Annotated in this window: 55 protein-coding genes and 2 pseudogenes (1 of these 57 running past the window's edge); 33 read left to right on the plus strand and 24 right to left on the minus strand. The window is 65.0% G+C overall.

The genetic code is table 11. The annotated features are described in order from the left end of the window. A pseudogene (locus RT551_RS00950) lies at positions 1-206 on the minus strand (uroporphyrinogen-III synthase); the annotation flags it as partial. A 43-nt stretch (positions 207-249) separates the two neighbouring features. On the opposite strand from RT551_RS00950, the gene RT551_RS00955 reads away from it, so the two are divergent. The 7 genes from RT551_RS00955 (at position 250) to RT551_RS00985 (ending at position 4166) form a co-directional block, all read left to right on the plus strand. Next, positions 250-720, plus strand: coding sequence for a YiiD C-terminal domain-containing protein (locus RT551_RS00955; protein ID WP_313455044.1), 471 nt, complete (start codon positions 250-252; stop codon positions 718-720). A gap of 30 nt (positions 721-750) precedes the next feature. After that, positions 751-1188 carry a hypothetical protein gene (locus RT551_RS00960; protein ID WP_313455045.1) on the plus strand — a complete coding sequence of 146 codons (438 nt, stop codon included), beginning with the start codon at positions 751-753 and terminating at the stop codon, positions 1186-1188. An 80-nt stretch (positions 1189-1268) separates the two neighbouring features. Then, on the plus strand, positions 1269-1706 hold the full coding sequence (locus RT551_RS00965) for a rhodanese-like domain-containing protein (protein WP_313455047.1): 438 nt from the start codon (positions 1269-1271) through the stop codon (positions 1704-1706). A gap of 116 nt (positions 1707-1822) precedes the next feature. Next, complete coding sequence (gene secB / locus RT551_RS00970) at positions 1823-2338, plus strand: protein-export chaperone SecB (RefSeq protein ID WP_311193316.1); 516 nt, start codon at positions 1823-1825, stop codon at positions 2336-2338. Positions 2339-2349: 11 nt separating this feature from the next. Further along, on the plus strand, positions 2350-3375 hold the full coding sequence (locus RT551_RS00975) for an NAD(P)H-dependent glycerol-3-phosphate dehydrogenase (protein WP_125361656.1): 1026 nt from the start codon (positions 2350-2352) through the stop codon (positions 3373-3375). A gap of 204 nt (positions 3376-3579) precedes the next feature. Then, a complete protein-coding gene (locus tag RT551_RS00980; RefSeq protein ID WP_313455268.1) occupies positions 3580-3864 on the plus strand; it encodes a type II toxin-antitoxin system ParD family antitoxin in 285 nt (94 codons plus the stop codon). After that, positions 3861-4166 carry a type II toxin-antitoxin system RelE/ParE family toxin gene (locus tag RT551_RS00985; RefSeq protein WP_313455050.1) on the plus strand — a complete coding sequence of 102 codons (306 nt, stop codon included), beginning with the start codon at positions 3861-3863 and terminating at the stop codon, positions 4164-4166. The genes RT551_RS00980 and RT551_RS00985 overlap by 4 nt, the downstream gene beginning before the upstream one ends. A gap of 216 nt (positions 4167-4382) precedes the next feature. Here the strand turns inward: RT551_RS00985 and RT551_RS00990 are convergent, their stop codons facing one another. Beyond that, the gene (locus RT551_RS00990; protein ID WP_313455052.1) at positions 4383-4955 is read right to left on the minus strand and encodes an Ax21 family protein; all 573 of its coding nucleotides are present in this window, start codon (positions 4953-4955) and stop codon (positions 4383-4385) included. A gap of 286 nt (positions 4956-5241) precedes the next feature. Between RT551_RS00990 and RT551_RS00995 the strand changes: the two genes are divergently transcribed. Next, complete coding sequence (locus RT551_RS00995) at positions 5242-5487, plus strand: hypothetical protein (RefSeq protein WP_313455053.1); 246 nt, start codon at positions 5242-5244, stop codon at positions 5485-5487. Between the two features lie 136 nt (positions 5488-5623). Further along, positions 5624-6049: a hypothetical protein gene (locus tag RT551_RS01000; RefSeq protein ID WP_313455055.1), complete on the plus strand. Its 426-nt coding sequence runs from the start codon at positions 5624-5626 to the stop codon at positions 6047-6049. 76 nt (positions 6050-6125) lie between these two features. Here the strand turns inward: RT551_RS01000 and RT551_RS01005 are convergent, their stop codons facing one another. After that, entirely contained in the window at positions 6126-9464 is a 3339-nt protein-coding gene (locus RT551_RS01005) for a two-component regulator propeller domain-containing protein (RefSeq protein WP_313455057.1), read from the minus strand. Here RT551_RS01005 and RT551_RS01010 point away from each other — a divergent pair. Beyond that, positions 9453-9734: a hypothetical protein gene (locus tag RT551_RS01010; protein ID WP_313455059.1), complete on the plus strand. Its 282-nt coding sequence runs from the start codon at positions 9453-9455 to the stop codon at positions 9732-9734. The two genes, RT551_RS01005 and RT551_RS01010, sit on opposite strands and share 12 nt — an antisense overlap. Before the next feature lie 56 nt (positions 9735-9790). Here the strand turns inward: RT551_RS01010 and RT551_RS01015 are convergent, their stop codons facing one another. Both RT551_RS01015 and RT551_RS01020 read right to left on the minus strand, forming a co-directional pair. Next, positions 9791-10006 (minus strand): hypothetical protein, encoded by a 216-nt coding sequence (locus tag RT551_RS01015; protein WP_313455061.1) that lies wholly within the window; start codon positions 10004-10006, stop codon positions 9791-9793. A 118-nt stretch (positions 10007-10124) separates the two neighbouring features. Further along, positions 10125-11255 (minus strand): alkene reductase, encoded by a 1131-nt coding sequence (locus RT551_RS01020; protein ID WP_313455063.1) that lies wholly within the window; start codon positions 11253-11255, stop codon positions 10125-10127. A gap of 143 nt (positions 11256-11398) precedes the next feature. Between RT551_RS01020 and RT551_RS01025 the strand changes: the two genes are divergently transcribed. From RT551_RS01025 to RT551_RS01040, 4 genes are all read left to right on the plus strand, one after another. Next, positions 11399-12325: a LysR family transcriptional regulator gene (locus RT551_RS01025; protein WP_313455065.1), complete on the plus strand. Its 927-nt coding sequence runs from the start codon at positions 11399-11401 to the stop codon at positions 12323-12325. 152 nt (positions 12326-12477) lie between these two features. After that, a complete protein-coding gene (locus RT551_RS01030) occupies positions 12478-13014 on the plus strand; it encodes a hypothetical protein (protein ID WP_313455067.1) in 537 nt (178 codons plus the stop codon). Between the two features lie 11 nt (positions 13015-13025). Then, positions 13026-14081: an alpha/beta hydrolase gene (locus RT551_RS01035; RefSeq protein WP_313455068.1), complete on the plus strand. Its 1056-nt coding sequence runs from the start codon at positions 13026-13028 to the stop codon at positions 14079-14081. A gap of 9 nt (positions 14082-14090) precedes the next feature. Continuing rightward, entirely contained in the window at positions 14091-14324 is a 234-nt protein-coding gene (locus RT551_RS01040; protein WP_313455070.1) for a hypothetical protein, read from the plus strand. Here the strand turns inward: RT551_RS01040 and RT551_RS01045 are convergent. Beyond that, positions 14299-15180: a LytTR family DNA-binding domain-containing protein gene (locus tag RT551_RS01045; RefSeq protein WP_313455071.1), complete on the minus strand. Its 882-nt coding sequence runs from the start codon at positions 15178-15180 to the stop codon at positions 14299-14301. The two genes, RT551_RS01040 and RT551_RS01045, sit on opposite strands and share 26 nt — an antisense overlap. A 171-nt stretch (positions 15181-15351) precedes the next feature. Between RT551_RS01045 and RT551_RS01050 the strand changes: the two genes are divergently transcribed. Then, positions 15352-16557, plus strand: coding sequence for an acyltransferase family protein (locus RT551_RS01050; RefSeq protein ID WP_313455073.1), 1206 nt, complete (start codon positions 15352-15354; stop codon positions 16555-16557). On the opposite strand, the gene RT551_RS01055 is transcribed toward RT551_RS01050, so the two are convergent. Further along, positions 16554-17087, minus strand: a complete 534-nt coding sequence (locus RT551_RS01055; protein ID WP_313455074.1) for a cysteine hydrolase family protein — start codon at positions 17085-17087, stop codon at positions 16554-16556. The genes RT551_RS01050 and RT551_RS01055 overlap by 4 nt on opposite strands. Positions 17088-17318: 231 nt before the next feature. On the opposite strand from RT551_RS01055, the gene RT551_RS01060 reads away from it, so the two are divergent. From RT551_RS01060 to RT551_RS01070, 3 genes are all read left to right on the plus strand, one after another. Further along, the gene (locus RT551_RS01060) at positions 17319-17642 is read left to right on the plus strand and encodes a helix-turn-helix transcriptional regulator (protein WP_313455076.1); all 324 of its coding nucleotides are present in this window, start codon (positions 17319-17321) and stop codon (positions 17640-17642) included. 778 nt (positions 17643-18420) lie between these two features. Further along, positions 18421-18768, plus strand: coding sequence for a hypothetical protein (locus tag RT551_RS01065; RefSeq protein WP_313455078.1), 348 nt, complete (start codon positions 18421-18423; stop codon positions 18766-18768). After that, positions 18765-18962 carry a hypothetical protein gene (locus RT551_RS01070; RefSeq protein WP_313455080.1) on the plus strand — a complete coding sequence of 66 codons (198 nt, stop codon included), beginning with the start codon at positions 18765-18767 and terminating at the stop codon, positions 18960-18962. Before RT551_RS01065 ends, RT551_RS01070 begins: the two co-directional genes overlap by 4 nt. A gap of 25 nt (positions 18963-18987) precedes the next feature. Here the strand turns inward: RT551_RS01070 and RT551_RS01075 are convergent, their stop codons facing one another. Both RT551_RS01075 and RT551_RS01080 read right to left on the minus strand, forming a co-directional pair. After that, a complete protein-coding gene (locus RT551_RS01075; protein WP_313455082.1) occupies positions 18988-19704 on the minus strand; it encodes a gamma-glutamyl-gamma-aminobutyrate hydrolase family protein in 717 nt (238 codons plus the stop codon). 267 nt (positions 19705-19971) lie between these two features. After that, on the minus strand, positions 19972-21378 hold the full coding sequence (locus tag RT551_RS01080; RefSeq protein WP_313455084.1) for a PLP-dependent aminotransferase family protein: 1407 nt from the start codon (positions 21376-21378) through the stop codon (positions 19972-19974). 99 nt (positions 21379-21477) lie between these two features. On the opposite strand from RT551_RS01080, the gene RT551_RS01085 reads away from it, so the two are divergent. Further along, positions 21478-22389 (plus strand): DMT family transporter, encoded by a 912-nt coding sequence (locus RT551_RS01085; RefSeq protein ID WP_313455085.1) that lies wholly within the window; start codon positions 21478-21480, stop codon positions 22387-22389. 19 nt (positions 22390-22408) lie between these two features. On the opposite strand, the gene RT551_RS01090 is transcribed toward RT551_RS01085, so the two are convergent. The 3 genes from RT551_RS01090 to RT551_RS01100 are packed head-to-tail and all read right to left on the minus strand — an operon-like array spanning position 22409 to position 24176. After that, positions 22409-22957, minus strand: a complete 549-nt coding sequence (locus RT551_RS01090) for a thioredoxin family protein (protein ID WP_313455087.1) — start codon at positions 22955-22957, stop codon at positions 22409-22411. Between the two features lie 5 nt (positions 22958-22962). After that, positions 22963-23379, minus strand: coding sequence for an organic hydroperoxide resistance protein (locus RT551_RS01095; protein WP_313455088.1), 417 nt, complete (start codon positions 23377-23379; stop codon positions 22963-22965). A gap of 56 nt (positions 23380-23435) precedes the next feature. Continuing rightward, positions 23436-24176 carry an SDR family oxidoreductase gene (locus RT551_RS01100; protein ID WP_313455090.1) on the minus strand — a complete coding sequence of 247 codons (741 nt, stop codon included), beginning with the start codon at positions 24174-24176 and terminating at the stop codon, positions 23436-23438. A gap of 236 nt (positions 24177-24412) precedes the next feature. Here RT551_RS01100 and RT551_RS01105 point away from each other — a divergent pair, with 236 nt between their 5' ends. After that, positions 24413-25156 (plus strand): response regulator, encoded by a 744-nt coding sequence (locus RT551_RS01105; protein ID WP_313455092.1) that lies wholly within the window; start codon positions 24413-24415, stop codon positions 25154-25156. Continuing rightward, on the plus strand, positions 25153-26490 hold the full coding sequence (locus RT551_RS01110; protein WP_313455094.1) for an ATP-binding protein: 1338 nt from the start codon (positions 25153-25155) through the stop codon (positions 26488-26490). The genes RT551_RS01105 and RT551_RS01110 overlap by 4 nt, the downstream gene beginning before the upstream one ends. A gap of 367 nt (positions 26491-26857) precedes the next feature. Here the strand turns inward: RT551_RS01110 and RT551_RS01115 are convergent, their stop codons facing one another. Together RT551_RS01115 and RT551_RS01120 are read right to left on the minus strand one after the other, a co-directional pair. After that, entirely contained in the window at positions 26858-27490 is a 633-nt protein-coding gene (locus tag RT551_RS01115) for a response regulator transcription factor (RefSeq protein WP_313455270.1), read from the minus strand. A gap of 5 nt (positions 27491-27495) precedes the next feature. Further along, the gene (locus tag RT551_RS01120) at positions 27496-28599 is read right to left on the minus strand and encodes a histidine kinase (protein ID WP_313455096.1); all 1104 of its coding nucleotides are present in this window, start codon (positions 28597-28599) and stop codon (positions 27496-27498) included. A 149-nt stretch (positions 28600-28748) separates the two neighbouring features. Here RT551_RS01120 and RT551_RS01125 point away from each other — a divergent pair, with 149 nt between their 5' ends. From RT551_RS01125 to RT551_RS01135, 3 genes are all read left to right on the plus strand, one after another. Beyond that, positions 28749-29171, plus strand: a complete 423-nt coding sequence (locus RT551_RS01125) for a DUF2141 domain-containing protein (protein WP_313455097.1) — start codon at positions 28749-28751, stop codon at positions 29169-29171. 10 nt (positions 29172-29181) lie between these two features. Further along, the gene (locus RT551_RS01130; RefSeq protein ID WP_313455099.1) at positions 29182-30705 is read left to right on the plus strand and encodes a carotenoid oxygenase family protein; all 1524 of its coding nucleotides are present in this window, start codon (positions 29182-29184) and stop codon (positions 30703-30705) included. Between the two features lie 206 nt (positions 30706-30911). After that, positions 30912-31265: a hypothetical protein gene (locus RT551_RS01135; protein ID WP_313455101.1), complete on the plus strand. Its 354-nt coding sequence runs from the start codon at positions 30912-30914 to the stop codon at positions 31263-31265. Between the two features lie 102 nt (positions 31266-31367). On the opposite strand, the gene RT551_RS01140 is transcribed toward RT551_RS01135, so the two are convergent. Then, the gene (locus RT551_RS01140) at positions 31368-33416 is read right to left on the minus strand and encodes a TonB-dependent receptor (protein ID WP_313455102.1); all 2049 of its coding nucleotides are present in this window, start codon (positions 33414-33416) and stop codon (positions 31368-31370) included. A 221-nt stretch (positions 33417-33637) separates the two neighbouring features. Here RT551_RS01140 and RT551_RS01145 point away from each other — a divergent pair. Further along, positions 33638-35685 (plus strand): annotated as a pseudogene (locus RT551_RS01145) (TonB-dependent receptor). Here the strand turns inward: RT551_RS01145 and RT551_RS01150 are convergent. Further along, positions 35680-35946 carry a hypothetical protein gene (locus tag RT551_RS01150; RefSeq protein ID WP_313455104.1) on the minus strand — a complete coding sequence of 89 codons (267 nt, stop codon included), beginning with the start codon at positions 35944-35946 and terminating at the stop codon, positions 35680-35682. The pseudogene RT551_RS01145 and the gene RT551_RS01150 overlap by 6 nt on opposite strands. 22 nt (positions 35947-35968) lie before the next feature. Further along, a complete protein-coding gene (locus RT551_RS01155; RefSeq protein WP_313455105.1) occupies positions 35969-36505 on the minus strand; it encodes a carboxymuconolactone decarboxylase family protein in 537 nt (178 codons plus the stop codon). Positions 36506-36588: 83 nt separating this feature from the next. Here RT551_RS01155 and RT551_RS01160 point away from each other — a divergent pair, with 83 nt between their 5' ends. Continuing rightward, the gene (locus RT551_RS01160) at positions 36589-37476 is read left to right on the plus strand and encodes an AraC family transcriptional regulator (protein ID WP_313455106.1); all 888 of its coding nucleotides are present in this window, start codon (positions 36589-36591) and stop codon (positions 37474-37476) included. A 159-nt stretch (positions 37477-37635) separates the two neighbouring features. Here the strand turns inward: RT551_RS01160 and RT551_RS01165 are convergent, their stop codons facing one another. Continuing rightward, on the minus strand, positions 37636-38565 hold the full coding sequence (locus RT551_RS01165; RefSeq protein ID WP_313455108.1) for an alpha/beta hydrolase: 930 nt from the start codon (positions 38563-38565) through the stop codon (positions 37636-37638). A gap of 24 nt (positions 38566-38589) precedes the next feature. Further along, entirely contained in the window at positions 38590-39339 is a 750-nt protein-coding gene (locus RT551_RS01170; RefSeq protein ID WP_313455109.1) for an SDR family oxidoreductase, read from the minus strand. 104 nt (positions 39340-39443) lie between these two features. Between RT551_RS01170 and RT551_RS01175 the strand changes: the two genes are divergently transcribed. Beyond that, the gene (locus tag RT551_RS01175; RefSeq protein WP_313455111.1) at positions 39444-40358 is read left to right on the plus strand and encodes a LysR family transcriptional regulator; all 915 of its coding nucleotides are present in this window, start codon (positions 39444-39446) and stop codon (positions 40356-40358) included. Positions 40359-40366: 8 nt separating this feature from the next. On the opposite strand, the gene RT551_RS01180 is transcribed toward RT551_RS01175, so the two are convergent. Beyond that, positions 40367-41266: an alpha/beta hydrolase gene (locus RT551_RS01180; RefSeq protein WP_313455112.1), complete on the minus strand. Its 900-nt coding sequence runs from the start codon at positions 41264-41266 to the stop codon at positions 40367-40369. Between the two features lie 204 nt (positions 41267-41470). On the opposite strand from RT551_RS01180, the gene RT551_RS01185 reads away from it, so the two are divergent. Further along, on the plus strand, positions 41471-42004 hold the full coding sequence (locus RT551_RS01185) for a hypothetical protein (protein ID WP_313455114.1): 534 nt from the start codon (positions 41471-41473) through the stop codon (positions 42002-42004). 237 nt (positions 42005-42241) lie between these two features. On the opposite strand, the gene RT551_RS01190 is transcribed toward RT551_RS01185, so the two are convergent. Then, complete coding sequence (locus tag RT551_RS01190; RefSeq protein ID WP_313455116.1) at positions 42242-42697, minus strand: hypothetical protein; 456 nt, start codon at positions 42695-42697, stop codon at positions 42242-42244. A 208-nt stretch (positions 42698-42905) separates the two neighbouring features. Further along, on the minus strand, positions 42906-43400 hold the full coding sequence (locus tag RT551_RS01195; RefSeq protein WP_313455117.1) for a DUF2059 domain-containing protein: 495 nt from the start codon (positions 43398-43400) through the stop codon (positions 42906-42908). A gap of 197 nt (positions 43401-43597) precedes the next feature. Here RT551_RS01195 and RT551_RS01200 point away from each other — a divergent pair, with 197 nt between their 5' ends. The 5 genes from RT551_RS01200 (at position 43598) to RT551_RS01220 (ending at position 53214) form a co-directional block, all read left to right on the plus strand. Further along, entirely contained in the window at positions 43598-44230 is a 633-nt protein-coding gene (locus RT551_RS01200) for a TetR/AcrR family transcriptional regulator C-terminal domain-containing protein (protein ID WP_313455119.1), read from the plus strand. A 41-nt stretch (positions 44231-44271) separates the two neighbouring features. Beyond that, on the plus strand, positions 44272-45375 hold the full coding sequence (locus RT551_RS01205) for an efflux RND transporter periplasmic adaptor subunit (RefSeq protein ID WP_313455121.1): 1104 nt from the start codon (positions 44272-44274) through the stop codon (positions 45373-45375). Continuing rightward, positions 45372-48449: an efflux RND transporter permease subunit gene (locus tag RT551_RS01210; protein WP_313455123.1), complete on the plus strand. Its 3078-nt coding sequence runs from the start codon at positions 45372-45374 to the stop codon at positions 48447-48449. The genes RT551_RS01205 and RT551_RS01210 overlap by 4 nt, the downstream gene beginning before the upstream one ends. A gap of 293 nt (positions 48450-48742) precedes the next feature. Then, a complete protein-coding gene (locus tag RT551_RS01215; protein ID WP_313455124.1) occupies positions 48743-51103 on the plus strand; it encodes a TonB-dependent receptor in 2361 nt (786 codons plus the stop codon). Continuing rightward, positions 51100-53214, plus strand: a complete 2115-nt coding sequence (locus RT551_RS01220) for a phospholipase C, phosphocholine-specific (RefSeq protein WP_313455125.1) — start codon at positions 51100-51102, stop codon at positions 53212-53214. Before RT551_RS01215 ends, RT551_RS01220 begins: the two co-directional genes overlap by 4 nt. A 77-nt stretch (positions 53215-53291) precedes the next feature. Here RT551_RS01220 and pnuC read toward each other — a convergent pair whose 3' ends face one another. Next, positions 53292-53873, minus strand: a complete 582-nt coding sequence (gene pnuC / locus RT551_RS01225; protein WP_313455126.1) for a nicotinamide riboside transporter PnuC — start codon at positions 53871-53873, stop codon at positions 53292-53294. Beyond that, on the minus strand, positions 53870-55565 hold the 3' portion of the coding sequence (locus RT551_RS01230; protein ID WP_313455128.1) for a TonB-dependent siderophore receptor. Its footprint extends 473 nt past the window's final position; 1696 of the gene's 2169 nt are visible here — the last part of the coding sequence; its start codon lies off the right edge, out of view; it ends in the stop codon at positions 53870-53872. Before RT551_RS01230 ends, pnuC begins: the two co-directional genes overlap by 4 nt.

Consider the following 55565-nt stretch of genomic DNA (forward strand, 5'->3'; position numbering starts at 1 on the left):
GGGCTGGTGAACACCACCCGGTCGGCCTGCAGACCCTGGGTCAACGCGCTGCGGGTGGCGGCGTCCGTGCGCGCCAGCAGGGCCCAGGGCGACAGTGCCAGCAGCTGGCCGCCCAGCGCCCGCGCGGCCCGTCGCATCGCCGCATGCTGCCCACGGGGGCGCAGTGACACCAGGGTCCATTCCGGCACATGTGCGTGACTGTTCATTCCGGGCATTATGCGAGTCCTTCGCTGCAACGTCGCCGTACCGATGTCCGAACCGCTTTCCCTGCCCGACCATCTGGGCGCGCTCCAGCAGGTGCTGGACCGCATGCCGCCGGTGGCGGCCATGCAGATCCGCTTGGCTGGCTACCAGGACCAGCAGCTGGCGTTGACCGCCCCGCTGGCCGCCAACGTCAACGACAAGGGCAATGCCTTCGGCGGCAGCCTGGCCTCGGCGCTGACCCTCGCTGGCTGGGCCCTGGTCACCCTGCGCCTTCGCCTGGCCGGCTTCGACGCCGACGTTTATGTGGCCGACAGCCACGTGCGCTACCTGGCCCCGGTCTATGGCGACCTGTCGGCCCAGGCCCAGGCGGTCGACGAGGCCGACTGGGACACGTTTCTGGCCACCTTTGCCCAGCGCGGCAAGGCCCGCATCGAGGTGCTGGCCCGCCAGCCTGGCGAAGCCGGCAAGCCTGCCGCTGAACTGAGCGGCCGCTACGTGGCCTTCGCAAGAAGGTAGGATGGGCACCTTGCCTATTGGGGAATTCGCATGCGTCGTACCTTCCAGATCCTGTTGCTGGCCCTGTTCGCGCTGACCAGCGTGTCGGCCTTCGCCGACGACGGCCAGAAAGTCACCAAGAAGATGCGCAAGCAGCTGGAAGAAACCCAGGTGAAGTACGACTCCACCCTGCGCTGGGGCAATCTGGATGATCTGATTCCCTACCTGGACCCGGAATACGCCGAACAGCACCCGATCACCGACCTGGAGCGCAGCCGCTTCGAACAGGTGAAGATTGCCGGCTACCGCGGCAGCGACAACATGCCCATGCCGGGTGGCCGCGTTGGCCGCAGTGCCGAGGTCCGGGTGATCAACAACAACACCCAGGCCGAACGCGTGGTCCGGGTGAACGAGATCTGGCGCTGGGACGCCGAAGCCAAGCGCTGGCTGCAGGCCAACGGCCTGCCCGACCTCTGGCAGAGCCGCTGATACCCCCTCAAACCCCCGCTGGACGCCGATTCGCCCGCATGTGCGACAATCGGCCCCCGCTTAATTGACCCGTGATCTGAGTGAATTACGAAGAGTTGCTGGCCTTTGCCGGCCGAAACCCGATGCTGTCGGCGGCTTTTGTCGGCCTGACCGTGGCCATCATCGTCACCGAAATCCGCCGCATGACCCGTGGCTACCGCGGGCTGAAGCCGGCTGAGCTGACCCAGCTGATCAATGCTGGTGGCACCGTGGTGGTCGATCTGTCGTCCTCGTCGGACTTCGAAAAGGGCCACATTGCCGGCAGCCGCAACGTGCAGCCCAGCCAGTTCGGCCCGGAGCACAAGCTGGTGGTCAACGCCAAGCAGAGCCCGGTGGTGCTGGTGTGCCGCAGCGGCACGGCGTCGGAAACGGCGGCCAAGGCCCTGAAAAAGGCCGGTTTCGAAAACGTGAGCGTGCTCGAGGGCGGCATTCCGTCCTGGCAGCAGGCCGAGCTGCCGCTGGTCAAGGGCCGCAACTGATTTTCCCCGATTCGCATCGCGCACCTTGTGCGCGGTGCCACACGCCCGCATAGCAGGGCATGTAACAATCGGTTTCTACTGTATTCATTACTGCATTCATTCTGGAGCATCAGGAAATGTCCGAAGAGAACACCAACGGCGCCATTGCGCCGGCCGACGCCGCCACCGGTCCCGCCTTCACCGTTGAGAAGATCTACGTCAAGGACGTTTCCTTCGAATCGCCGAATGCCCCGGGCGTCTTCAATGAAGCCGTGCAGCCGGAACTGCAGCTGAACCTGAACCAGCGCGTGCAGCGCCTGGGCGAAACCGCCTTCGAAGTGGTCCTGGCTGTCACCCTGACCTGCAAGGCCGGCGACAAGACCGCCTATGTGGCCGAAGTGCAGCAGGCCGGCGTATTCGGTCTGATCGGTCTGGAACCGCAGGCCATCGACGTGCTGCTTGGCACCCAGTGCCCGAACATCCTGTTCCCGTACGTGCGTTCGCTGGTGAGCGAGCTGATCCAGGCCGGCGGCTTCCCGCCGTTCTTCCTGCAGCCGATCAACTTCGAAGGCCTGTACGCCGAAACCCTGCGTCAGCGTCAGGAAGAGGGCGGCACCTCGCTGGCCGATTCCGAGCCGGCCGGTAACGCCTGATCGGCGTTTCGATGACTCAGAACGCAGACAAAGTCGCCGTTCTTGGTGCGGGCTCCTGGGGCACCGCCCTGGCGAGCCTGCTGGCTCGCCACGGCTGCAACACCGTGCTGTGGGGCCGCGATGCGGCCATGGTCGAGGCCATCGACCAGCGCCACGAGAACACTCGTTATCTGCCGGGCATTCCGCTGCCGGAATCGCTGCGCGCCACCACCGACCTCGCGTCGGCGGTCAAGGACGCCACCTGGATTTTGGTCGTGGTGCCTTCGCACGCCTTCGGTGAAACCGTGCGCGCGCTGGCTCCGCTGCGGCCCGCCGGTGCCGGCGTGGCCTGGGCCACCAAGGGCTTCGAACCCGGTTCCGGTCGCTTCCTGCACGAGGTCGCGCGCGAAGTGCTGGGCCCGGACGTGCCGCTGGCCGTGGTCACCGGTCCGTCGTTTGCCAAGGAAGTCACCCAGGGCCTGCCCACCGCGATCACCGTGCACGGTGACGATGTGGAGTTCGCCCAGCAGGTGGCTGAAGCCATGCATGGCCCCGCCTTCCGCGCCTACACCGGTGACGACATGGTCGGTGCCGAGCTGGGCGGTGCGATGAAGAACGTGCTGGCCGTGGCCACCGGCGTGGCCGACGGCATGCAGTTGGGCCTGAATGCCCGTGCTGGCCTGATCACGCGTGGTTTGAATGAAATGCTGCGGCTGGCCGCTGCCATTGGTGCCAAGCCGGAAACCCTGATGGGTCTGGCTGGCCTGGGCGACCTGGTGCTCACCTGCACCGGCGACCTCTCGCGTAACCGCCGCCTGGGCCTGGCACTGGGCCGTGGCCAGACGCTGCAGGACGCCATCCGCGAAATCGGCCAGGTGGTGGAATCGGTGCAGACCGCCGATGAAGTCATGCGCCAGGCCCGTCGCCACGGCATCGACCTGCCGATCTCCGACGGGGTACGCGCCGTGCTGCACGGTGAGCAGACCCCGGCGGAAGGATTGCAGGCATTGCTGGCCCGCGAACAGAAGCCGGAATATCCGGACACGCTGTTCAAATGATCCAGACAAAAACCCCGGTGCAAACCGGGGTTTTCGTTTGTACTGGTGATGCGCTCGAATCAATCTGCAACATCTTGTAAGGCGCGCGCTCGCATCGGCACGCAAACTGCGGGAATGCACATTCCTGAACTGATCGAGTTGCCAGCTTTGAGAGCGACCGTTGAGAGAGTAGGATTTAATCCTACTCCGGTTAAGGTCGGTCCCATGCGATCCACTCAACAGTTCAGCATTACTTTGCCGAATGAAATGGCTGATGCGGTCAGAGCCAAGGTCGCGACGGGCGAGTACGCCACGGAAAGCGAAGTCATACGTGATGGACTGCGAGCGCTTCTCGCAAGAGACCGAGCCATGGAAGCATGGCTGCGTGATCAGGTGGTGCCAGCTGCCCAGGCGTTGGCAACCGATCCAAGTTCGGCGGTGCCCCTTGAGGACGCACGGAATCGGGTCGCTTCAAAGCGGCGTGCGCGATCCAGATCTGACCACGAATGACATTCCGCATCCAGTTCGCCCCGCGGGCATTGGATCAACTGGATGCGTTGGAAGACTACATCGCTTCAGCCGGCTCGCCATTGGCTGCCGGTCAATACATTGATGCTTTGTTCGAGTTCTTCGAAAGCCTTGCTCTGTTCCCGATGCGGGGCAATCAGCGTGGTGACCTGTTCCCAGGTCTACGCCTGACGAACTTCAGACATCGAACGATCATCGCCTTCGTAGTGAACGCCGATCAGCGCGTCCTCTCCATTATCGGCGTGTTCCATGGAGGGCAGGACTACGAAGCTGCTTTCCGGTAGTGACACGCCATGCGTGTCAACGCGATCTCACATCGTGAGCAGCCGCGTTCAAGCATTCGAGCCCGCCATCCTCGGCCCGATCGCCGACCTGAAGTAGAGCCGGGCTTGCCCGGCTGCTCTAAAAAAGAAAGCCCGGCTAGGGAGCCGGGCTTTCCATGACGCGTGGGAGAGAGGTCACACGTCACACAACAACGTACTGCATCTATATTTCAACACTTACCACGTGAAGCGCGGCCCAACGAAATACTCCTTGTCGCCGCCCTTGGCCAGCTTCACTTCACCGCTCAGGCCCCAGTTCGGGGTGAACTTGGCCTGGGCACCCACGCGGCCATAGAACTCGCCTTCCGGGTTGATGCCGTGCTTCTTGGTGTAATCCTCGTAGCCGGCCATGGCGTAGCCTTCAAAGTTCGGGGTGAACGCCGTACGCACGCCCACTTCGGTGCTGTAGCCGTTGAAGTCCAGCCCGTGCTTCGGGTCGAACTTCTGGTACGCCACGCGGGCCACCAGGTCGGTGGTCGGGGCGATGCCGTAGTTGTAGCCGGCACCGATGCGCCACTGGTCAACGTCGGCGTTGCCGCGCTTGGTTTCCTGCGCGTTGTAGTCACCAAAGATGTGGAAGTTCGGATGCACTGCCACGGAGCCCTTAACGCCCCAGCCATCCGCATCGCCACCCTTGGCGTCGGTGTTCACGTAACCGCCTTCCACGTAGTTGTACGACAGGCCATCAGCGGCAGAAGCGGCGAACGGCAGCGCGGCCATCAGGCCCAGGGCAAGCAGAGAGGTCTTCATAATCGGGAAACACCTTTTTTATTTTTGGTTTTGCCGACCACACCGCTCGGGGGAGGGGAGAGAGCGGGGGGTCGACAGGTGTTAATTATCCGTTTGATGACGCAATCGACCCTGAATATTGAACTGACCAGTACATGAATGAAGCGGGTGTTCAGGGAACTCTTGTCGCTTCTGCCTAGCGATGCTTCCCGTCCCGAGATCTAACTTGGAGATGAAGACTGCCCGCGGTGGCTTCAGCAACCCAAGACTTGCCTAAATTCGAAATCTCGTTCAAGAAACTGTGACCATGGCCGAACACGAACTACCAAGCCTTGCACCAGGTCAGTGCCCCGCGTGTGGCGCGCCCGGCGTGATGACTGTGTTCAACGGAACCTTGCCTCTGGCCAGCGGCACGCGCACCGTGGGCGTGTCGAACTTGCGTGGCGAGCAGTGCGCTATCTGCGAGGAAGTCTTCTTGGATTGCGACAGCCAGTCGCGCTTCCTGGCAGTGGCTGATGATCTGGTGCTACAGGCGGGAAACTCGATCGGTTAGGCACCCTGAACTACTGCCAGATACTTTGGAGCACTCAGTGCCCGTCAGGTGATCCATCTCATGATCAACCGCCGTCTCATGTAAAGTAAGAACGCGACGAATCCAACATGTACAGTCCCTGGCGAGTCTACCTGGAATGACGAAACTCCACTTTGAATCTCCCGATGGATCAACGCAGATCGCGTCACCAACTGCCCAACAGATTGCAGACATCATCCTGCACTCTGATGCGAGCTACTGGGAGCGCGGGGGAAATGGTCAAGCAGTGTTATCCATTGGCTCCATGCCTGTGATGTCATTCACGTGTCCGGTCAAGGACAGCTTCTTCATAGAGACGTACCTGGATGACCGGTGTGTCATCTACGACCGAAGCGGCCGACAGGAACACGTTGTCTCGGAACTAGGCGGTGACCCGTTCCGCATTCCGCTGGCATGTATGGTCACGCCGCAGGTCGCGGCACAGGTTGCCAGCCAGTTCGTGCAGACCCTGCAGTTGCCAAATTTTGTCCACTGGGTGCCAATGGGTGACGTGCCGTTCAATGTGGGATGGTACGACGAATGAAGGCTACCGACTCTGCCTAAGCAATGGTCGGCGCGAGCCAGCTTGGCGCAATGTTGAGGGTGCTGGATTGCCCCTCCTACCAGAACCGTTTCAACAACCTGCGCAGGTGCCTGCGGGTACCGCCCTTGAACCCGGCCATCTCCCAAGCGAGTGAGCCGCGGATCTGCAGAAGGATCTCCGTACCCTGACGGGACGGTGCGGAACGCACCTTCAATGTGCCGCCAACGCGCGCGGCGCGCTCGCGCATGCCCGCCACGCCCCAGTGCCCGACACCAGCGAGGGCCTCCGGCTGGAAGCCAACGCCATCGTCGCGGATCCGCAGTGCGAACGCGTGCCGCGAGTATCGGATCCGGATCTCAACCGACGTCGCCTCCGCGTGCTGGAATGCATTGAGCAGGGCCTCGCGGCCGATCATGTAGGCCTCCTCCCAGACACGCAGTTGAATCGCGCGGGGTGCGCCTTCCACCACCAGGTGCACGGCAGGCATTTCCCGTCCGGCTTCTTCCTGCACGCCCAGCAACGCCGCCCCAAGGTCGCGTGACTCACCGGAATGCCGCCGCAGTCCGCGGACGCGCTCCCGGCCTTCGGCGGCCACGCGCTCTGCGGTGTTGATCGCGGACTCCAGTTCGGCCCTGACCGGGTCGTCACCAGCCAGTTTCCGGCTCGACGCGTCCAGCCGCAGAATCAGGCCCTGGGTGCTCTGCAGCAGCGTGTCGTGCAGCTCACGCGCAATGCGCTCGCGCTCGCGATGGCGCTCATCCAGCCGGGCGCGGATGCGGGCACCCACCTGCCTCAGCCTGAGGAGGTACAACAACCAAAGCAGGCCCGCGAACACAATCACGCACAGTGCTTTGAACCACCCGGTTTCCCAGTAGTTCGGTGCGATGGAGATCACCAGGCTGTCGCCGGTTTCGTTCCACACGCCGTCGTTGTTGCTGGCCATGACGCGGAATACGTAACGGCCATGGCCCGGGGCGTTGTAGAGCGCGGAACGTTCCGATGTTTCGATCCAGCGGTCGTCGAAACCATCAAGCCGATAGCGGAACCGCACCCGTTCGGGAATGGAAAGACTCAGCGCGGTGAAGCCGATGCGCAGGTTGCGCGTGTCGGCGGCCAGTTCAACCTTGCCCTGGTCGAACGGCAGCGCAGTGCCATCTGCCTCCAGTGAGAGGATCTCTACCGGTGGCGGAATCCGATTGCGGGCGATTCTGCGAGGGTTGACCGAGACCAGTCCGCTGGTAGTGGCGAACCACAACCTGCCGTCATCGGAACGGGCTGCGGTAGGCAAGGGCCGGAACTGGGCGGCGACGCCCGGCAGTCCGTCCAGTGCATTGAACGTCTCGTAGCGCGGCCGATCCATTCCGCCAAACAGCGCAGGCACATCTGCCGCACGAACATGCAGCACGCCACGGGCCCCATTGAGCCAGAGGTCCCCGGCCGCATCGGAGACAATGCCACTGATGCCCCGGAAGTCCTCCAGGACAGCGGGCACCACGTTGCGCACCCGGCCACCTTCAATCCGCGCCAGACCGCGCTCGCCGCCCATCCACATGGCCTGGCCGTCTTCGTGCAGCGCCGTTACGTTGCCCACCCGCGGTGCTTCCCCGGACCACGGTGCCCGAAAGCGGTCGCCTTCCATCACCACCACGCCGCCACGCGCAAACCCCAGCCACAGCCGGTTGCGGGCGTCGACCTGCATCACCAGCGGCGAGTCGCCCGCCGGCAGGCCGGCGCGGTCCTGCACCTGTGTCCAGCGCCCGTGCTGATAGCGATGCAGGCCCGGCGTATTCAACGACAGCCAAAGGGCCCCGTCGCCGGTGATGGCCATCGCCTGTACGCCGGAGCGTGTAGGAACGGGCAGGTCGGTGATCCTGCGGAACTGCGTGCCCTCGGCTTTCCAGACGCCATCGGGTCCGGCCAGCCATAGGCCGCCGGAGCGGTCACGCTGGATCGCGGTGATCACGGACGACAGGGCAAGCGGCTCGCGCGTCGTGGCGGTAACCCGCTGCAGTGGTTGGTTGCGGGTTCCCACCAGCAGACGGTCGCCGTCGGCGGCGATGGCGAAGTCCTGTGAACCCTCCGGCATCGGCACCGCGGCCAGATTGGCATGGCGGAACCGATCCAGGCCGCGGCTGCTGCCCACCCATAGATTGCCCTCGCGGTCTTCCAGCAGCGGCTGCAAGTAGTCGGAGCTGAGGCCATCGGAGCGCTGGAAGCGCTCGGGGTGCTGCATCGCATCGCGATTACCAAATCGCAGCAGCCCGGCCCCCAGCGTGCTTGCCCACAGCACGCCATCGCGGTCGAACAGCAGACCCGCCGATGGTGCGTCTTCCCCCGTCCCGGAAAGCGGGCGGATACCTCCGTCTGCCTCGGCGACCCAGATCGTGCCATCCGGGGCCTGCGCAATCTGGCTGACGCGCCCGACCTTGCCGGGCACCGCAACGAAAGCGCTGGAACCTCTGCGGAGCACCACCATGCCGTTCCCGGTGGCGATCCACAGCGTCCCGTCGCGATCAGTGAACACAGTGCGGGCCTGCTGCCCGGGGTAAGCCATCGACGCGGCCGGCCGGTTCCAGCGCTGTCCGTCAAAGTAAAAAGGGCCGGTGAACGTAGCGGCCCACAGGCGACCGTCGGCGTCCTCGGCCATGCGGTAGACGGTGCTGGTGGGCAGGCCGTGCGGCACGGAGAAATGCCGCAGGTTGCCGTCTTCGATCAGGCTGATGCCGCCGTAGCGGAACCCCACCCACAACTGCCCGCTGCGGGACGTGTACAGCGTGGACACGCTGGTCGCGGGAAATGCACTGGCGTCGGGTGGGACGAAGCGGGTAAAACGATCGCCGTCGAACCGGTAAAGCCCGATCTCGGTTCCCAGCCACAGGTAGCCATCGGGCGTCTGCGCCAGCGCGGTGACCTGCCCCGGCGCACCCTCGTTGACCGTCCACGCGGTGTGGTGGAACTGGGTCACCGAACGCTGCGGATCCAGCGCAAAGGCGGGCATGGCCAGCAACAGCAGGCATACGCAGATGAGGCAAGCCAGGGCGCGCGTGGGGGACATGAAGTGGAAGCCTGCAGTCTGCACGCCGGTGCGGCCTGTGCAGGGCGCATCATATGAAACGCACAGGGCAGCGTGAAGCCCGCGCGCTAATATAATCAACTTGGACATAAACAGAACAGGGATATGCGAATCGCCGCCCAGATGAAGTCCCTCGCGCTCCTGACAGCGCTGGTCGCAGCTCCCGTTGCCAAGGCCGCGCCTGATTCGGCTGAAATGCTCTGTGGTGAGGCAATGGGAGTGTACCTGCCCAGTCCTCAGGGTACGCCTGCACCGAACATTGAACTCGCCAACTTTCAGTTCATGAGCCCGGAAGATCGCTGTGGCCACAATATGCCGCACGAAGAGCTCATGCGACTTCATGCCGCAATAAAGCCGATTGCCGCGCGTGCGTTTGCTGACAGCAAGGCCGACTTCGGCGTCATGGTTCGATACACCCTGACGCCTGATAAGCCCGCAGCCTTCGAAATGCAGGTGCGGGACGCGCCGGAGAGCGAAAGGCCGCGGCTTACCCGCTTCTATAATGAATCAGAGGCGCTGGAGGACTTTCATTCGTCCAGCGGCACTGTGTATGTGGTTCTCAACTACACGATCCACGGAACCACTACAGCGGTGCTTCCTGCCAAGCGGTAGCGAGCGACAACCCGCCACCACCATCACCAGCAGGAAGTGCCGCAAGTTGGCTCGGATCAATCGCTTTCTGCTGCAGCCAGGACGGGGGTATCCGGGGTCGGAAGCACGGGCTTGCGCTTGGCAACCACAGGTAAGCCTCCGTGGGGTAATAACCCGAGCTCGCGCCGGATTCCGGTGTTGATGGTTTCCAGGTCACGCGCCATCACGGCGTCGTGGTGGGGGTCACGCTTTCTCAGCGGTTGAGGCCGGTACCGATTGACGCCGTCTTCCATTGCCCTGCTCCCTTCATCCGTGGGGCCAGGCCGAACGGCCCGGGGTTGTGGCGGACGTTATCACAGGTTTCGGGAAGAACACGCACCGCCCGGAAGCCAGGCGGTGCGAGGTCCGATGTCACGCCTCAGCGTAAGCCGGATAATCGATATACCCTTCCGCGCCACCGCCATAGAACGACTCGCGCTTCGGCGCGGCCAGCGGCCAGCCGTTCTTCAACCGTGCCACCAGGTCCGGGTTGCTGATGAAGCTGGCACCAAACGCGGCCAGGTCGATCACGCCTGCATCGATCAATTGCTCGGCACGCTCGCGGGTCATGCCACCGGCCAGAATCAGCGCGGTCTTCGGCAGGTGCGGCTTCAGGCTGTGCAGCAGGCCTTCGAAACCACCCTCGCCGCTGCCATCTGCCGGCCGGTCGCCCATCTTGTAACCGGACTGGTCCATCAGGTGCACGTACGCCAGCTCGCGCTTGCCGATCTCGCGAACCAAGGCGGTGTAGGTGGCACCAATCTCCGGATAGAGCGGCATATCGAACAGCTGGCCATACGGCGACAGGCGGATCGCGGTGCGCTTGGCACCAATGCGCGCCACCACCGCATCAATCACCTCCAGGGTGAAGCGCAGGCGGTTCTCCAGCGTTGCAGCGGAGTAGGCGTCGCTGCGGTCATTCACCAGCGGGTTGAGGAACTGCTCGTGCAGGTAGCCGTTGGCGCCGTGGATTTCCACGCCGTCAAAGCCGGCCTCGATGGCGTTGGCGGCGGCCTGTGCGAAGGCTTCCACGATGCGCGGAATCTCGGCGGTTTCCAGCTGGCGCGGTGCCGGGGTTTCAATCAGCGCCGCTTCGCCCTGCGGGTTGTAGCCGAACGCCTGTGCGCCCACTGCCTGCCGGGAGCTGGCGCTGACCGGCTGCTGGTTGTCGAATTGGATGCTGGGGTGGGACACGCGGCCCACGTGCCACAGCTGGGCGAACATACGCCCGCCGTTGGCGCGCACCGAGTTGGTGGTGAGCCGCCAGCCGGCAATCTGCTCCGGAGCGAAAATGCCCGGATTGAACAGGTAGCCCTGGCCCTCGCGTGAGATCGGGGTGCCCTCGCTCACGATCAGACCGGCGCTGGCACGCTGGCTGTAATAGAGGGCGGTGCGCTCGTCAGCGGCGTCATGCGGGGCGCGCGCGCGGGTCAGCGGGGCCATCACCACGCGGTTTTTCAGCGGGGTGCCGGCCAGGTCAAAGGGTTCAAACAAACGGCTCATCAGGGTGTCCTGCGGTAGGGAAGGGGCGCAGGGGGCTGCGCGCTGCCCATCAAGCTAGGGGCTTGCGAAACGGGCTACAATCACGTCGCCCGGCAAATCACTATTGCTGGAATCGCAATTTGGCAACCGGTGCCCCGCCGCCCATGCAGCTCAAGGCTCTCCGCTACTTTCTGACCGTTGCCGCCACCGGCAGCTTCCTCGCCGCCGCCCGGCAATACAGTGTTCCAGCCTCGTCGGTATCGCGTTTCATTGCCGCGCTGGAGAAAGAGCTGGGCAAGCAGCTGCTTTACCGCAGCACCCGCGCGGTGCGTCTGACCGAGGCTGGCGAGCTTTTCCATCATCAGGTGCGCGATGCGCTGGAGATACTGGACCAGGCGGCCGAGCAGGTAGAGGGCAAGGATGCCGGCATCAGCGGGCTGATCCGCATCAACGCACCCGAGTCGTTGGGCCGCCGGCATATCGCCCCGATCATTGCCGACCTGCAGGAGCAGCACCCGGCGCTGGTGGTGGAACTCACCCTCACCGACCTCTACATCGACCCGGTGCAGGACGGCGTCGACATCACCATCCGCATCGGCCCGCTGGTGGATTCGGGATTGATCGGCAAAGTCATCTCACCCAACCGCCACCAGGTGGTGGCCAGTCCGGCCTACCTCGCGGCACACGGCACACCTCAAACGCCGGAGGACCTGCTGCAGCACCGCTGCCTGGTCTACAAGGGGCAGCTCGGCATGCAGCGCTGGTACGTCAATGCGGGCGACGAGCAACCGCTGAAGGTGCTCAATGTCACCGGCCCGCTACGCAGCAACAATGCGGAAGCCTTGTTGGCGGCGGCCGTGGCCGGACGTGGCATCGTGCTGTTCCCGGACTGGATGTTCGACAACGGAACGTTCGCGCGCGGCGACATGGTGAAGCTGCTGCCGCAGTGGCAGTTCTCCACCCAGCCGGATCAGGTGTACCTGCAGATGCTGTCGCCCGAGAACAAGATGCGCTCGCGCAAGGTGCAGACCGTGTCGGCGTTCATTCTGGAAGCGATCGGGTCGCCGCCTTACTGGTGTCTGGATGCCTGAGCCCATGCCATGCACCTACCCGGTGCTGCGGGAGATCTGACCCCGGGCACCGTAGGCCGCCATTGGTCACGGTGCCGCCTTTCACATTGCAGCGCGGTGCGCGCGCTGGCCATCATGGAATGGAACAACCCCCATTACCAAAGGACTTGATGATGGCCACGAAGAAACTCACCTGGTTACTGCCGTGCGCCGTGGTCCTGGCCATGCTCGCAGTACTGGCACAGCTGGGCTGGGCGCACACCCACGGCGGCATCCAGCGCCACCATCTGCTCAACGACGCGACGCTTCCCGCCATCTCCAACGCTTGGGGACTGGTGGTCCTGCCGTTGCTGGGTGCGCTGGCGGGCTGGGTCGTGACCCGGCGGGTTCAGGCCAGACCCGGTGCGTTGCCGCCGGCCGTGGCCGGCGGCCTCGGCGCGTTGCTGGCTGGCGCGGCGCTCTCGATGGCCTTCGTCACCGGTGGCGAGACGGCTGCCACGAACGTCATGCTCGGCATCCTTGCCGCCAGCGTGGTAGTGCCGGTGTACCGCGTGGAGTACCTGTTCGGCTTCGTGCTGGGCATGACCTTTGTGTTTGGACCGGTTCTGCCCGCCATCGTGGCCTGCGTGCCCATGCTCATCTCGGCGGTCAGCCGGCTGGTGGTATGGCGGGGTGCTGCGTGGGTGGTGGGGAGATTTGCGACACGCTGAGTTGAGCCAACTTGCCCGGCCCTGCCGATAACGGCATCATCCCAGAACTACTTCATGGAACGAAAACAGCCGTGCTGCCCGCTCAAGGACGTCTGGCTCGCTGGGCGCGTTTCAGCGCCATTGTGCTTCTATCCACGACGCCGTGGCTGGCCACCGCTGGCGATGCGGATCCACAGGAGCACCTGCAGATCGCACGGCTGGATGGCTCCCTTATGGACATTCACCTGCAGCGTCCTGCCACCCAGGAAAAAGTCCCGCTGCTGATCTACGTCGACGGCTCCTTGTGCATACCGTCTACCGAGGATGGAACCGCACAGTGGCTGATGCATCGTGACAGCGCGAAAAAGCCCTATGCCACGGTCATCGTCGACAAGTCCGGCACCACCATTCCGCAGAAGAGCGCCAACGGCGATATTGAGATTGGCCCGGACTTCGCCTGCAGCAGAGAGTTCAAGCAGCACTACACCATTGACCAGCGAGTCTCAGACCACCTGCGGGCGCTTCAATACCTGCGACGCCACGCGGAATGGTGGAACGGCGAACTGCTGGTCTGGGGATTCTCCGATGGAGGACGGATTGGCGCACAGCTGGCGTCGTACTACCCGCAGACCCAAGCGGTGGCCTTGGTCGGCTTTGGTGGCGGTACTCCCATGGCCACATCAATGGAAGACATGGTGTGCGCCACTTCAGCCGACACTACCGAATGCCTTCAGTCGTTGCGCAAGCAGATGGACGAGATTCGCGCGCAGCCCGTGCCAGGTCGCGATTGGATGGGCGAGGCCAACACCTACGCCGCCTGGGCCAGTCGCTTGGATGCGGTAGAAGCCAACATCCTGCGTGACCTCGCAGCTCCGCTGCTGGTGGTGCATGGCGAGCGGGATGGCTCGGTGCCGGTGGTGTCCGCACGCAAGCTGGCCGAGCGCATGCAGAACTCCGGCGTGGAATTTCGCTACCGCGAGGTCACCGGCATGCGGCACAGCCTGGGCGGCGGAAGGGAGCCCCGCGAGGTCGAAGCCTTGCATCAGGAAGTGCTGGCGTGGTTGCTTGACCAGCGCTCCTCGGATTAAGGAGCACGAATGCCATTGGACGACATCGCAGGAAGCCTGCTCGGCGGCCTGTTACGCTTCGTGATCTACGTCCTCGTAGACATCTTTTTCGAGGCCATCATCAAAGGCACCGGTCATATCGTGCTGGTGACGCTGCGGCCGAACAAGGAACCGTCCGAAACGGCGTGCGCCGTGGTGGGTTTGTTGTTCTGGGCTGCACTTCTGGTTGCAGGCGTGCTTATCCTGCGGTCGCTGCTGAACTGACCCCCAGCCCTGCACGCTCCCTCAACTCCTGCCGGTAGCGCCGGCTGCAGGGCAGGGTAGTGCCGTCGCGCAGGTGCACACGGGCATCGCCGGTATCGAGGGGTTCCAGCGAAGCGATGTGGTCCAGGGCCACCAGATAGCTGCGATGGATGCGCTGGAATCGCCTGGGATCGAGCAGGGTCTCAAAACTGACCAAGGTGCTGCGCAGCGGGTAGTCATGCCCGCGCACCCGCAGGTTCACATAGTTCCCGGCTGCCTGCGCCCACTCGATGTCGTCAGCGGCAATCAGGAAGTCGCGGCCCAGCTTGCGCACCACGAAGCGACCGGGGCGTTCCACAGGCTCCATCGGTGGACCTTCATCCGGCTCGGTCAGCAGGCTCGCCTCGCCCTGCCAGCGCCGCAGCAGGAAACGATAACCCTCAATCAAGAGGATGATCGTGGCCACGCTGCGCACGTCCTTCAGGTACTCGTAGGCCAGTTCGCGCGGCCAAGGGCCGAAGGTGTACTCCATCCCCATCACCTGGTAAGCCAGTACACGCAGCGTGACCATGCCGGCCACGTGCACCAGGCAGACGGCGAGGCTCAAGGGCACAAAGGCCAGTGCCCACCGCCGCCAGGTGTCCCAATGCAGGGGTAACCGGCGCGTGTACACCACCAGCACCGGAATCAGCAGCAGCCACATCAAGGCACTGCTGGCTTCCCAGACCACAGGCTGCCAGACCTCGGCCGCAGGGTCGGACCGGCGCAGCTCGATCAGCGTGGTGATGCTGTTGCCTACCAGATTCGCGCCGATAAGCAGCAGCCAGAAACCGGCCTCACACCAGCGCCGCCAGGGCAGGTAACGTTCGTAGGGCATCGATGCTGGGGATGTCATGGTGCCAGTGTAGGTGGCACCCGCCGTGACGACCATTTCGCTTCGTCACTTTCCGCAGTCAATTCGTCCCAGAACCCCCGCGGCCTGGCCCTCCGCGCTGTTTCCCCTGTGCAGCGCGTAGCAGGGTAGGGGCTCTTTCCATCGGAGCTGGGCATGCACCGCCGTTATGATCTGGACTGGGTCCGTGTCTGCGCCTTCGGCGTGCTGGTGCTTTACCACGTCGGCATGTACTACGTGACCTGGAGCTGGCACGTGAAAAGCCCATACGCCAGCACCACGCTGGAGCCGCTGATGATGCTGAGCTCCCCATGGCGGCTGTCGTTGCTGTTCCTGGTCTCCGGGGTAGCGACAGCGTTCCTGTTTGGTGGCCCGGCCGGGACCGAACCGGGCGCAGGCAGCAAGCGCCGTCTGCTGGCATCGCGCTCGTGGCGGTTGCTGGTGCCGTTGGCGTTTGGCATTGCCGTGGTGGTGCCGCCGCAGTCCTACTATGAAGTGGTGGAGCAGCTGCCCGGTGGCTACCACGCCGGCTACCTCGCCTTCCTGGGGCAGTACTTCACCGGTTACGACGGATTCTGCGATGCCGAAGGCTGCCTGTACGTGCCCACCTGGAATCACCTGTGGTTCGTTGCTTACCTGTGGGCTTACACCGCCGTGCTGTGGCTGATCTGGGCGCTTGCCCCACGTGCTTTGCAGAACCTGGGGCGGCTACTGGAACGACCGCTGTCCGGACTGGGCGCGCTCATCCTGCCTGCACTGCTGCTGGGCGCGCTGCGCATCGCCTTGGCCAGCCGTTTCGAGCAGACCCATGCCCTGATCGACGACTGGTACAGCCACGCCCAGTACTTCAGCGTGTTCCTGCTGGGGTTCCTGCTGGCACGCGCTGCGCCCTTCTGGGATGCACTCGCGCGGCTGCGTTGGCTGGCGCTTCTGCTCTGGCTGGCCAGCTGGGCTGGGCTGCTGGTTTACTTCCACTCGTACGCCGACGCGGATCCACCGGAAATGCTGCGCATGGCGATGCGCGCGGTGTGGGGGCTGGACCAGTGGTGTGCCATTGTGGCGGTGTTGGGCTTTGCCCGGCACTGGAGCCCTGGCGACAGCCGCGCGCTGCGCTATCTGGTGCCGGCCGTGTTTCCGGTCTACATCCTGCATCAGAGCATCATTGTGGTGGCAGCGTATAACCTGAAGCCGCTGGGGCTTACGCCGGATGTGGAAGGGCCGCTGCTGGTGTTGATGACATTTGTGCTGGCGTTTGGCTTGTATGAGGTCATCCGCCGGGTGGGGTGGTTGCGGCCGCTGTTTGGCTTGAAGCTCGGAAGGGCAACCCCGGCACGGTTGCCGGCGACCAGTGGCAATGCCTAGAACACAACCTCATCAACAGGCACGGCGGCAATCTTTACCCCGAAACTGCGGATGTTTGGCAACGTAGCGTTGTGGTGGGCAATGATCGCCGTGGCCTGCGCATGCGGTTTGTCGTGGGTGGTGTGTGCGTCGGCGACCAGCGTGATCTCATACCCCAGCGCGGCGGCGCGGCGCACCGTGGTGTCCACGCAGAACTCGGTGGCGTAGCCGCAGACCAGCAAATGGGTGACACCCAGGCCGGACAGTGTGGCGGCCAGCTCGGTGTTGTGGAAGGAATCGGGAGTGGTCTTGCGCGACAGTAGGTCAGTGTCGGCCACCACCAGTTCGGGCACCAGGGCCCACGCATCGCTGCCATGGCGGAAGTGGTCGCCTTGTGCCGCCTCGTGCTGCACGAAGATCACCGGCACATTGTGCCGGCGTGCGCTTTCGGTAAGGCGGTTGATGCGTGAGAGCACGTCGATGGAATCGGCCGGCGTGGGGACGGGACTGAACAGGCCCTGCTGAACATCAATCACCACAACAGCTTTCACTTCGGACCCCGGCGCAATGAAGAATCGGCGCTCGTATCATACCGGGCCACTGGCAGGACACATCCTGGGATTGCAACCTGCGGGTTGCATAGGCAGCCGTCAGTTGAAACCTCAGGGTTTCATCCGCACCACGAGTTACGCCGTGCAGCAAGCGTCAGCGAGGATATATCCCCGAACTTGATCCGTCATGTATGGTAGCTTACGGCCTGTAAACCATCAGGAATGACGGAAATGCGTACTTCGCCTAATGACTTGGCGTCTCCGGCAGTCCGGCGTGCCGCCGCCCATTTGGGCAAACTCATCCGTCAGGCTCGACTGGCACGTGCGATCACGCAGTCAGAGTTGGCAGTCAGAGCCAAAACCAGTCCATCTACTGTCATGCGCGTGGAGAAAGGCGGCGTCGAAAGCGGCCTGGGCACCGTGCTGCTGATGCTCGAACAGCTCGGACTTCTGCACCACATCAGCGAGTTGGCGGACCCGACCACGCAAGCGCTTCTGGAGCACAAGGGCCGCAAGCGCGCACGTACATCCGCAGCGGAAGACCTGGATTTCTGAAATGGCTCATGTGACGGCCGCGGATATCGTTGCAGTGGAGGGAGCATTCAGACGCGCGGCAGACATTGGGCTTCGAGAAGTAGAGCGAGTTGCTGGCTGACTGTGGACCGGTTGAGTTATCAGGTCTGCGGGCGCCGCTCTTGCAGCAAGCTAAAGCCACCTTCGGGTGGCTTTGTTGTTTGTGCATGGTCTGAGGTGCGGGCGACCGAGGCGCGATTCGGTCGGGTTCCATGCGCTAAAGGGTTGATCGTTGCTATCGGCAGACGTCTTGCGACCGTCTCTACCAGAGCATTGGCCCCGCGGTCCGGTCGGTGGCCGGGATGCATCGGATGAGAGCCGTTCGGGTGCCGCGTTGTAGGGACACGCCATGCGTGTCCGCGCGGTGTCAGATGCGTCGCACCATTTTCAGATCGCGAAAAAGCTCATGCGCCGGAATCCCGACATCAAGCCGTGCGGAATCCGACATTACGCATCGCAATCTGCAACAAACGCCAGAAAATCGCGAGCCATTCGCGTCATTCGTCGGTGCCGTAGAGCGTGTCGCAAAAGGTCCTAGGAAAATGCTCATTTCATTCCCGCCGCGCATCCGGCAATGTGCAGCCCGGGTGTAGAAGCCCTTAGGAACAACGAATAATGAAAGACGTCCCGAGTCGGGAGGGTGGCTAATACAACACCCTCATGCGGGGAAATACGTCACACCGGTCGTTGTTCCCCGGCTTCTAACCTCCCGACCCCCTCGCCATACCGGCGAGGGGTATAAACCGATGAGGGAAGTGAAATGCATAAGCATTGGTCAGACACGCACCACGCTGGACCCATCCGAGATGACGTAGAAGACGCCTACACCGAGCAGGAACAGGCCGCCCACCCGCCGTACGTCTGCGACGCCTGCAACGACGACAACGAACCGTTCATGATCTTCCGTGGCTACTGGATCTACGACATGAACATGCCTGCGGGAGCAGGACTGGAAGTAGTGATGCTCGACGATGGCTTCTGGGTACGGCCGGTTCGTCCCTGCGGCCCGGTGGCACGGCACATGCCCCGCATCATCCAGCGCGTGGTGCAGTACACGGAAGTGGAGACGAACCGCCAACGCAAAGGCGGCGTAGGAAGTGTGCGATGAGGCGGTCCGGCTGCCTGCGCGTGCGCATGAGCCAGGCCATGCGGCGCAGCTTCAACGTGGCCGCGCGCCGCGCCAATCGCAGCCCGGCCGAACTGGCACGCCTTTTGTTCCAGCGCTACATCGAGCTGCAACCCCGACCGCTGGAGGTGGACTTGACCATTGAAAGCAACGTCCCGCCACGCACCCGCGACTAGGCCAGGGCGGGCGATGACAACACCGTTAGGAAGCGCGTTCGGCTTCCAGGCTGTCCAGGAAGCCGAACAGCGCCTGATTCATCTGTGACCAGTCCTGTGCGCGCAGCACGTCGGCCTGCTGCACGAAAGGACGGCCACGCAGCGCGGCCAGCTCCTGCGTGGATGCTGCAATCAGCATCTCCACCACCTCCGGCGTGAACTCCATGTGGCACTGGAAGCCATAGGCACGGGGACTGTACTCGATGATCTGTCGCGGGCAGCCTTCGCTGGTCGCGATGATCGTCGCTTCTGAGGTCAGCCCGGGCATGTCGCCGTGCCAGTGACCCACGTCCAGCGTGTCGGTGAAGCCGGCGAACTTCGGGTTGCTGCGCCCTTCCGGCGTCAGCGTGATCGGGAACTTGCCGATCTCCTTTTCCGGGCTGCGTTCGTGCTGCCCACCCAACGCTTCACCCAGCAGCTGCGCGCCCAGGCAGACGCCGACGACAAGCTTTCCAGCCTCGACGAACGAGCGAATCAACGCCATCTCCGCGTGGGCGTTGAAGTGCGGGCACTCGCTTTGAGGCGTGGCAGGGGACTGCGGGCCACCCATCACCACCAGCATGTCGTGCTGGCTGGCATCCGCCGGTAGTAAGTCACCGCCGTGCAGGTGGGTGACAGTTGCGGTGTGGCCACGCTCCTGTACCCACTGCACGTAGGCACCGGGGGCCTCGAAGGACTCATGGATGACGAAGTGGACCTTCATGGGGATTCCGGGGCGTGGGGGTGGGGTGGGGGCATCATGCCAGACCGGAGCGGTAACGCTACGAACACGGATGGTGGAGCGGTAGGGTCGGTCGACAGACGACCGCCGATGGAAATGATCGGCACGGTGACGAGTGACCTTTGAACGGAGAGGTGCGTTACCCCAGTCGGGGTCATGCGTTCCAGCGTTGATTGTTGTTATCGGTCGTCGTCTGTCGACCGACGCTACCAAAGCGTGCACCCGGGAAGTTCAACGGTCCCGTCGTGATTATGGCCGTACCCCTTTCGCGGCCAGTTCGCCCAACCGCTGCACGGCCTTCTCCAGCTTCGCGTCCCACACCATGCCGCAGCCCAGCCGCACATGGTCGCGGTAATCGCCTCGACTGGAAAACAGTACGCCGGGCGAAATTCCAATGCCTTCGTCCATCGCAGCAGCGGCCAACGCGTCCGCATCACCGTCATCAGGCAACTGCAGCCACAGCGAAAGCCCGCCCTTGGGAGAGCTGCACCGCGTGCCCTCCGGCCAGTACCGTGTAATGGCGTGCTGCATGCGGCAGGCGTTGTCGGCCAACTGCTGGCGCAGGCGGCGCAGATGCCGGTCGAGGTCATGCTGTTCCAGGTAATCCACCAGCGCCAACTGTGGCAGCGTCGGGTTGCCCACGGTGGAGTGATACTTCGCACGCACCAGCGCATCGGTCCATCCGGCACCCAGAATCCAGCCCAGCCGCAGACCCGGGGCCAGCGTCTTGGAGAACGAACTGCAGGTCAGCACCTGCCCGCGCGCGTCGAAGTGCCGCAGCGGCGGCGGGCGCTCACCGGACCAGCCGAGGTCGCCGTAGATGTCGTCTTCAATCACCACGGTGCCGTGGCGGGCGCAGCTGTCCAGCAGGGCCACTTTGTCCGCGTCTGCCAGCACCGTGCCCAGCGGGTTGTGGAAGTTGGGTACCAGCACGGCAGCGCGTACCGGGGTCTGCTCCAGCAGCACGTCCAGCCGCGCCAGATCCAGCGCGCCGCCCTGGCGATGCGGCAGCTCCAGCACCTTCAGCCCGTGCGCCGCCACGGCCTGCAGAATGCCGTGGTAAGTCGGCGTTTCCACGATCACCACGTCGCCCGGTTGGGTCAGCACCCGCAACGCTAGGCTGATCGCCTCCATGGAGCCGGCGGTGATCACCACTTCGTCAGGTGATACATCCGTCGCCAGCCGCGCATAGCGCTGGGCGATCAAGCGCCGCAGTGGTGCATGCCCCTGCGGCGGCGCGTAGTCCAATGCTTGTTGCTGGCTGCGGCGCAGCGTGCGTGCCATCGAGGTGGCCAGCGCTTTGGCGGGCAACAGTTCAGTGGCTGGCGAAGCGTTATGCAGTGCCAGCAGGTCAGTGCGGGCCAGCAGCTCATGCAGTCGCGCCAGCGCGGGATTGTCGACCGGGTGCGGCACGCGTCGGCGTGGTGCGGTGCTGCGCGGGGGTTCCGGGCTGGCCAGCACGTAGTAGCCGGAGCGCGGACGGGCCTGCACCAATCCCTCGCGTTCCAGCTGCAGACAGGCCTGCACCGCCGTGGCGGGGCTGACACCGTGGCCGCTGGCCAGCTGGCGGATCGATGGCAGGCGCTCACCGGCGCGCAGCACGCCCTGCGCGATCTGCTCGCGCAGGGTGGCGGCAATGGCGGAATAGAGCAGCATGGGGGTTCCCATCTGTACTGGTCGAAATTGATTCTAGCTGAGTCTGTATTGGTCGCGTGTGGAGGCACAGACTGGCCTTCCCCCTCATCGGAAGCGGCCATGCAGGCGTCCTCTCCCTCCCAGGCCTGGCTGGCTCTCTGGCAGCTGGTGGTGGCCGAAATCCTGATCGGTTCGGTCGGCGTGTTCGTCCACGAAAGCGGCCAAGACCCGATCACGGCGGTGTTCTACCGCTGCCTGTTCGGTGCGGTGTTCCTGCTGGCATGGGGCATTGCGCGCGGGCATCTGCAAGGCGTGTGGCGCGACCGGGTGTTCCTGCGCGGCGCGGTGATCTCCGGCGTGCTGCTGGTGCTGAACTGGGTGGCGCTGTTTGCCGGCATGGCGCGGTCGTCAATCGGCGTGGCGACCATGGTGTATCACTGCTTCCCGTTCGTGATGCTGATTCTGGCCGCGCTGGTGTTGAAGGAGCGCACGCGTCCCGCCGACTGGGGCTGGACGGTGCTGGCGTTCGTGGGTGTGGCCGCGTCGGCTGATCCTATGCAGGTGCTGGCCGGCAGCAGCGGCTATCTGCTGGGCATCGGCTTGACCCTGCTGGCGGCGCTGCTGTGCGGCGCGTCGCTGCTGATGTCGCGGCAGATCGGGCGCGAGCGGCCGTTCGCCTTGGTCACCGTGCAGTGCCTGGTGGGGGTGCTGATGCTGGCGGGATTCTCCGATGCCGGTGCGCTTCACCTCGGAGGCCATTGGGTGTGGCTGATCGGGCTCGGCATCATCCACAGCGGCATTGTGTATGTGCTGTTCTACTCTTCGTACCGGCATCTGCCGGTAGCCACCATCGCGGTGATTGCGTTCGTGTATCCGCTGGTGGCGCTGCTGCTGGACTACGTGGTGTATGGGCATCGATTGAGCCCCATCCAGCTGGCTGGGCTGGGGCTGATCGTGGTCGGTACGCTGGGGGTGAATCTGAAGTGGTCGCTGCCGGTGGGACGGAAATTGAGCCCGGTGTCGGAACAATGACCGACCCCACCGACGCACGTTATCCCCGACCCATCAGCAGTGAGCGGATCTTCGCCTCTGTCTGCGCGTACTCGCCTTCGCCCAGGTGCTGATAGACGATTCGTCCCTCCTGGTCGATCAGGTACAGCGCGGGCCAGAAGCGGTTCCCATACGCGTTCCAGGTCGCATACCCGTTGTCCATCGCCACCGGGTAGGTGATGCCGAACTGTTTGACCGCGTCCTGCACATTGCCCAACTGCTTTTCGTAACCGTATTCCGGCGTATGCACGCCCACCACCACCAGACCCTGGTCGCGATAGCGTTCATGCCACTGCTTCACGTGCGGGGTGACCCGCGCGCAGTTGATACACGAATACGTCCAGAACTCCACCAGCACCACCTTGCCGCGCAGGTCGCTCATGTTCAGGGCGGGCGAGTTGATCCAGTGATCGATCCCGGCGAACTCCGGGGCCATCGGCGACGGCGAGGCATGGGTGGGCGGCACCGGGTCCTCCGGTGCCAACGGAGAGCAGGCGGCAGCAAACACAGATGCTCCCAGCAATGTGATGATGGCAGGCAGCTTCTTCATGGCGCTCACCCCAGTTCGATCTGCGCGTTGATGTTGCCGCGCGTGGCCTTGGAATACGGACAGGTCTGATGCGCCTGCGTGATGATGGCCTGTGCCGTGGCAACATCCAGCCCGGGCAGGTAGATCCGCAGCCGCGCCTGTAGCTGGTAGCCCGTGCTGTTCTGGCCCAGATCCACTTCGGCGTCCACCGCCGCGTCCGCCGGCAGCGTGACCTGCAAAGCACGCGCGGCGAAGCCCATGGCACCCAGGAAGCAGGCCGACCAGCCTGCAGCGAACAGCTGTTCGGGGTTGGTGCCGGGACGCGGGCTGCCGGGCGGGGAAAGGACGATATCCAGCTGGCCATCGTCGCTACGGGCATGGCCGTCACGGCCGCCGCGGGTGTGGGTCTTGCCGGTGTACAGGACGGTATCGAGTGCGTTCATGGGTGCAGGGCTCCAGATCAGGGATGGGGCGGGGTTTGGATTGAAAGGCGGGTCGATCAGATCGAGAAGCCACCGTCCAAGGTCAGGCTGGCTCCGGTCATGTAGCTGGACTCGGCGCTCGCCAGCCATGCGGCAAGCGCGGCGACCTCATCCGGATGACCCACGCGTCCGGAAGGGCTACGCGCGATCAGGTGGTCCAGGAAGCCGGCGGTGATGTCGGTCTCGATCGGACCGGGCTGGATGTTGTTGAGGGTGATGCGGCGCGGGACCAGCTCCAACGCCAGCTCGCGCACCAGCACGGCCACGGCGGCCTTGCTCATCGCGTAAACGCCGCTACCGGCCACGCCGCTTCGCTGCGCGGTGTTGCTGCCGATGGTGATGATGCGGCCGCCCTCCTCCATCTGTGCCGATGCGGCCTGGATGGCAAGGAACACGCCGCGGATGTTGACCGCCAGCATCTGGTCGAGCGTCTGCAGCGGGAACGATTCGAGCGGGCTGCCCTGGTAGATGCCCGCGTTCACTACCGTCACGCTCAGGGCACCGAACTGCTCGACAGCGGAGGCAACGGCCCCCCTGATCGCGTCTGCATCGGCGGCATCTGCCTGCAGGGCGATGGCGTGACCGCCGTCCGACTGGATGGCCGCCACGACTTCGGCCGCCTTGTCGGCGCGGGACGCGTAGGTCAGGGCAACACGGTAGCCTTCCCGCGCAAGCCGACGGGCGATGGCGGCACCAATGCCACGGGAGCCGCCGAAAACCAAGGCGGACTTGGGAATGCTGGAATCTGCAGTGCTCATGAGGGATCCTTGGATGACTGCCGGCGGGCTCGCCGGCGTTGGGCACATTTCGCGCCCTGCGCGTATCCACGGGGTGTCCTGCAACCGGGCTTTTTGTCTCCGAGTGCACCCAGGCAGGCTTCGTACACACTTTGGTACAAAGACCCGCCCGGGCGGGCGCCGACACCTGCCACGAGGGCGCTAACATCAGTGCCACGGGGCATGAGCCCCATCCTGACGGCAGCCGAGCGTTCTTCATGTCCACCCACACCGATCACATCCTGGTTGTCGATGACGACCGTGACATCCGCCAGATGGTGGGCGACTACCTGCTGCGAAATGGGCTGCGGGTGAGCCTCGCGGCGGACGGGCGCGAGATGAAGGCCACGCTGGACACCGCCGATATCGACCTGGTGGTGCTGGACGTGATGATGCCCGGCGAGGATGGCCTGTCGCTGTGCCGCAATCTTCGCGCTGGGCGGCACCGTGCGGTACCGGTGCTGCTGTTGACCGCGCGCGACGACGAGACCGATCGCATCATCGGCCTGGAAATGGGCGCGGACGACTACCTGACCAAGCCGTTCTCCTCGCGGGAGCTGCTGGCGCGCATCAATGCCGTGCTGCGCCGCACGCGCATGCTGCCGCCCAACCTGCAGGTTTCCGAAGCCAGCCGGTTGATCGGCTTTGGCGACTGGCGCCTGGATACCACCGCGCGCCACCTGCTGGACACCGCCGATACCGCGTATCCGCTGAGCGGGGCCGAGTTCCGTCTGCTGCGGGTGTTCATCGACCACCCGCAGCAGGTGCTCAGCCGCGACCAGCTGCTCAACCTCACCCAGGGACGCGATGCCGACGTGTTCGATCGCTCGATCGACCTGCTGGTCAGCCGGCTGCGCCAGCGGCTGGGCGATGGCGCGCGTGAGCAGACCTACATCAAGACGGTACGCAGCGAAGGCTATGTGTTCAGCCAGCCGGTGGTGCTGATCGGCGAGGGCGCATGAGCGCGCCGGCGCGACGCTGGCATCTGCTGCCGCGCACCCTGTGGATGCGGCTGCTGCTGATTCTGGGCGTCGGGCTGCTGTTGGCGCATGCGCTGTCATTCGCGCTGCTGTTCCAGGAGCGCATGGATGCCACGCGCAGCATGATGCTGCGCAACCTGTATGAGGACGTGCCGGTGAGCGTGGCGCTGCTGGAGCGCCTGCCAGCGGCCGAACGCGCCGCATGGACTCCCCGTCTGGAACGGCGCACCTACCGCTATCTGCTGCGCCCGGCGCAGCCGGGAACCGCGTTGAACGGTGCGAGTGCGCGTCAGGTGACTGCCCTGATCAACGATGCGCTTGGGCGCGAGTACGCGCTTCGGCCTCGCGCGGTGTCACGGATACCCGAACGTTATGAGGTTGAGCTGAGTCTGCGTGATGGCAGCCCGCTCACCATCGAAGTCACGCCCTCGTTGATGCCTGTCGCCACCTGGCTGCCGTGGGTGCTGGCACTGCAGGTGCTGTTGTTGCTGGTCTGTGTGGCGGCCGCGGTGCGACTGGCAACACGGCCGCTGGCCCGCCTGGCCACGGCGGCCGGCCAGATGGACCCGGCCGGCGGGGGGGCAGCACTGCCGGAGCACGGTCCGACCGAAGTCATGCAGGCGGCGCAGGCGTTGAATGCCCTGCAGACGCGTGTCGCCGCGCACGTGTCCGAGCGCACCCAGCTGCTGGCGGCGATCTCGCATGACCTGCAGACGCCGCTTACCCGCATGCGCCTGCGCGTGGAGGCGATGGACGAAGGGGATGCGCAGGACAAGCTGATGCGCGATATAGATCAGGTGAGTCAGCTGGTCCGCGATGGGTTGAACTATGCGCGCGGCACCCGCATTGCACTGGATGCGCCGGTGCGCCTGGATCTGCGGGCGTTCCTCGAGAGTGTGGTGGATGACTATCAGGATGCCGGACGTGACGTACACCTGCAGGTTTCAGAGAGCGCGTTGCGTGACACCCATCCGCCGGTGCTGCGGCGGGTGCTGCAGAATCTGATCGACAACGCGCTTGCCTATGCGGGCGGCGTGGAGACCCGGCTGCGGGTGGAGGGTGGAGTCGTGCACATCGATGTGCTTGATCGTGGCCCCGGTATCCCTGAGGACCAGCTTGAACAGGTGTTGCAGCCGTTTACGCGGTTGGAGCCTTCGCGTAGTCGCGATACGGGCGGAACTGGGCTGGGGCTGGCGATTGCCCAGCAGTTGGCGCAGGCGCTGGGAGGGCACCTTCGATTGTCCAATCGCGAAGGCGGCGGGTTGCAGGCAACGCTGAAGCTGGGATGCGCTGATACCGGCACCGCACTGCACTGACGCTGAAACCGACACCGACACCGACACCGACACTGACCAACACCAACACCAACACCAACACCAACACCAACACTGACACTGACACTGACACTGACACTGACACTGCGGTAGGGTCGGTCGATAGACGACCGCCGTGGAATTGCCAACGACCGGTAACGCATGACCACCAAACGAAGAAGCGCCTCTCCGTTCAATTTTCATGCGTTACCGTGCAGATCACCGTCATCGGCGGTCGACTGTCGTCCGACCCTACCAGTTCCAAGGTTTCCGCAGTTCCAGCAGTTCCAGCAGTTCCAGCAGTTCGCGCAGTTCCCGGAATTCCAACAGTTCCAACAGGGCCTGCGATTCGACGCCAGAACAGCGCGTCTCAGATGATCCGTAGCGTGATCGCCTTCAACACCGCACGCGTACGGTCACGCGTGCCCAGCTTGTCCAGAATGGTGGAGACATAGTTCTTCACCGTGCCCTCAGCCAGAAACAGGCTGCGTGCAATCTCCTTGTTGGAATACCCGCCGGCCAACAGCCGCAGGATCGCCACTTCCTTCTCGCCGAACGTGTCGCTGGGCGGTGCCTCGTCGTGGAAGCGGTAGCGTGCCCGCACCGGGTCGGTACTCACCGGCAGCAACAGGGTATCCCCACCGGCCACCTTCAGGATCGCCTCGTGCAGATCCTCTGGCGCGGCGTCCTTGAGCATGAAGCCCTGCGCACCGGCCTCGCTTGCCTGCAGCAGCAGCTCGCTCTCATCAAAGGTGGTCAGCAGCAGCAACGGCGTGCTGTCACCACGGGCGCGCAACTGCCGCGTGGCGGCAATGCCATCCACGCCCGGCATACGCACATCGCTCAGCACCACATCCACCTTCTGCTCCGCCAGGCCATCCAGCAGGCCTTGGCCGTCATCCGCCTCCAGCACCACCTCGATGCCCAGCCCCTGCAACAGGGCGCGCAATCCAGCGCGCACCAAGGCCTGGTCATCGGCCAGGGCCACACGCAGGGCAGTCACCGCGCTCACGCCGGCAACCAAGCGGTCAGGTGCATGCCCCCGGCATCGGTGCGTGCCAGCTCCAGCTGCCCATGCACGGCAGCCAGCCGCTCACGCATGCCGGTGATGCCATTGCCCTCGCGGATGCGTTCGGCACGTTGGCCGTCGTCGCGAATGTCGATACGCACGCTGTGCTCTTCCTTGTCGATGTTCAACCACACGGTATCCGCATCGCCATGGCGGGCGGCATTGGTCAACGCCTCCTGCACCAGCCGTAGCACGGCGTCGGCGACCAGTGGATTCGCAATGCGCACCTGTTCGCCAATATGCACGCGCAGGTCCGGGCGCGGGAACGGGGTGGCCAGCGCCTGCAACGCGGTGGCCAGGTCCAGCCCGCGCTCGTCGCGCATGCTCTGCACCACCTGACGGATGTCGCCCAGCAGTTCCGCCGAAAGCTGTTCCACCAGTTGCACCCGCTCGCGCGTGGCCGGCGTGGCGTCGCTGGCCAGGGCGCGCAGGTTGAGTCGCATCGCGGTGAGCTTGTGCCCGGCCACGTCATGCAGTTCGCGGGCCAGCCGTAGGCGCTCGGCGTCGCGTGCGCTGTCGGCGAGCAGGGCGCGGGTGGCCAGCAGGTCGGCGTTGACGCGGGCCAAGGCCTCGCGAGCCAGCTCGGAGCTGCGGGCGTAATGCGCGGTAAGTGCCGCGAACGCCTGGAAGCCAGCGTAGATGGTGGTAACCAGAAAGGGGTGATTGGCCCCGCCGGTACGCAAGGCGAGATAAAGACACACGTTGACCACCAGCGCCGACACCAGCACGGTGCGCGCCGGCCAATGCTCGGCAAGGTGGGCGATCAACACCACCAGCAGCACCGGCAGGGTTCCGACCCGCGGTTCCAGCCAGACCAGGGTCAGCGCTGTCAGCGCCAGCAGCACATCGCTGACCAGCCGCCAGCGCGAGCGCACGGGCAGGTGGTCGTAGATGACGAACAGCACCATGAACACGCCCAGCGCCGCCCAGCGCAGCGTCTGCTCGCCCTGCGTGGCCACGCCCAGCGAAAGCCCAACCGCCACGATGGTCAGCAGGCCGGCCAGGCTGAGGGGGCTGATCAGGTTGCGCAGGAAGGAGGACATGCCCGCATGCTGCCCGCCCGTCGCCCGGTTCGGCAATGGGGTCCACGCAGAAAGTGACTTCTGGCACTGCGGATCGATGACCACTGGGCATGGGTTGGGTCGACCCTGCCGCGCAGACTGGCTCCACACACCCAACCGGAGTCCGCGCCATGGTCCGCACCCTGTTCAACCTGCTTCCCTATGCCTGCCTGCTGGTAGCGACCTCCGCCTCCGCCGGCGACCTGCAGGTGGATCTGCAGGACGTGTTCACCCATACCGGCACCCTGCATGTGGCGGTGGTGGACGGCCCGGCCGGCTGGAACAACCAGGCCAAGCCGGTGCAGGCCCGGTCGCTGAAGGCCGAGGCGGACAAGGTGCACCTGGTGTTCAAGAACCTGCCTGCGGGCGACTACGCGGTGCTGGTCACCCACGACCAGAACGACAACGGCAAGCTGGATACCAACATGCTGGGCATTCCGGTGGAAGGCTACGGTTTCAGCAACAACCCGCAGCTGATGCGCAAACCGACCTTCGAAGAGGCGCGGGTGCACGTACCGGCGGAAGGTTCCACCATCTCCGTCATCCTGCGCTGAGGCTCGCATCATGGACCGTCGCCGCTTCCTGCAGTCGCTGCTGTCTGTCGCCACCACCGCCGCCATCGGCGGCGTGGCCCTGCGCGCCGCGCCGGCACTCGCCGGTGATGCCGCTGCCTTCGCCGCTGCCCATGAGCAGCATCCCTGGTTGACCGGTTGGCGCAGTGTGACCAGCGAAACCCTGGGTCCGGCCACGGTGGACCTGCAGGGCCGGCTGCCGGCGGGGTTCGCCGGCACGCTGTACCGGAACGGCCCGGCCTGGAAGGAGCGCAATGGCTTCCGCTATGACCACTGGTTCGACGGCGACGGCATGGTCCACGGCTGGCAGTTCAACGGTAACGGCACGCTCACCCACCGTGGCCAGATGGTGCAGACACCCAAGTTCACACGCGAGCAGAAGGCCGGCCGCTTCCTGTACCCGGCGGCGGGCACCGACGTGCCGAACCGCCAGGCCGTGCGCAACAACGACGACGCCAACGCGGCAAACACCTCGGTGATGGTGGTCAATGGCCGTCTGTTTGCGCTGTGCGAAGCCGGCTCGGCGTTCGAGATGGACCCGCAGGAACTGGGCACGATCGGTGCCACCACCTGGCGGTCAGACCTGGCTTCGATACCGTTCTCGGCGCACCCGCTGGTGGACCGCGACGGTAGCGTGTGGAACTTCGGCAGCATTTCGCTGCTGGGCGGCACCGGGCTGCTGGTGTGGCACATCGGCGCGGACGGTCAGCTGCGCTCCGCCAGCGTGGTCGACACGCCCTTCCTGGGCTACATGCACGCCTTTGCGATGACGGACTCGCACCTGGTGTTCATGCTGATGCCGTTTGATCGCAAAGAGGGCGGTGGCGCGTTCTTCGAACGCATGCAGTTCGCGCCGCAGCGGCCGTGCCAGATTGCCGTGGTGCCCAAGTCGGCACCGGACACCGCGCGCTGGTTCGAAGCGGCGTTCACTGCGGCCTATCACTTCGGCGATGCCTACGAGAAGAACGGCCGCATCGTGATGCGCACGGTGCGGCATGACGACATCGACGAAGCGCGTTCGCCGATGAAGGCGGCGATGGAAGGCGACGCCGCGCATGCCGCCAACTCAGACGCGAGCCTGCTCGAGCTGCATCTGGACCTGCGCAGCGGCACCGCGCGCTGGGAGGAAACCGGAATCCGCGGTATTGAGTTCCCGATGTTCGACAGCCGCACCGCGGGTGATAAAGGCGCACGCCTGTACACCCCGGTGATCCAGGGCGAGCACAGCGCACCGTACTTCAACGGTGTGGCGGGGTTTGATGTGGATCGCGGCCGTCGCCAGGTGTGGCGTTACGGCACCGATATCCTGGCCGAGGAGCATGTGTTCGTGCCGCGTCCGGGCAGCCGCAGGGCGGATGACGGCTGGCTGGTGGGCACGCTGCTGGATTCGGCGAATCAGCGCAGCGGTATTGCGGTGCTGGATGCGCGGCGGATTGATGAGGGTCCGCTGGCGCAGGCGTGGCTGCCGTATGCGGTGCCGCTGGGGTTCCATGGCACGTTTGCGGCGAAGGGATGATGGGGGTTGCCGGCCAGCGGCCGGCACTACCGGTGCGAGGTGGGGTGCGGTAGGGTCGGTCGATAGACGACCGCACGTGGTGGAATTGCCGCTGTAACGCATGACCTTCGAACGGGGACGCGCTTCTGCGTCAGAGGTCATGCGTTTGCCGCGCCGATCATCGTTACCGGCCGTCGTCTGTCGACCGACGCTACCAAGGCATCCGCATGAGCCAGAGCATCCTGTTGTATCTGAATGACGAAGCGGTGGCCACGCTCCAGGACCTGCGGCAGGAGACGCCGTGGTTCACCGCCACCGCACACTTCAGTGATGTCGCTGTGGGCGAAACACTGGAGCGTGTGACGCGCTTCCGTACCTTTGACCAGCAGTTGGAAGCGCTGGACCTGCCGGAAGATGAGGAAGAGGACCGGTGGGAAGCCAAGCTGGCCGAGCTCGGCTTGACCCATGCCGATCTGGGTCTGGATTTTGACGGGCAGTGGTCGGTCGTGATGGAGGATGGAACGGAGCAGGAAGTCCGGTCCATCCGATTCGAGGACGGTGTGGTGCAGTGGCGCGGATGATCCGGCACCGCGGGGACACGCATGGCGTGTCCCTACAGGCCAGGATGCATCCAGCGTAGTGACACGCCATGCGTGTCACCACCCTCCGTCCGTACGCTGCAATCAGAACCGCGCCGTCGCCCCCACAAAGAACGTGCGCGCCCCACCATCGTAGTTGTTGCCTTCGTCGATGGTCGACACATCCCCAAGGTTCAACACGCCGGTGCGCAGGGTCAGGTGTTCGTTGACATCAAACCCGGTCACCAGGTCCACCGTCGTATACGCCTTGGCAAAGGTCGAACTGGTCGCCGACACCAGCTGCTTGCCGATGTGCTGCGCACTCAGGTTCAACGACCACGCATCCGTCACCTGCCAGTCCAGCGAGGTATTGGCGGTCAGTTCCGGCACCACCAGCAGGGTGGCTCCGGTGGTGCGGTTCTTCGATTCCAGCATGCGGGTGGCATTGGTAGTCCAGCTCAGGCGCTCGTGCAGCGGCACGGTGACGCTGGCTTCCACGCCACGGGTGCGGGCCTTCTGGATGTTCTGCGCCACCGTCCACCAGTAACCGTTGACGAAGCTGGTGGTCTGGCCGGGAATCTGGGACAGCGGCACCTGCTCGATCTTGTCATCGAAGTTGGTCAGGAAGTAGGTCGCCGATGCCGACCAGCCGTTCTTGTCAAAGCCCACGCCCAGCTCGTAGTTGGTGCTGGTTTCCGGTTCCAGATTGGGGTTGCCGGCCATGTAGCAGCCACGCGTGCCATCGGCGTTCACCGACCGGCTGCTCCAGCCTTCGGCGGTGAGCGCGCGGCAGCCGTTGCCGCCGGACTGGGTGGCCGCGCCGGCGGTACCCTGCTTCAGGTTGGGCGCGCGGAAGCCTTCGGAGATGCCACCCCGGATGGTCCACGCATCGCTCGGATGCCAAACGCCATAGATACGCGGGCTGAGGTTGTCGTCGTAGTTTTCGGTGTTGTCCCAGCGCAGGCCCACGGTCAGGATGAAGCGCTCGTGCAGGGTGATGTGGTCTTCGGCGAACAGCGCCCAGGAATCGGCCTCGCTGGTCGGGCTGATGCGGCCGCTGCCGGTCCAGGTCACCGGCACGGTGCCGATGGTGTCGCTGTTCTCCAGCTCCTCGCGCTTCCACTGGCCACCGACGTTCAGGCTGTGCTCGAAGCCCCAATGGAAGCCTCTGGTGAAGGCGGTATCGAACACGGTCTCCTTGGAGTGGTTGCCCACTTCGCTGCCCTTGTCCTCGTAGTCGTTCTGCACCAGCGTGGTTTTGGAGGTGGTGGCGTCGCCGTACTTGCCGTCATGGCTCAGCACGTAGCCGGTCTGCACCAGCTTGGACAGGCCCCAGCTGCTGACCTCACCCGCGCCGCTGTTGCGCTGCACGCCGCGCGAGGCTTCCACACCCACGGTGTGGTCATCATTGATGCGCCAGTTGAACAGCACGTTGGCATTCTCAGCCTTGTTGCCCGGAGTCTGGCGTGCGCCACGGTCGGATTCGCGGTCGGTCACATTCGCACCCACGCGAACGCCCAGGTTCTCGGTCAGCGGGCCGCTGAACAGCGCGCCCATCTGGGTGGTGTTGCCGCGGTCGTCGGCATCGGGCTTGCTGTAGTTGAAGGTGACCGAGCCGCCCCATTCGGTGGCGATCTTGCGGGTGATGATGTTGATCACGCCGCCCATGGCGTCGCTGCCGTACAGCGAGGACATCGGACCGCGCACCACTTCGATGCGCTCGATCATGTCCGGCGACAGCCAGTTCAGATCCTGCGGACCCAGGTCATCGCGGTAGTTCACGCCGGCCGAGCTGCCCTGGCGGCGGCCGTCGATCAGGATCAGGGTGTACTGCTCGGGCAGGCCGCGCAGGCGGATCTTCGACTGTGCACCGGACAGCGCATAGCCACCGGTCACGCCGGGCACGGTGCTGAGTAACTGACCGATGCTGCTGACCGGCTTGCGCTCGATCTCCTCACGGGTGATCACGCTGATGCTGGCCGGGGCGTCCTTGATCCACTGCTGGGCACCGGTGGCGGTGACCACCACGGTGTCCATCTGCTGGGCATTGCCGCCGGCAGCGGCATCCGGGGCGGCGTGGGCCTGGGCGGCAAGGGCAAGGGTAACGGCGACGGCCAGGGTCGAGACAGTGCGGGAAACGTGGGGGAACGACATCGAAGCAGTACTCCTGATGGCAGGGTCCGCTGGCGATGGCTGGGACATCCTTGTGGGTTGAATGCGACAGAAAACTTAACAAAGGTATCACGAATCATTCGCATTTGACACAAAACGACACGGGCGGTCGCCGGCTGTTGGGTGATACATGGAATGTTATAATGTCCCACTTCCTGCCCCTTCATAGGGGGTGGCCCACTGTTCCTGGTTTCCGAGCCCCCATGAAGATCCACGTTCTCGTGGCCGCCGTCGCGGCTGCACTGCTTGCCCCCACCGCTTACGCGCAGTCGGCCGATTCGGCCCTCACCCTGGGCAAAGTCGACGTTCACCAGCACGCCGAAGGGCAGCTCACCGCCCACCAGGTGCTGACCTCGGTGGACGTGCTCGGTGCCGATCAGATCGAGGACAAGAACGTCTCGCACAGCTGGGAACTGCTGGGCCAGATGCCGGGCATGCAGCTGACCGAGACCCGCCAGGGTGCCGAATCGGGCAAGGTCAGCTTCCGTGGCTTCAACGGCGAGGGCTACCTCAATGCGATCAAGACCCTGATCGACGGCGTACCCAGCAACGTCAACAGCGGCAACCAGCGCTTCATCGACATGCTGTTCCCGCTGGAAATCAGCTACATCGAAGTCGTGCGTGGCACCAACGATCCGCGTTACGGGCTGCACAACATCGGTGGCAACGTGAACTTCGGCACCCGACAGGGCGGCAACTACGCCGACGCGCGGCTGGGCTATGGCAGCTACAACACCCGTGAGGCGCAGTTCGCGCTGGGCCGCGAAAGCAATGGCTTCGCGCAGAACTACTTCGTCGGCTGGAATGACACCGATGGCTACCGCGACCACGACAGCTCGAAGAAGTATTCCATCGGCGGCAAGTGGTTCTATGGCGACCTGGACCAGGACGGCATGCGCATTGGCATGACCGCACGTGCCTACCATCACGAGGCCGACGAGGCCGGCTTCATGACCGCCGACGAGATGCGCGCCGACCGCCGCGGCTCGGACATCCGCAACGCCAACGATGGCGATGACCGTGACATGCGCCAGTTCGCCGTGCACATGGACCTGAAGCTGGCCGACAATGTGTTCTTCGGCACCAAGCTGTACTACAACCGCTACGAAGACGACCGTCGCGTCACCTTCAGCGACCTGCCCACCGGCAATGCCCCGCGTCAGCGCCGCATCTGGGACGAAAAGCAGATCGGCATGCTCAACACCGTGACCTGGCAGGCCAGCGATGTGCTGATCCTGGAAGGCGGGTTGAACTACGAGCACCAGGACAACGCCTACATCCGCCAGCGCTTCAATTACAGCGAACCCACCGACTTCTGGGCCACGCCGGCACGCGTGCAGAACGACGACCGCCACACCTTCGACAACTGGGGTGCCTACGTGCAGGCGATCTACCAGCCGATCGACGCGCTGAAGATCGTGCCGGCCTACCGCGTGGACCGCTTCGATGGTGATACCCACCTGCCCGGTGGCATCACCGGCAAGCTGCAGGACTACGGCACCATCGAACAGCCCAAGCTGAGCGTGGTGTACGCCTTCACCCCCACCACCAACGTATATGCGAACTGGGGCCGTACCTTCCAGGTGCTGACCGGTTCCACCCCGCCCGCCTACCTCACCCCTGGCCAGGCTGCGGTTGCTCCGTCCACCAACACCGGTGTCGAGCTGGGCCTCAAGTTCAGTCCGTTCGCCGGCAGCCAGGCACGCCTGGCGGTGTGGCAACAGGACGCGGAGAACGAAACCTCGAACATGCCCGCCACCGGTACCACGGTAACCCTGGGCAAGACCCGCCGCCGGGGCGTGGATGCACAGTTCAACGCGCAGCTCGGTGGGAATTGACGGTGTGGGCCTCGCATGCCTACCAGGAAGCGAAGATCACCCGCGACGACCGCGCCGCCAGCATCAGTCTGGAAGGCAACGAAGTGGCTGCTGTGCCGCGCCACATCAGCAACATCGGCCTGGACTACCAGGCCACCGACGCGCTGCAGCTGGGGCTGCAGGGGCGTGCGCAGGGTGACTACTACCTCGAAGAGCGCAACGTGGCCGGCAAGTACGGTGATTTCGTCGTGCTCGACCTGAGCGCCCGCTACCAGTTCAGCCCGCTCTGGAGCGTGGACGTGCAGGTGAAGAACGTGACAGGCCGCGAGCATGCCTACGCGTGGTACGACAGCTTCTTCTGGGACCAGGCGCGGCCGATGTTCTCACCGGCTGCCGGTCGTTCGGTGTTCGTCGGGTTCAACATGAAGTTATGAGGAAGAAATCTCGCACGTCGGCGGAAATGCATCGCGGTGAACGCCATCGACAGACACGATGGCGTCCAACCGCACAGTCCGGCCATCATCCAGCCGCATCGTCTCCACCCCGTGATGCGCGGTGATATCGACAATGCGGGCGTGCAGCGCGTGCTCGCTACCATCTGCTTCAATCACCATCGGCACCGAACGCCGCTGCAGCGCAACGGTTTCCAGCACATCGTGAAACTCGCAGTTGATCGGAACATAAGGCCGGGACATGGCGAACTCCTGGGTAGATCAATCAACGCAGCTTCACGCCGGGAAAATCGACCGGCACTGCAAACGCGACGTTGACGTAGTTGGTGAACAGGTTCAAGGCCACATGGGCGAGGATCTCGACGATCTCTTCGTCATTGAAGCCGACGCTGCGCAGCTGGGCCACGTCGCTGTCTTCAATCTGGCCACGACCTTCCACCACACGCAGGGCGAAGTGCAGGGCAGCAGCGGTCTTCGGGTCGTCGGACTGACCGCCCTGCGCCGCGCTCATTTCCTGGCTGCTGGCACCGGCCTTGCGGCCCAGTGCGGTGTGTGCGGCCAGGCAGTATTCGCAGGCGTTGCGGTTGGCGATGGCCACGGCGATCTTCTCGCCCAGCGCGGCCGGAATGACGCCGCCGCCCAGGGCTCCGAACGAACCCCACATGCTCTTCAGCGCAGCCGGGGAGTTGGCCACGGCGCGGAACATGTTGGGGGTGGCCCCGAATGCCGAGTGGATCTGGCCAAGCAGGGTCTGGGTGTCGCCGGTGGCGGCGGCGGGGGTAACAAGCGGGATACGGGACATGATCTGGATTCCTGTTGAGGACCGGTCCGAAGTGGCCGGTTGAGGGTCATACTAGGCACCTGAGTAGGACGTTTGGTGTCTATATGTCGCTGATTGATGTCAATTCGTCTGATCCCGGCGTGCCGACCATCGACCGCCTGACCCCGGTGCTGGAGCGCTTCCGGGTCCAGGCCAGCCTGTTCCACGCCGGTCCGTTATGTGGATTGAGCACCTTCGACGCGCAACCGGGCCGCGGTTTCCTGCATGTGCTGCGTCGGGGTGAGATGGAGCTTCTGCTGCGCCAGGGGGCAAAGACCGAGCGCACGCCGTTGTGCGAACCGACCCTGCTGCTGTTCCCGCGCGCGGTGCATCACGAGTTCATCAATCCACCGGTGGATGGTTCGGACTTCACCTGCGCCACGCTGGATTTCGATGGGGGCAACCGCAACCCCATCGTGCAGGCGCTGCCGGATGCGGTGGTGCTGCCGTTGAAGGAGATCGACGGTCTGGGCGGCGCGCTGGACCTGCTGTTCGCCGAAGCTGACCAGACCCGCTGCGGATCGCGGCTGCTGGCCAACCGCCTGTTCGAGGTGGTGTTGATCCAGGTGCTGCGCTGGATCATCGACCACCCCGAGCGCGCCCAGGTCACGCCCGGCATGATGCGTGGTCTTTCGGAGCCGCGGCTGGCGAAGGCGTTGATGGCGGTGCATGCCAGCCCGGAAGCCGATTGGACGCTGGAGCGCATGGCGGAACACGCTGGCATGTCGCGGAGTGCGTTTGCGGCGGCGTTCAAGAGTGCGACCGGCGCTACGCCGGCCGCGTATGCGTTGGACTGGAAGCTCAATGTGGCGACGTCGTTGCTGCGTGCAGGTCGCCCGGTGAAGCAGGTGGCACTGGAGCTGGGATTCGCCGATGCGCCCACGTTTTCGCGGGCGTTCCGTCGTCGTAATGGCAGCTCGCCACGTGAGTGGTTGAGCCAACGACACGCGTGACGTCGGGGGCATGCGTTCGTCGCGCCGATCACCGTCATCGGCCGTCGTCTGTCGACCGACGCTACCACGGGTAGGGTCGGTCGATAGACGACCGCACGTATCGCCGGTCGCTGCTATAACGCATGACCTTTGAACGGAGAAGCGCTTCCACGACCCAGCTCACCGATCCAGAAACGCCACCAACGCAGGAATGGTCTTCTCCGGGGCCTCTTCCATCAGCGAGTGACCCGACCCCTTCACGATCACGCCCTGCACATCAGTGTCCACCAGCTTCGCCTGGTCGATCAGGAACTGCCCGCCCGCCTTCTCGCCGGACAACACCAGCATCGGCATATGCAGCGGCGTCTGCGCGAAGCCCGCAAAGTCCTTCGCATCCTGCTCGAACGCCTTGAAGTACTCAAAGCCAGCGCGCATGCCACCCGGTCGCGCATACTCCTTGGCATAGAACTGGCGGTCGGCCTCCGGAATCGAATGCGTGCGGTCGGCGGCGAAGTCATTCCAGAAGTGCTCGAAGTAGGTGCGCTCGCGTCCGTCCACCAGCTTCAGCGGCGTTTCGCCGTAGAAGTGGAAATGCCACAGGTCGCGCAGCAGCCACACGTGGGTCCAGTCGCCGACGCCGGGCAGGAACGCGTCCATCAGCACGATGCTGTCCACTTCGTCCGGGTACTGCGCGGCGTAGGCATAGGCCACCATCAGGCCGATGTCATGGCCAACGATGCGCACCTTCGGGTAACCCAGCTTCTGCACCAGGGCATGGATGTCCTGTGCCAGGGTCTTCTTGTCGTAGCCGCTCTCCGGCTTGGACGATTGGCCCGCGCCGCGAAGATCCGGCGCGATCACCACATGCGTGGCGGCGAGTTCCGGCATCAACGGACGCCACATATGGCTGGTTTCCGCGTAGCCGTGCAGCAGCACCACCGGCAGCGCGTCGCCGCTGCCGGCTTGCAGATAGTGCAGGGTAACGCCGTTGACGTCGGCATTATGGTCCTGAATATGAGTGGTGCCGGCCGCGTGGGCAGTTGCCTGCAATGCCGCCAGCATCACCACCACCGCCGCGGAACGACGGAACAGTCGAACAAAAGCATTCATGACAGTCTCCTGAAGTGAGGGGTGTTACAGCTGGCTCATGCCGCCGTCGGCAATGATCTCGGTGCCGACGATGTAAGCCGATTCCGGCGAGGACAGGTGCAGTACGGTGGCGGCGATCTCTTCCGGGGTCCCAAAGCGGCCCAGCGGAATCTGGCTCTGGATCTGCGCGGCGGTGGCTTCCAGCTGCGCTGCGTCCAGCCCCAGCTTGTTGTAGATCGGTGTGGCCACCGGGCCGGGGCTGAGCACGTTGACGCGTACACCGCGCGGCAGCAGCTCCGCCGACAGCGTCTTGGCCAGCGAGATCACCGCCGCCTTGCTCGCCGCATACACCGAGGTGTTGGGCATGCCGATGCGGGCGTTGATCGAGCCGTTGATGACCACCGATGCGCCGTGGTTGAGCAGCGGCAGCAGCGCCTGCAGCTGGAAGTACGGCCCCTTGATGTTGGTATTGAAGATCTGGTCCCACAGGGCCTCGTCCACGTCCGGGAAGGCCGCGAACTTTGCCGCACCGGCGTTGAGGAACACGGCATCCAGACGGACGCCCTCAGCACTGAGGCTGGCAGCCAGCGCCTGCGCCGCTGTGGTCGAGCCGGCGTCGTTGACGACCGCCAGCGCGGTCGGACCGAGTGTGACGCGCGCCTGCTCCAGGCTGGCGGCATCGCGGCCGGTGATGACCACCCGGGCCCCTTCCGCCGCAAACGCCTGGGCGGTCGCCAGGCCGATGCCGCTGCTGCCGCCGGTGATCAGGACGGTCTTCTGGTTGAAACGGTTCATGATGTTCTCCTGCAGACACAGCCGATTGCTGTGAGGCAATAGTGGCGAGGGCTGCGGGCGTTTCCGTGCCACAATCCCGGCGCACTCGTTCGAAAGGATCGAACATGTTGTCCATCGAAGAATTGGCCCTGCTGGAGGCGATCCGGGAGACCGGCAGCCTGTCGCGGGCAGCGGCCCGGTTGGGCAAGGCACCGTCCACGGTGTCCCATGCCGCCCGGCAGCTGGAAGCGCGCTTCGACGCGCTGCTGTTCGACCGTCGCCGCTACCGCCTGCAACTCACCCCGGCCGGCCACCTGCTGGCCCAGGAAGCGTCGCGGGTGATGCTGGACGTTGACCGCCTCACCCGTCGGGTGAAGCAGGTCGCTGGCGGCTGGGAAGACCGGCTGTGGATCGTCACCGACGAGATTCTGGAATTCGAAACCCTGCTGCCGGTGATTCGTGCGTTCGATGCGCTCGACTCCGGGGTCACCCTGCGCATCACCCATGAAGTGCTGACCGGCACCTGGGATGCGCTGCGTGACGGGCGCGCCGATCTGGTGGTGGGAGCCACCAACGAACCGCCGGTGATTCCCGGCCTGCGCTGGTTCGAACTGGGGGTGATGGACTGGGTCTTTGCCGTCGCCCCGCACCATCCATTGGCCAAGGCGGCCGAACCGCTGGAACCGACGCAGCTGCTGCAGCACCGCGCGGTGGTGGTGGCCGATACCTCGCGGCGGGTCGAGGTGCGCGGCTACGGTGTACAGGGCGGGCAGCCGACGCTTGCCGTACCCAGCATGCACGCCAAGATCCATGCCCAGCGCGAGGGGTTGGGCGTGGGTTGGCTGCCGCGCCAGCGCGTAGCCGGGTTGCTGCAGCGGGGCACCCTGGTTGAAAAGACCATGGCCAATCCGCGCGAACCCAATCTGCTGTATGTGGCGTGGCGCGGCGACCATCAGGGTCGCGCGCTGGACTGGTGGCTGGCGCAGCTCAGGCAGGAACGCCTGGCTGCGCGTCTGGTACAGGGCATCGCCGTCACTTGATGCTTTCCTCAGGCGACGCCCGCCGCGTCCTGCGTGGGTAGGTGCCGTTCGATCCACTGCTTGAAGTCGGCCACCACCTCTTCACGGCCGGCGTCATTGAGCAGGTCATGGGCATGGCCTTTGTAGAGTTTCAGGGTCTTGTCCTGCGAACCGGCGTTATCGAAGAAGATCTGGCTGCCCGCCGGCACGGTCACCTTGTCGGCGTCGCCATGCACGATCAGCACCGGCAGACGCAGGCTGGAGAAGCCGCGCTCCAGCCGATCATTGCCGGCCAGCATCTGCGCCACGGTCAGCGCGGTCTGTTTTTCGTTGGCGATCAGGGGATCGGCATTGAGCGCCCTGACCACTTCGGGAAGCCGTGAGAACTCCTTGTTCGGGAGCTTGAGTACCGGCAAGGTGGGGAAGGGGCCACTGAACCAGCGCACCAGGGTCAGCACCGCCGACGGAGCCGGCACACGGAAGGCGAAACTCTCGCAGATCAGCCCGGCCAGCTCGTCCTGGTGTTCCAGAGTGTAGCCGGTGGCGATCACCCCGCCGGCACTGTGGCCGAGCAGGAACACCGGCAGGCCCGGCTCGCGCGCGCGGGCCAGACGCAGCAGGCTGTCCACGTCGGCCAGGTAATCGTCGAAATGCCGGACATGGAAGCGCGGTCCGCTGGACTTGCCGCGTCCGCGCAGGTCCACCGCGTACACCGCCAGCCCCATCGCGGTGAACTGTTCGGCGGCCCACAGGTAGTGGCCGCTGTGCGAGTTGAAGCCCGGCACGATCGCCAGCACTGCGCGGGGGATCCCGGCCGGTCGCCAGCTGCGGATGAAGAGTTCGCCTTCGCCGCCGGCGATGATCTCCTCACTGCGCGACGGACCGGGGCGGCCGGGACCGGAAGCAACGGCATGCAGTGTGCTGTTCATGGCAGATCCTCACGACGGGGAGGGACGCCCATGCCGCCGCCAACGGGTGGCAAGCGACAGGGACGGCGATCAGGGGGGAGCGGCCGGCATCCGGGGATGCCGTATAGGAGCCCAACGCACAAGCCAGGGAGCAACGGCCACGCAACTGCGGGCGTAGGATGGTGTCGTACAGGTGGACCCCGACCGGGTCCGGAGGAGCTCCCCATGCTCGACGCCCTGCCCGTGCTCGATGCCATTCTGCAGCGCCACGCTGCCGAACTGGGCAAGGACCACCTGCCGTATCGCAATCACGCTTACCGGGTGGCCAATTTCCACTGGTGCCTGTTACCCGGAAGTGACGAAGACCGGTATGTGGTTTCAGTGGCCGCTGCGTTCCACGACCTGGGTATCTGGACCGACGGCACCTTCGATTATCTGGGGCCATCGGAGGCCCAGGCGCGCGCCTATCTGCAGGCCGAGGGGTGCGGGGATCTGGTGCCCTTGGTGCTGGCGATGATTGATCATCACCATCAGGTGTCGGCGATGGAGCGGACGGCGGATCCGCGCATTGAAGCGTTCCGGAAGGCGGACTGGATTGATGTCACGCTGGGGCTGCGTCGGTTTGGTGTGCGGTCTGATGACTTCAAGCACATTCTGGCGCGCTTCCCTCGTTTGGGATTTCACCGTCGACTGGTGCGGTTTGCCTGGCATCACGGTCTTCATCATCCGACCAATCCGCTGCCCATGCTGCGGCGGTGAAGGGCACACCTCCGGTACCGATCTCGGCACTCAATACCTTGATCTTGCCTGGGTGTTGCTTCGAATCCGCATGGAACCCGCATGGAACCCGCTTTGGTAGGGTCGCACGACAGTCGACCGCCGATAACAGTCATCGCTGCTGGAAGGCATGACCCTGGAACGGAGAAACGCTCCTCCGCCACAGCTCATGCCCAAATGCACCAATCACCGCTATCGGCGGTCGACTATCGTGCGACCCTACCGGAATGCTTCCCCGTCACTAAGCCTGGCTTCGTCACCGTTGACCTTGACCGTCCTGACCTGCGCGGCCGGCGCTGCGATCTTGAACCGCGCCCGATACTCACAGATGCAAGCCGCCAGGTCACCGTCACCAGATGTTTCAAGCCGGTAATCCAGCTTCAGCGTTTCGCCGCTCAGCCTTGCCTTCGGTTCCAAGCCCCTGTCGTAACCGCAGCCGTAGTTATGCCGAACCAGATACGTGGTGACGTCACCTTCCTGCTTACGCAGTGCCTCGGGTGCATATGACTCATCCTCCCAGTCGCCCTCGCACCCGAGGTACTTGAACTCCTTGAGCAATCCATCGCCATTACTGACATCGCCCGGATTTGAGCACGCGGTGAGTCCCATCACGACAGCGAGTACAACACCTGTTCGACGCATCATGCCATTCCGTTGGTGATCCGCAGCCATCATAGGGGCATCCGGGCGCGCTTGCCCCATCCACCCGGCGACTGGCGGAACACCCCTCGGTGCCCTAACTCCGGCGGACGTCGCATCGGCCGCATGAACGCCAGCCCGGTAGGGTCGCACGACAGTCGACCGCCGATATCAACCATCGCTGCTGGAAGGCATGACCACCGAACGAAGCAACGCTCCTCCGCCACTGATCATGCTCAAGCGCTTAGACCTTCTCGAAGCACGCGCCAAATGTAGCGTGCAGTGCAGGATCCAATATCTTCTTTGCACGCGGGTTGGCGGGGGATGCCACCTTGAAGACATTGTTTATGGAGGCGGTTCCAACCTCGTGGTCCATGTACTCGAGCTCTTCGAGCGTCATCTTGTCCAGTGGTTCGTCATTGATCATGGCGTCGACATACTTTTGTCCAGCCGAGGATGCAAAGAAGGCATCCAACTTGGCGAGTTCGGCTGCAGAAAGTTCCTGCGACAAGACCTTCTGGTAATCGCTCGCCATGCTTTCGGGCCGCACGCTGGCAATGCAGGCGCGTTGACTCTGCGTGACGCCGGGATCTGTCGAGGCACTGCGGCTGGCCAGTATGAGTCCGGCCCGTGAAAGAAACTTCGCTGTTTCGCCGGAGAGCGGGGGCGTTTCTACGGAACTCGCCGATGCTACGGAACACGCGCACAAAAGACACGCCGCCTGCAGAGCTCTTTTCATTGCAATTCCTTGCGTGATTGAGTTGGACCATATCCGCACTGCAGCCGAACGGCGTGGGCAGTCGCACGACCGGATCGTACGACTGCCCCGTTCAGCTTCACAAGCTCTGAACCAGGCCAACCCCGACACACCCCCTTGCACCCCCAAACCTAACACTGTTAGATTCGCCCCTGACAACGTTAGGTAACCTCCCCTCCATGCGCCAGGCCATCGCCCGCGACAACATTGTGGACGCCGCCTTCAACCTGCTCGACGAAGCCGGCATGGAGGGGGTCACCCTGCGCAAGGTGGCCTGTTCGCTGGGTATCCGCGCGCCGTCGCTGTACTGGCACTTCAAGAGCAAGCAGGCGCTGGTGGACGCCATGGCCGACGCGATGATCGTCGACGTGGCCCGGCACATCCCTGAAGGCCAGCCGTGGCGGCAGACCCTGCTGCAGATCGCGCGCGAGTTCCGGGTGGCGTTCAAGGCCCGGCGTGATGGCGCGCGGGTGTATGCCGGCACCTTCATCGCCACCGAGAACGTGCTGCGGGTGGGCGAGGCCAGCATTGCCGCGCTCACTTCGGCCGGTGCGCCGGCCAGCTTCGCCGCGACCACCGCGATGGACCTGGTCTACTACACGATGGGCTTCGTGATTGAAGAACAGTCGTGGCCGGGCGACGGCAGCATGGAAGCACTCGGCGAGGCCTTCATGGCCCTGGCCGAACAGCGTTTTCCGCACTGCTGGCAGGCCCGTGAGGTCTGGCGCCAGGTTGATTTCGATACCCGTTTTGAACAGGGCGTGGGGCTGATGCTGGACGGCATCGAACAGCGCCTCGCCCGCACCTCCTGAATCCATCTCCCTTACCGCTGCTCCGACACGGAAGCTCATCCATGCGTTCGCCCTTATTCCGTTCCTCCCTGCTGGTGCTTTCCCTGGCCGTACTGACCGCCTGCGGCGGCAAGGACGATGCCGAGACCGACGCAGCCGCCACCTCGGCGCTGCCGGTATCGGTGGCTGCCGCACAGACCCAGGTGATGCCGCGTACGGTGCTGGTGTCCGGACCGGTCAGCGCTTTCGAGGAAATGCAGCTGGGCGTGGAAATCAGCGGCCAGCGCGTCACCGCCCTCAACGTGGATGTCGGCCAGTACGTCAAAAAGGGGCAGATCCTGCTGCAGCTGGACCATCGCACCCTGGACAGCGAACTGGCCCAGGCCGAAGCCTCGCTGCGCCAGGCGCAGGCTTCGCAGGAGCTGGCCCGCCTGAACTACCAGCGCAGCGAACAGCTGGCGGCGGAAAAGCTGATCAGTGAAAGCAGCCTGGACGAGCTGCGCGCCAATCGCCTCAATGCCGAAGCGCAGACCGCCACGGCCCGCGCTTCGCGTGACTCGGCGCAGCTGCGCCGCGACTTCGCCGACCTGCGCGCTCCGGCCGACGGCCTGATTTCCAAGCGACTGGTGCAGCCGGGTCAGGTGGTGTCGGCCGGCACCGAACTGCTGCGCCTGATCCGCGATGGTCGCCTGGAGTGGCGTGCCGAACTGCCCGAAGACCAGCTCACCGGTGTGGCGGTCGGCAACCCGGTGCAACTGCCGTACGCGGGCCAGACCATCACCGGCCGCATTCGCGCGGTCACCCCCGGTGTGGACGCGCAGACCCGCACCGGCACCGTGTACGCCGATCTGCCCGAACCGGGCACGCTGAAGCAGGGTGTCTACCTGGAAGGGCGCATCGTCACCGGCGACGGTGAAGTGCTGACCATCCCGACCGCGGCCATCGTGCAGCGCGACGGCCACAGCTATGTGTTCAGCGTCAGCGACAAGCAGCAGGCCACCCGTCACCGCGTGCGCACCGGCCAGGCCCTGCAGGGTCGCACCGCGATCCTGGAAGGCCTGAAAGCCGGCGACAAGGTGGTGGTGGACGGCGCGGGCTTCCTGGGTGAAGGCGACCGCGTGCGCGTGGTCGATGCCGGCGCTGCCAAGAAGGCGGCCGCGCAATGAATTTCTCCGCCTGGGCGATCAAGCGCCCGTTACCCGCCCTGCTGATCTTCTTCGTGCTGTGCGTGGCCGGTCTGTGGGGCTTCCACCAGCTGCCGGTGGCGCGCTTCCCGGACATCGCCTTCCCGATGACCACGGTTACCGTCACCCAGCCGGGCGCTTCGCCCAGCCAGCTGGAAGCGGAAGTCACCCGCAAGGTGGAGGACTCCGTGGCCACGGTGAACAACGTCAAGCGCGTGATCTCCTCGGTCAGCGAAGGCGTCAGCACCACCACCATTGAGTTCCAGCTCGAAGCCGACCTGGCCACCGCGCTGGACGACACCCGCGACGCGGTCACCCGCATCCGCACGGATCTGCCGCAGGACATCCAGGAACCGGTGATCTCCAAGGTGGATATCGGCGGCTCGCTGATGACCTACGCCCTGGTCGCCCCGCACATGACGCCGGATGAGGCCAGCTGGTTTGTCGACCGCGACATCTCCCGTGCCATGTATGGCGTGCCGGGCGTGGCCCGCGTCACCCGCGTGGGCGGCGTGCAGCGCCAGGTGCGGGTGGACTTGGATCCGAACGCACTGATTGCGATGGGCATCACCGCCGGTGACGTCTCGCAGCAGCTGGCGCGCATCCAGGTGGAGCGTGCGGGCGGCAAGGCCGAAATCGAAGGTGCGCAGCAGACCATCCGCACGTTGGGCACGGTGGGCGACGCGCAGGCACTGCGCGACTATTCCATCGCGCTGCCGGATGGCCGCTCGGTGCGGCTGTCCACCCTGGCCAAGGTGACCGACGCCGCCGCCGATCCGACCGAGGCGGCGCTGCTCGACGGCAAGGCCGTGGTGGCCTTCTCGATGTCGCGCACGCGTGGATCCAGCGAAGTGAAGGTGGAAGCCGGCGTGCATGAAGCGCTGGACAAGATCAAAGCCGAGCACCCTGGCATCGACTTCAAGCTGGTCACCACCGCCATCGACGAAACGCATCGCTCCTACGATTCGTCGATGACCATGCTGTACGAGGGCGCGTTGCTGGCGCTGCTGGTGGTGTGGCTGTTCCTGCGCGACTGGCGCGCCACCTGGGTGTCGGCGCTGGCGCTGCCGCTGTCGATCATCCCCACGTTCGCGGTGATGTACTTCTTCGGCTTCACCCTGAACATGATCACCCTGCTGGCGTTGTCGGTGGTGGTCGGCATCCTGGTCGACGATGCAATCGTGGAGATCGAGAACATCGTGCGCCATCTGCGCATGGGCAAGCCTCCGCTCGAAGCGGCGCGGGAGGCCGCCGGTGAGATCGGCAACGCGGTGATCGCCACCTCGCTCACGCTGGCGGCGGTGTTCATCCCGGTGGCGTTCATGCCCGGCATTGCCGGCAAGTTCTTCCGCGAGTTCGGCTGGACCGCCGCCACGGCAGTGCTGTTCTCGCTGCTGGTCGCGCGTCTGCTCACGCCGATGATGGCGGCCTACCTGCTCAAGCCGCACGGCGAGGAAAAGCCCGAATCGAAGCTGATGACCTGGTACCTGGGCTGGGTCGACGCGGCGTTGCGCCACCGTGGCCGCACCCTGTGGCTGGCCACCGGCCTGTTCGTGGCCTCGCTGGCGCTGGTGCCGCTGATTCCGGCCACCTTCATCCCGCAGTCCGACCTGGGCCGTAGCAACCTCAGCCTGGAGCTGCCGCCGGGTACGCGCCTGCAGGAAACCGTGGCGGTGGCCGAACAGGCGCGCGCGCTGCTGAAGGACATCCCCGAGCTGAAGCAGGTGTACACCGCCGTTGGCAGCGTGCTCGACCTGGGTGATCCCAGTGCCACCGGCGTCGGCGAGCCGCGCAAGGCGACGCTGGTGCTGGACTGGGGCGTCGCCGATGACCGCGACCGCGATCAGCGTGTGCTCGAGCGTGTAGCGCGCAAGCGCTTGGCCGACCTGCCCGGCGTACGGGTGAGCTATGTCAGCTCCGAGCCGGGCAACCTGCTGCAGCTGGTGCTGTCCGGTGACGACCCGCAGCGCCTGCAGGACGCGTCCACCGCGCTGGAACGCGACCTACGCGGCATCCAGGGGCTGGGCAGCGTGACCTCCACGGCTTCGCTGCTGCGTCCGGAAATCCAGATCGTGCCGAACCCGGCGCGTGCCGCGGATCTGGGCGTGGCTACCGCCGATATTGCCGAGGCGGCGCGCATTGCCACCGCCGGTGACTACGAACAGCGCCTCGCCAAGCTCAACCTGCCCGACCGTCAGGTGCCGATTCGCGTCGGCTTCGCCGAAGCGGACCTGGCCAACCCGTCGCTGGTGCATCAGCTGCGCGTGCCCGGTCGTGACGGCCCGGTGCCGCTGGCGGCGGTGGCCGACATCCAGCCCGGCAGCGGCCCGTCGCAGATCTCGCGTTACCAGCGCCAGCGCAACGTCACGCTGACCGCCGAACTCAACGGTCGCCCGCTGGGCGAAGTGATGACCGAGGTGCAGGCCCTGCCGACGGTGAAGAAGCTGCCGCCGGGCGTGACCTTCCTCAACACCGGTGACGCCGAAGTGTTCGTGGAGTTGTTCATCGGCTTCCTGCTGGCGATGGCGGCCGGCTTGATCTGCATCTACATGGTGTTGTTGCTGTTGTTCAACCATGCGCTGATGCCGGTCACCATTCTGGCGGCCGTGCCGCTGTGCGCTGGTGGCGCATTCGGTGCGCTGCTGATCACCCAGAACATGCTCTCGCTACCGGCGCTGATCGGCCTGTTGATGCTGATCGGCATCGCCACCAAGAACTCCATCCTGCTGGTGGACTATGCGGTGATGGCCGAAGACGAGCAGGGCATGAGCCAGCACGACGCGCTGATCGATGCCTGCCGCAAGCGCGCACAGCCGATCATCATGACCACGCTGGCGATGGGTGCCGGCATGATGCCGATCGCGCTGGGCTTCGCCGGCGATTCCAGCTTCCGTGCACCGATGGCGATTGCCGTGATCGGCGGCCTGATCACCTCCACGCTGCTCAGCCTGATCGTGATCCCGGCCGCCTTCACCGTGGTCGATGACGTCGGCGAGTGGCTGTCGCGGAAGTTCCGCCACCGCTCCTCGCATCATTCGCACGCTGCTGGTGAATGATGGGTCCGCCTCGTCATGATGACGAGGCGGGCAGGGGTAGAGTCGGTCGACAGACGACTGCCGACAACAACGATCGGCACAGTGACGCATGACCTGCGCCGAAGAAGCCTCTCCGGCCAGGGTCATGCGTCAAAGCACTGAACGGCAGGGTCGGCGGTCGTCTATCGACCGACCCTACCCGCCACGTCCCATAGCACGTCCATGTTCAAGACGTCTGCTGGAGCGCAGTGTCATGTGGAAGTCACCCGCGCTGTCGATACTCCGGCGCGTCTTCCATCCCCCACTGAGAACCCATGCGCATTGCCGGACGTGTTCCCCGCATCACCTTGCTGGCCCTGACCCTCACCGCCGCGCTGGACGTCATGGCGGCCGAAAATGCCCCCGCTGACGATGCGCGCACGCTGGACCAGGTGCAGGTGATCGGCCAGGCCACCAGCTACGCCAAGACCAGCGTCAGCCAGGAAACCCTGCAGCGCCAGCAGATCATCGGCAGCGTCAATGGCGCGCTCAACGAACTGCCCGGCGTGGTGGTCAGTGAAGCCGACGCCACCGGCTCCTCGGTGTGGGGCACGCAGATCAGCATGCGCGGCTTCGTCACCAACCGTGACACCCAGCAGATCGGCACCACCATCGACGGTCTGCCCAATGGCGGTTCAGGCTACGGCGGCGGCTCGCTGGCCAACCGCTACATCGACACCCTGGACCTGGAGACCATCGAGGTCAGCCAAGGCACTGCCGATATCTCCTCGCGCTCCAACGAGGCGCTGGGCGGCACCTTGAACTTCCTCACCAGCGACCCGCTCAGCGAGCAGCGCCTGCGCATGGTGGTCGGTGCCGGCGACAACGACATGCGCAAGTACTACGTGCGCTATGACACCGGCGTGCTCGGCGGGCATACCCGGGCCTGGGTCAGCGCCTCGTCGGCGCGGGTCAGCGACTGGATCGACGGCAGCGGCAAGACCAGCAACGACCACGTGGCCGCGAAGTTCATCACCGAGCTCGATCGCTGGACCCTGAGCGGCTATGCCTCGTACAACGACGCCGACGAGCCGGAGTACACCAGCGTCACCCCGGCCGCGTTCGCCACGAATCCCAACCGTGACGGCCTCACCGGCACGCTCACCGGCATTCCCAACCTGGACCAGAACTACCGCTCCGGCTCGCGCGCGCTGCGCGAGAACACCTTCGCCTACCTGCGCGGTGCGTTCGACAGTGGCAACGGCTTCAAGGCCACCCTGAGTGGCTACATGCACAAGATGGAAGGGCGGGGCGACTGGCTGCCGCCTTACCTGGTGCAGGCACGCAATGACGGTGCCGGCGCGCCGGAGTCGGAATACCTGGGCGGCAGCACGAGCTACGGTGGCAGCGCGCTGGGCCAGTTCTACTTCGTCAACCCCGACGGCAGCGCCGCGCAGATGATCGCCGGTTGCACGCCGCGCGCTGGCTTCAGCGCCGAGTACGATCCCAACTGCTACGCCGCCAATGTGCAGGGCGTGCAGTCCTACCGCCACACCCACTACGACAACGACCGCGCCGGCGTCACCGCTGATGTGGAGTGGACCCAGGAACTGGGCGCGGTGAACAACACCGTCCGCGCCGGCCTGTGGCTGGAGAAGTTCGACCGCACCGCCCGCCGCGACTGGCATCGCCTGCTCAACGTCGGCACCGACATCGGTTTCGACCAGCAGCCGTACTGGGTGCAGTTCGAGGACGACTACAGCACCGACGAGCAGATGTACTACGTGGAAGACGTGGCCCGCTTCGGTGCGTTCAGTGCCCGTGTCGGCGTGAAACAGTTCTTCGTTGACCAGACCCGCCACCGCACCATCGGCGCGGCCGAGAACGTACGCTCGGACTCGAAGTCCGATCCGCTGATCTCCGCTGGCGGCACCTGGACGCTGCCGGTGGAAGGCCTGGAAATGTTCGCCGGATTCTCGCAGAACTTCGCTGCCATTCCCTCCGGCGTGCTGGGCGAAACCGATCCGCAGCGCTTTGCCCGGGTGGAACCGGAAACCGCCGACAACATCGAGCTCGGCCTGCGCATCAGCCGCTGGCCCTTGACCGGTTCGATCACCCTGTACAACATCAAGTTCGACAACCGCATCGTCTATCTGCCGGCGCGTCTGGCCGACGGCATCGACTATCTGGATGAAACCGATGGCGTGTATGAAAACTTCGGCGGGGTGGAAAGCAACGGCGTGGAAGCCGCGCTCGGCTACGGCTGGGATAACGGCTGGCGCATCAACGGGGCCTACACCTACAACCGCTCCAAGTACCTCGGCAGCGGTAACGCCGACCGTGACGCCGCGCTGGGCATCGTGGATGGCGCACAGGTGATCGGCCAGCCGCGCCACATGCTGGTGATGTCGGCCGACTGGCAGGGTGAGAACTGGAACTTCGGTCTGTCCGGGCGCTACCTGGGCGAGCGCTATCTCAACGCATCCAACAGCGCGAAGCTGTCGTCGGCCACGGTATTCAACGCCAACATCGGCTTCGACCCGCAGAGCCTGTCGCCGAAGCTGAAGGGCGTGGGCGCGAGCATCGTGGTCAACAACCTGACCGATCGCAAGTACCTGGCCGGCGTGGATGGAAGCAACTCGGCCTTCATCGGTGCGCCGCGCACCGTCGGCTTCTCGGTACGGGTTGACCTGTGACCGACCTCGGTCGTCGTCGATTGCTGCAGGGGGGCATCAGCGCAGGCATCGCCGCGCTGATGCCCAGCATCGCGCGGGCAGCAGCCATTGCGCCCGATGCACGCACCCGCAGCCTGCAGGACCTGCAGCACATCGTGGTGTTCATGCAGGAGAACCGCTCCTTCGACCACTACTTCGGCACGCTGCCGGGCGTGCGCGGCTTCGGCGACCGTTTCGTCGCGCCCGCCGCGCCACTGGCCGCAGGGCAGCCGGCGCGTACCCTGTGGTTGCAGCCCAACGCAGCCGGTACACGCGGTATCGCACCGTTCCCGCTGGACACGGCCGCGCAGTTCGGGGTCATGCGCGTGGAAGGCACGCCGCATACCTGGCCTGATGCACAGCGCGCCTGGGATCATGGGCGCATGGCGCACTGGCCGGTGGCAAAGCAGGACCATGCGATGGGCTACTACCGCCGCGCCGACCTGCCGTTCCAGTTTGCGCTGGCCGAGGCGTTCACCGTCTGCGATGCCTACCACTGCGCCATGCAGGCCGGCACCAACCCAAACCGCCTGTTCCTGTGGACCGGGCACAACGACCCGCACGCGCGCCATGGTGGCCCGGCGGTAGCCAATTCGCACGACAACTTCCCGGAACTGGGCGGCAATCCGGACAGCTACACCTGGGCCAGCTATGTGGAACAGCTGCAACAGGCCGGCGTGGACTGGCGCATCTACCAGGACATGGCCGACAACTTCACCGACAACCCGCTGGCGGGGTTCGAGGCCTTCCGCCAGGCCTGGCGCGGCGCGCCCGGTCACGATGCGCAACTGCGCGAGCGCGGGGTGAGCACGCGCGGGTTGGCGCAGCTGCGTGAGGACGTGCTGGGCAATCGATTGCCGCAGGTCAGCTTCATCATTGCCGATGCCGCCGGCAGCGAGCATCCCGGGCCGTCCAGCCCGGCGCAGGGGGCGGCGTATACCGCGCGCGTGCTGGATGCCTTGACCGCGAATCCGGAGGTCTGGAGCCGCACCGCGTTGCTGCTGATGTTCGATGAGAACGATGGTTTCTTCGACCACATGCCGCCGCCGGCCCCGCCGTCGAAGGACGTCAGCCGCCCGGATGGCTGGGCCGGTGCTTCGGCCGTGTCCACGGAAGGCGAATATCACCGGCATGCTTCGCCGGGCAACGAGAAGGCCGATCCGCTGGACCTGCGCGGTCGTCCCTATGGGTTGGGACCACGCGTTCCGCTTTACGTCATTTCGCCATGGAGCCGCGGTGGCTGGGTGGACTCGCAGGTGTACGATCACACCTCGGTGATCCGCCTGATCGAACGCCGCTTCGGCGTGGCCGCACCGCAGCTCTCGCCGTGGCGGCGTGCGGTGTGTGGCGATCTCACCTCGGCATTCGATTTCTCACGCACCGACGAGCGTCCGTTCGTGGGCGCACTGCCGGCCACGGCTGAAACCGCCGCGCGCGCCGCTGCACTGCCCGGGCGTACCGTTCCGGAACTGCCGGAAGGGTTGCGGTCTGCCACGCAGGAGCCCGGCGTGCGTCCTGCGCGCGCATTGCCGTATCGACCGCAGGTGGGGATGGCAGTTGATGCTGACGCGCTGCGGCTCGAGATGCGCTGCGAGGGGGCCGCTGCGGTCCTGCATGTGTATGACCGGCTGGACTTGGAGGCGATTCCACGCCGCTACACCGTGGTGCCGGGCGCGGTGATGCAGGACGTTTGGCAGGTGGATGCGGAACGCGGCTACGACCTGTGGCTGCTGGGGCCCAACGGGTTCCATCGGCACTTCCGGGGTGAAGCCAACGCGGAACCGGTCCAGGTGGCGTTGACCCGGAGCGGGGACGAACTGGGCCTGCGCTTGAGCAACCCGGCGCGCGGTGCGGTGAGTGTGCAGGTGCGGGCGATGGCCTATGCGGCACATATGCCGACGCGACGGGTGGAGTTGCCAGCAGGAGGCAGCGCGGAGATCCGCTGGCCAGCCGCGCCCACGTCAGGCTGGTATGACCTGGAGATCGTACAGGCCCGTGCGTCGCAGCGTTTGGCGGGCAGGGTGGAGGATGGCCGGCCGGGGACGACGGATCCGGCGATGGCGACGGAGCCGATGGTGTTTCACCTGAAGTGATCGATGATGTTGTTTCGATCCGTGGTCATGCGTTATCGGGCGTTGCACCGTTCACGGCCGTCGTCTGTCGACCGACGCTACCGGGGCTGTGGCAGCGGCACCTTGGCCGCGCGACTCCACGCCCGCAACCCCATCACCGCCAACCCGATGAACAACACATACAACCCGGCGGTCACATTCAACGACTTCACCACGTACATGCCCACGTACACCACATCGACTGCGATCCACAGCCACCACGTGGCCACGTGACGCCGCGCCTGCCACCACTGCGCGACCAGACTCAACGCGGCGAGCATGGCATCCAGCCAGGGCAGCGCCGCATTGGTCCAGGTGTGCATCGCCGCACCCAGCAGCAGTCCGCCCAGCACACCGACGCCCAGGTCGCGCAGCAGCTGCCGGCGTGACAATGGCGCGATGGTGATCTGCCCTTCGACCGCCGCCGTGCGCCGCCAGCTCAGCCAGCCATACAGCAGGAAGCACCCGAACGCGATCTGCAGCAGTGTGTCCGAGTACAGTCGCGCTTCCACGAACACCACCGCATAAAGCGCCACCGCGACCAGCCCCACCGGCCACGCCAGCAGATGCCGGCGCGCCATCAGCCACACGCCGAGGATGCTCGCCGCGACCGCAGACCATTCGAGCACGGCCGGGTTCATAGGCCGATCGTCACCGACAGACGCGCCTGGCGCGGCGCACCGGCGAACAGGTAGTAGTCGCCGTCGGTGCTGCCGGTGTCACGCCAGTAGAAGCGGTCGAACAGGTTGTCCACCGACAGATTCCAGCGCACCGGGCGCTGGCCCAGCGTGTGCTGGAAGCGCAGGCCGGCATCGAAGACGCTGTACGACGGCACCTTCACCTTGCCGTCCACTGTGGCCACGTTCGACGACGCGTAGCGCCAGCCTGCCCCCACCGCCAACCCTTCGACGAAGGGCAGCGCGTAATCCACGTGCACCGTTGCGCGACGCTTCGGCACGTTCACCAGCTGATAGCCTTCATAGGCAGGCGTGCCGGTGTCACGTGCACGTGCCTGCAGCACGCTGGCGCTGGCGGTGAGCGTCAGCCGCTCGCTGAGCTGGCCGTCGGCGCTCAGCTCCAGCCCGGTGTGCACCTGGCGGCCGTCCTGCACGAAGGTGTAACCGGCCTCGCTGTCGTCGGGCTGTGCGTACTGCAGGGGCAGCGAGGTGCGGAACAATGCCGCGCCCAGGGTGAGCGCGTCGGTGCGGGCGAACTTCACCCCCACTTCGGTCTGGCGCGACTCCAGCGGCTGCAGCCAGCTGCCGCCGTTCTGGGTCCAGAACGGTGCCTCTTTGCCCAGTGAAAGGCCTTCCACGTAACTGGCATAGACGCTGACCGCGTCATTCGGCTTGAACACGAGGGCGGTCTGCGGCATGAACTTCGACAGCCGGCTGTGGCGCTCAGGCGTGCCGCGCTTGTCATAGGCGCGTTCGTCCATACGCACATAACGGCCGCCGGCCAGCCACTGCCACTGGTCGGTGAAGCTCACCCGGTCGAGCACGAACGCCGAACGCTGCCAGCTGTCCAGCCGGCGCGCCGAGGCACCCGGCTGCAGCGGAGAAGGATCGAACACCGGCACCTGGGTATCGTGGATGTTGGCGGTGCCGACGTACTCGTTGACATTCTGGCGCTTGTCCACGGTGCGGTGGAAGGCATCCACGCCGAACGAAACCTCGTGCCGCACGCTGCCGGTGGCAAAGCGCCCACGCAGTTCCGCGCGCAGTTGCTGGTTCACCCGGGTGTCGTCGGGGCTGCGGTAGTCGTAGATGTCGTAGTCGCCGTTCGGCGCGAAGTAGTTGCCCGGGGTGCTGCCGTCGGCGCAGGCCTCGCTGTAATAGCAGCCATAGGCAAAGGCGACGTTGTCGTCGATCACCGTGCGGCTGTGCCCCACCGATACGCGTGACTGCCAGTCCGGGGTGAAGTCGAAGGTGTGCAGCGCGGTCAGGTTGGTGCTGGCAATGCCGACCGGCTGTACCCACGGCTGGTAGCCGAGCATCTTCTCGCGGTCCACGCCGCGCGGAATGCCGGTTGCGCCCAGCAGCTGGAAACCGGAGGCCGAGCGCTGCGCGCTGGTCTGGTAGTTGGCATCCACTTCCAGCTTGCTGCGTTCGCTGATCTGCCAGTCGGTCGCCAGCGAGTAGAAGTTACGGCGGCCGTCGGCATGTTCGATGTAGGAATCGCTGTCGTCCCAGGCCGCATTGAAGCGGATCCCGAAGGTCGGCGTCAGCCAATGGCCGACATCCACCGCAGCGTAGCGGGAGCCTTCCGAATCGGTACCCAGGGTCACGTTGCGCACCTCGGCGGGGCGCTTGCCGACGTAGTTGATCAGGCCG

This window comes from Stenotrophomonas sp. (assembly GCF_032103445.1).
Classification (GTDB): domain Bacteria; phylum Pseudomonadota; class Gammaproteobacteria; order Xanthomonadales; family Xanthomonadaceae; genus Stenotrophomonas.

Excerpts from the sequence above, each read along its gene's own strand:
- RT551_RS00955 (WP_313455044.1), top strand. The coding sequence starts at position 250 with ATGTCCGAACCGCTTTCCCTGCCCGACCATCTGGGCGCGCTCCAGCAG.
- RT551_RS00960 (WP_313455045.1), top strand. The coding sequence starts at position 751 with ATGCGTCGTACCTTCCAGATCCTGTTGCTGGCCCTGTTCGCGCTGACC.
- secB (WP_311193316.1), top strand. The coding sequence starts at position 1,823 with ATGTCCGAAGAGAACACCAACGGCGCCATTGCGCCGGCCGACGCCGCC.
- RT551_RS00975 (WP_125361656.1), top strand. The coding sequence starts at position 2,350 with ATGACTCAGAACGCAGACAAAGTCGCCGTTCTTGGTGCGGGCTCCTGG.
- RT551_RS00980 (WP_313455268.1), top strand. The coding sequence starts at position 3,580 with ATGCGATCCACTCAACAGTTCAGCATTACTTTGCCGAATGAAATGGCT.
- RT551_RS00985 (WP_313455050.1), top strand. The coding sequence starts at position 3,861 with ATGACATTCCGCATCCAGTTCGCCCCGCGGGCATTGGATCAACTGGAT.
- RT551_RS00990 (WP_313455052.1), bottom strand. The coding sequence starts at position 4,955 with ATGAAGACCTCTCTGCTTGCCCTGGGCCTGATGGCCGCGCTGCCGTTC.
- RT551_RS00995 (WP_313455053.1), top strand. The coding sequence starts at position 5,242 with ATGGCCGAACACGAACTACCAAGCCTTGCACCAGGTCAGTGCCCCGCG.
- RT551_RS01000 (WP_313455055.1), top strand. The coding sequence starts at position 5,624 with ATGACGAAACTCCACTTTGAATCTCCCGATGGATCAACGCAGATCGCG.
- RT551_RS01010 (WP_313455059.1), top strand. The coding sequence starts at position 9,453 with ATGCGACTTCATGCCGCAATAAAGCCGATTGCCGCGCGTGCGTTTGCT.
- RT551_RS01005 (WP_313455057.1), bottom strand. The coding sequence starts at position 9,464 with ATGAAGTCGCATGAGCTCTTCGTGCGGCATATTGTGGCCACAGCGATC.
- RT551_RS01015 (WP_313455061.1), bottom strand. The coding sequence starts at position 10,006 with ATGGAAGACGGCGTCAATCGGTACCGGCCTCAACCGCTGAGAAAGCGT.
- RT551_RS01020 (WP_313455063.1), bottom strand. The coding sequence starts at position 11,255 with ATGAGCCGTTTGTTTGAACCCTTTGACCTGGCCGGCACCCCGCTGAAA.
- RT551_RS01025 (WP_313455065.1), top strand. The coding sequence starts at position 11,399 with ATGCAGCTCAAGGCTCTCCGCTACTTTCTGACCGTTGCCGCCACCGGC.
- RT551_RS01030 (WP_313455067.1), top strand. The coding sequence starts at position 12,478 with ATGGCCACGAAGAAACTCACCTGGTTACTGCCGTGCGCCGTGGTCCTG.
- RT551_RS01040 (WP_313455070.1), top strand. The coding sequence starts at position 14,091 with ATGCCATTGGACGACATCGCAGGAAGCCTGCTCGGCGGCCTGTTACGC.
- RT551_RS01045 (WP_313455071.1), bottom strand. The coding sequence starts at position 15,180 with ATGCCCTACGAACGTTACCTGCCCTGGCGGCGCTGGTGTGAGGCCGGT.
- RT551_RS01050 (WP_313455073.1), top strand. The coding sequence starts at position 15,352 with ATGCACCGCCGTTATGATCTGGACTGGGTCCGTGTCTGCGCCTTCGGC.
- RT551_RS01060 (WP_313455076.1), top strand. The coding sequence starts at position 17,319 with ATGCGTACTTCGCCTAATGACTTGGCGTCTCCGGCAGTCCGGCGTGCC.
- RT551_RS01065 (WP_313455078.1), top strand. The coding sequence starts at position 18,421 with ATGCATAAGCATTGGTCAGACACGCACCACGCTGGACCCATCCGAGAT.
- RT551_RS01070 (WP_313455080.1), top strand. The coding sequence starts at position 18,765 with ATGAGGCGGTCCGGCTGCCTGCGCGTGCGCATGAGCCAGGCCATGCGG.
- RT551_RS01075 (WP_313455082.1), bottom strand. The coding sequence starts at position 19,704 with ATGAAGGTCCACTTCGTCATCCATGAGTCCTTCGAGGCCCCCGGTGCC.
- RT551_RS01080 (WP_313455084.1), bottom strand. The coding sequence starts at position 21,378 with ATGCTGCTCTATTCCGCCATTGCCGCCACCCTGCGCGAGCAGATCGCG.
- RT551_RS01085 (WP_313455085.1), top strand. The coding sequence starts at position 21,478 with ATGCAGGCGTCCTCTCCCTCCCAGGCCTGGCTGGCTCTCTGGCAGCTG.
- RT551_RS01090 (WP_313455087.1), bottom strand. The coding sequence starts at position 22,957 with ATGAAGAAGCTGCCTGCCATCATCACATTGCTGGGAGCATCTGTGTTT.
- RT551_RS01095 (WP_313455088.1), bottom strand. The coding sequence starts at position 23,379 with ATGAACGCACTCGATACCGTCCTGTACACCGGCAAGACCCACACCCGC.
- RT551_RS01100 (WP_313455090.1), bottom strand. The coding sequence starts at position 24,176 with ATGAGCACTGCAGATTCCAGCATTCCCAAGTCCGCCTTGGTTTTCGGC.
- RT551_RS01105 (WP_313455092.1), top strand. The coding sequence starts at position 24,413 with ATGTCCACCCACACCGATCACATCCTGGTTGTCGATGACGACCGTGAC.
- RT551_RS01110 (WP_313455094.1), top strand. The coding sequence starts at position 25,153 with ATGAGCGCGCCGGCGCGACGCTGGCATCTGCTGCCGCGCACCCTGTGG.
- RT551_RS01120 (WP_313455096.1), bottom strand. The coding sequence starts at position 28,599 with ATGTCCTCCTTCCTGCGCAACCTGATCAGCCCCCTCAGCCTGGCCGGC.
- RT551_RS01125 (WP_313455097.1), top strand. The coding sequence starts at position 28,749 with ATGGTCCGCACCCTGTTCAACCTGCTTCCCTATGCCTGCCTGCTGGTA.
- RT551_RS01130 (WP_313455099.1), top strand. The coding sequence starts at position 29,182 with ATGGACCGTCGCCGCTTCCTGCAGTCGCTGCTGTCTGTCGCCACCACC.
- RT551_RS01135 (WP_313455101.1), top strand. The coding sequence starts at position 30,912 with ATGAGCCAGAGCATCCTGTTGTATCTGAATGACGAAGCGGTGGCCACG.
- RT551_RS01140 (WP_313455102.1), bottom strand. The coding sequence starts at position 33,416 with ATGTCGTTCCCCCACGTTTCCCGCACTGTCTCGACCCTGGCCGTCGCC.
- RT551_RS01150 (WP_313455104.1), bottom strand. The coding sequence starts at position 35,946 with ATGTCCCGGCCTTATGTTCCGATCAACTGCGAGTTTCACGATGTGCTG.
- RT551_RS01155 (WP_313455105.1), bottom strand. The coding sequence starts at position 36,505 with ATGTCCCGTATCCCGCTTGTTACCCCCGCCGCCGCCACCGGCGACACC.
- RT551_RS01160 (WP_313455106.1), top strand. The coding sequence starts at position 36,589 with ATGTCGCTGATTGATGTCAATTCGTCTGATCCCGGCGTGCCGACCATC.
- RT551_RS01165 (WP_313455108.1), bottom strand. The coding sequence starts at position 38,565 with ATGAATGCTTTTGTTCGACTGTTCCGTCGTTCCGCGGCGGTGGTGGTG.
- RT551_RS01170 (WP_313455109.1), bottom strand. The coding sequence starts at position 39,339 with ATGAACCGTTTCAACCAGAAGACCGTCCTGATCACCGGCGGCAGCAGC.
- RT551_RS01175 (WP_313455111.1), top strand. The coding sequence starts at position 39,444 with ATGTTGTCCATCGAAGAATTGGCCCTGCTGGAGGCGATCCGGGAGACC.
- RT551_RS01180 (WP_313455112.1), bottom strand. The coding sequence starts at position 41,266 with ATGAACAGCACACTGCATGCCGTTGCTTCCGGTCCCGGCCGCCCCGGT.
- RT551_RS01185 (WP_313455114.1), top strand. The coding sequence starts at position 41,471 with ATGCTCGACGCCCTGCCCGTGCTCGATGCCATTCTGCAGCGCCACGCT.
- RT551_RS01190 (WP_313455116.1), bottom strand. The coding sequence starts at position 42,697 with ATGATGGCTGCGGATCACCAACGGAATGGCATGATGCGTCGAACAGGT.
- RT551_RS01195 (WP_313455117.1), bottom strand. The coding sequence starts at position 43,400 with ATGAAAAGAGCTCTGCAGGCGGCGTGTCTTTTGTGCGCGTGTTCCGTA.
- RT551_RS01200 (WP_313455119.1), top strand. The coding sequence starts at position 43,598 with ATGCGCCAGGCCATCGCCCGCGACAACATTGTGGACGCCGCCTTCAAC.
- RT551_RS01205 (WP_313455121.1), top strand. The coding sequence starts at position 44,272 with ATGCGTTCGCCCTTATTCCGTTCCTCCCTGCTGGTGCTTTCCCTGGCC.
- RT551_RS01210 (WP_313455123.1), top strand. The coding sequence starts at position 45,372 with ATGAATTTCTCCGCCTGGGCGATCAAGCGCCCGTTACCCGCCCTGCTG.
- RT551_RS01215 (WP_313455124.1), top strand. The coding sequence starts at position 48,743 with ATGCGCATTGCCGGACGTGTTCCCCGCATCACCTTGCTGGCCCTGACC.
- pnuC (WP_313455126.1), bottom strand. The coding sequence starts at position 53,873 with ATGAACCCGGCCGTGCTCGAATGGTCTGCGGTCGCGGCGAGCATCCTC.